Origin of the sequence: Streptomyces anulatus, from assembly GCF_000721175.1 — a bacterium.
Taxonomy (GTDB): Bacteria; Actinomycetota; Actinomycetes; order Streptomycetales; family Streptomycetaceae; genus Streptomyces; species Streptomyces anulatus_C.
Genome location: NZ_JOEZ01000016.1, coordinates 172,137 through 228,183 on the forward strand (window position 1 = coordinate 172,137; position 56,047 = coordinate 228,183).

Consider the following 56,047-nt stretch of genomic DNA (forward strand, 5'->3'; position numbering starts at 1 on the left):
GCGATCGTGGGCACCTCGGGCGCGGCGGTCACCTTCCTGCGCGAGGCCCCGGTACGGGTGGGGCTGGCGGTGCGGGTCGGCCTGATGGCGCTCGCCGGGTCGATGACCGGGGCGTTCTTCGCCGCCGGGATCAGCAGCGAGGCGCTCCGGCCGGTGATCATGGTCGTGCTGCTGGGGGTCGCCGCCTTCGTGATGCTGCGCCCGTCCTTCGGAACGGCCGCGGCGGGCGACGGCACGGACCGGCCGGCCACCCGGGCCCGGATCCTCACGGCGATCGTGCTCGTCGGCGGCGGGATCGGCTTCTACGACGGCCTGTTCGGGCCGGGCACCGGCACCTTCCTGGTGCTGGCCCTGACCGCCGTGCTCCACCTGGACCTGGTGACCGCGTCGGCCACCGCGAAGATCGTCAACGTGTGCACCAACGCGGGGGCGCTCGCGATGTTCGCGTACCAGGGCACGGTGCTGTGGCAGCTCGCGGCCGTGATGGCCGTCTTCAATCTGGCGGGCGGGATGATCGGGGCCCGGATGGCGCTGAGCCGGGGGAGCGGCTTCGTCCGGGCGGTGCTGCTGACGGTGGTGTTCTCGCTGGTCGCCAAGCTGGGCTTCGACCAGTGGAGCGCGTAGCGGCTGCCGGGCCTCTCGACGGACGTCGGATCAGCGCACGTCGGTGAGGTGCGCGTACGCCACCACGTTGCCCTGGTAGCCGGTCTCCTCGGAGAAGCCGCCGCCGCAGGTGATCAGCCGGAGCGAGGCGTGCGGGGAGTCGCCGTAGACGCGCTGGTCGGGGAAGTCGTCGTTGTCGTAGACCTCGATGGCGTCGATCGAGAACACGGCCGTGCGCCCGTCCTCGCGGTCCACCTCGACCCTGGTCCCCTTGGTCAGGGCCCCCAGGGCGTAGAAGACGGACGGCCCTTCCGCGTTGTCCACGTGTCCCGCGACGATCGCGGTGCCCTGCGCGCCGGGCGGGACGCCGCCCCCGTACCAGCCCGCGAGGTTGCGGTCCTCGTCCGGCGGTACGTCGAGGCTGCCGTCGGCGGCCAGCCCCAGCCGGGTCATCGGCGCGTCCACCTCGATGGTCGGGATGCGGATGCGGACCGGCTCGGAGGGGTCCAGCGGCTCGGCGACCGGGGAGCCGGGCTGGAGCCGGGGCCCGGCGGCGAAGGCCTGGGCGCTGGAGGGCTGCGGCGGGATCAGCTGGCCGCCGGGGCCGTTCTGGATGAGCCAGATGCCGCACAGCACGGCGATGCCCACCAGCCAGCCCTTGGCCTTCTGCGCGCTTGGGGACACGGCGTCGTCCTCGGTCGGTGGTCCGGGGCGGACGGGACGCGCTCGGGGACGCGCCCCGCCCGGTCGGGGGGAAGCGGAGTTTCAGCTTCCTTCGGCGCCCTCGGAGCGGCGGCGCAGCAGCCACAGTCCGCCGACGGCGGCCAGCCCGATCACGCCGACGCCGAGGGCGACCTGCGTGGAGTCCGGTTCGACGCTGCCGCCGACCCCGGTCCGCACATGGCCGGAGGGGCGGTCGTGGATGGGCTTGTCGTGCTTGCCGCCGCCGATCACCTTGAGGTCGCCGACCGCGTCCTTGCCGTTGTCGCAGGAGACGACGATCTCGTAGACGCCGGGCCGGGCGTCGCGCGGCACGGTGAACTGGCCGACCACGACCTCCTTGCGGGTGCCGGGGCGCACCTCGAAGTCCCCGGCGTCCAGGGAGTTCGCGTCACCGATGCCCGACCCCTTCTTGCCGCAGGCGGTGGTGTTCACGGTGACGGTGGCGCCGGGGGCCGCGGTCGCCGGGGTGATCTCCAGACGGCCGAAGTCACCCGCGTACGCGGACGGAGCGGCGGCGGTGAGACCGAACGCGATGACGGTGAACGCGGCACCGACGGTGCCGGTCACAAGGCGGGCAGGGCTGCGCATGGGGGATCCTCCGGGCAGACGGCGCGAGCGGGTTGTCCTGACCCCGAGCCAACGGGGGTGCGGCCCGCGACGCCTTCTGACGCCAGGTCAGCTTTCACCCGTACGGACCGGCGCGGCACCCTTGCCGGAGTGGATCACCGCAGGTCGCGACGGTGCGACTGGGCCGTTCGGTCCGTGCTGCCGCTCCGGGTGCCGATCGGGTGAAGCGTGTACGATAGGTGTGATGTAGGTCACATGAATGACCTCGCGAGGCCCGGGAATACGCAAGAGACCCCCCACGGGACGGATCCCCGCCCCCACGGCACCCGCCCTCACCGGTCCACCCCCCCTGGACCGGTGGGGGCGGTGTCGGATCCGGCACCGGCCGCTCCGGCTCCCGCTCGCGGCTCAGGCTCCGCCCGCCCCGCCCGTGGCGCTCCAGACGATCTGCGGCGGGCGCACCCGGGCGCACAGCGGCTGCCCTTTGGCGTCGGTGAGCCCGAGCCGCCCGGTGAGATGTCCGGAGCGCGCGGCGGCTTCGAGGACGTCCGGGTCGATGTCGCTGAACATCAGCTTGGCGCGCCGGAACATGGTGAAGACCCCGGCGTCGTCCACCGTGCCCCACGACAGATAGACGAATCGCCCGCCCAGCCGGTTCTGGACGTACGGGCCCGACACCTCGATCCCGTCCGCCGTCGCGGTGGCCGTGCAGTCGAGCGCCCACGAGGCGCAGGGGGCGTCCCCGGGGTGCAGGCCGAGCAGCTCGCCCGGCCGGTCCTTGCGCTGGACGCCGACGTGGATGTTGTCGCACCCGGGGAAGTCGCTGTCCGGGCCACAGCTGCGGCCGGGAAGGGCTGAGGCCTCGATATGGATCTGCATGCCCCCATGGTCCGGCACCGTGGGAGCCGGTGGTGTGCGCAGCCGGAACCGGCTGTGCGTGGGCGTCTCACACGGTGTCCGCCGGAGTGCTGTCGTGCACCGTCCCCAGGTCCCTCATCAGGTCCTCGTCGACCGTGAACTCGGTGCCGTCGATCCGCCGCACCGGCGCGATGCCCTGGGAGTTGCAGACGAAGGCGGCCCGGTAGCGCCCCACCCCGCCCGGGCCCTCCAGCGTCACCGGGCGTCGCACCGACGGCCGTCCGGACCGGGCCAGCCCCTGCTCCAGCAATGTCATCGTGACGCCGACGAGCGCCGGGGCGTCGGGCCACACCACCGAAGTCCCGTCCCAGAAGCCGATGTTGGTGACCGCCCCCTCGGTCACCACTCCGCCCGGCGCGGTCAGCAGCGCCTCGTCGAACCCCGCCCGCCCGGCCAGGATCCCGTAGTACGTCTGCCCGAACTCGCCCGGCCGCTTGATGTGCGGAGCCGTGCGCACGTACGGCACCGACATCAGGCTCCGCGCCCCGGCCGGTATGACGGCGGGCTCCCGTACCGTCACCATCAGGGTCGTGCGCGCCGCGCCGGGCGGCAGATAGCCGTTCACCCGCACCGAGGCGTCCCGCAGCCCCGCGCCGTCCAGGGCGTGCCGGACCAGCTCCCGCACCCGGTCACCGTCCACCGGCCGTGCGAACAGTTCGCGGTTCGCGGCGTCCAGCCGGGCGAGGTGCAGACCGAGACCCCGCACCCGGCCGTCCCGCACCTGTGCGGCGGTGAAGTGACCGAAGCCGTACAGCGCGGGGATCCGCAGGTTCTCCTCGGTGGCGGGCAGGCCGTCGAACTCGATGTGGGGCAGGGGCGCGGCCGGCGGGTGCGTCGTCATGCGGCCACCGTATGCGTGCTGTCCGGACCCGGGCCGGACAGGCCCCGGACGGACGGGCTTGACCTCAACCATGGTTGAGGCAGAAGGCTCGACGCCATGGACACCGCAGCAGCATCCACATCGCCCACCGCATCCACCACGCCCGCGACCGGGCCCGCCCCCCTCAAGGTCGCCGTCATCCTCGGCAGCAACCGCGACGGCCGCTTCGGACCCGTCGTCGCCGACTGGTTCCTGGCCCGCGCGGCGGGCCACTTCGGCATCGAGACCGACCTGGTCGACGTCGCCGACGCCGGCCTGCCCGGCGCGATCACCTTCAGCCCCGGGCCCGAGGAGGCGGCGCGGCTCGGCGCGGTCTCCGACCGGCTCGCGGCGGCCGACGCCTTCGTCGTCCTCACGCCCGAGTACAACCACTCGTTCCCCGCACCGCTGAAGACCCTCATCGACTGGCACAAAGCGGAATGGCAGGCCAAGCCCGTCGCGTTCGTCAGCTACGGCGGCGTCTCCGGCGGGCTGCGGGCCGTCGAACAGCTCCGGCAGGTCTTCGCCGAACTGCACACCGTCACCGTCCGGGACACCGTCTCCTTCCACAACGCCGGCGCCCTCTTCGACGACGAGGGACGCCATCTGGACCCGGAGCCGGCCGACGCGGCGGCCAAGACGCTGCTGGACCAGCTGGTGTGGTGGGGCACCGCCCTGCGCGACGCCCGGAATCTCCGTCCGTACGGCGCCTGACGCCCCGTGGGCCGACAATCGCATCGAAGGCCCACGGGCAGGAAGCCCGCCGTACTCCGAGGAGACCGACGATGACAGCGCCGCCGGCATGGCTGACCGTACTGACCACGACCGACAGCGAGGACAGGGCCCAGGCCCTGGCGCAGTCGGCGGTGGAGGCCAGGCTGGCGGCCTGCGCGCAGATCTCCGCCCCCGTCACCTCCGTCTACCGGTGGCGGGACGCCATCGAGACGACCGAGGAGTGGCAGGTGCTCTTCAAGACGACGTCGGAGCGCTACGACGAGCTCGAGGAGCACATCCAGCGGGAGCACGACTACGACACGCCGGAGATCATCGCCCTGCCGGTGATCCGGGGCAGTGCCCGCTATCTCGGCTGGGTGACGGCGGAGACGGCGCCCCCGGCAGCCCTGTGACGGCGGCCGTGACCACACCCGTCCCCGGCGGCCCGGTCGCCGCCGAGCTGCCCTTCTTCGTGTACGGGACGCTGCTGCCGGGCGAACCCAACCACGACCTGTTCCTCCGGGGCCGCACGAGGGGCGAGCGGCCGGCCGTGCTGCCCCGGGCCCTGCTCTACGACGGCCCCGGCTACCCGTACGCGATCGACGGCCATGGCCGCGTCCACGGCACCCTGCTCGTCGCCGCGCCCGGGGTGTACGGGGAACTGCTCGGGCTCCTGGACCACCTGGAGGAGTACCTCGGCCCCGGTCACCCGCGCAACCTGTACGAACGGGTCGTCCGCGAGGTCGAGCTGCCGGCGCAGGAGGCGCCGGGAGGCGGCGAGGCCGTGCGCGCCTGGGTCTACCTCGCAGCGACCGCCGTCACCCGCTCACTGCGGACCGGTGGCGTCCTCATCCCCGGAGGGCGGTGGGCCACCGGCCGCACACCGGGATATTCCTAGGGCGTCGTGCCCTGACGTCTCGATTCACCCGCCCGGCGCAGACGGTCCCCGCCGGGCGGGCCGTCAGCGCGCCCCGGCGGCCAGGGCCTCGCTCACGCCCGGCTCCTGGGGCCCCAGGAAGCGCGGGTCGGGCCGGAACAGCGCGTCCAGGGCCGCCTTGCCCGAGGCCGCCAGCTCCCGGGCACCGCCGTAGTACCAGACGGAATCCCGCGGTTCGTCGACCCCGACGCCGTACGCGTCGATCCCGGCGGACCGGCACAGCGTGACCGCCCGATGGATGTGGAAGCCCTGGCTCACCAGCACCGCCCGGTCGACCCCGAAGATCTTCCTGGCCCGGACGCAGGAGTCCCAGGAGTCGAATCCGGCGTAGTCGCTCACGATCCGCTCGTCGGGCACCCCGCGTCCGGTGAGATACGTGCGCATCGCGTCCGGCTCGTCGTACTCCACCCGGCTGTTGTCCCCGGTGACCAGGACGACCTTCACCTTCCCGGTGCGGTACAGCTCGGCCGCCGCGTCCAGCCGGTGCGCGAGGTACGGGGTCGGCCGGCCCTTCCACAGCCCGGCGCCGAACACCACGGCGACCTCCCGCGCCGGAGCCTCCGCCGTCGTCCCCACCCGGTCGCCGGCCTCAAGACGCATCCAGGTCGCGGGCAGGAGCGCCAGCACACAGGCGGCCATCAGCCCCTGTAGCAGCCGCCGTCGGACCCGCCGGGTGCGCGGCAGCCGCAGAACGGCGGGCCGCTTCGGCAGCCGCAGGGCGGACCGGGCCGGCCACCGGGGGTCCCTCATCCACCGCCCGAGCAGTCCGAGCACGTTCCGTCTCTCCCCGGTCTTCCCGCTCTTCCCGCGCACCAGATCCCCCACTCATCCGTATGTCCGTTCACCTCACTTGACGACCGGAACGCCGCAAAGGTTCGCCCGCCGTCCCGGTCGTGGCCTCCGACACCGGCGTACGCACACCGCCGCGGCCCCCGCGGTGAGCCGGCGGAAAACGCCCGTGACCCTCGCGCAACAGCCCGGCAACCTCCGCCCGGCACCATCGGTCCATGACGGAGCCGGCCCCGGAACATCCTCATCAGCCACCCCCGCTCCCCGACAGCACCGCGCACCTCCTCACCCGTATCACCGACCGGCTCGGCGCCCAGCTCAGCCTCGTCTCCCGGAACGGAACCCGCAGGCCCATGCACCGCACCCGGCAGTACGACCGCCCCGCGCAGGACCGGCGCGGCACGCCCGCCCCGTCCCTGGTCGCCGTAGCGCACGGCAGCCGCGATCCGCGGGCCCTGCGCACCGTGCTGGCCCTCCTGGACCGGGTGCGCGAACTGCGCCCCGGCCTCGACGTCCGCCTCGGCCACATCGAGCTGAACCGGCCGCTGCTCCCGGACACCCTCGACACACTGCGCGGGGCCGACGCCGTCCTCGTACCGCTGCTCCTGGGACGCGGCCACCACGTCAAGCGCGACCTGCCCGCCGCGACAGCCGCCGCCCCCGGCGTACGCACCCGGATCGCCGAGCCCCTCGGCCCGCACCCCCTGCTCGTCGAGGCGCTGTACGGGCGGCTCGTCGAGGCCGGCTGGGACCCCGCCGACCGGGGCGGGCGGAGAGCCGCCGTGGTTCTCGCCGCCGCCGGATCCCGCGACCCCGACTCGGCCGAGGACACCCGGCGCACCGCCCGCATGCTCGCCGAACGCCTCGGCGTGCCCGTCGTCCCCGCGTACGCGTCCGCCGCCACGCCCACCGTCCCGGCCGCCCTGCGCGCACTGGCCGCCCGAGGCCGCCACCGGGCCTTCGTCGCCTCGTACTTCACCGCCCCCGGCCGCTTCGCGAGCGCCTGTGCCGACGCCGCACCGCGCCGGGCCGCCGCCCCGCTCGGCGCGCACCCGGCGATGGCCCGCCTCGTGCTGCACCGCTACGACCAGGCCCGGTCCGCCTCGGAGGCTGTTCCGGCCCCGGCGGACGCGGTGACCCTGCTCGCTTCCGCCTGACATCCCGGGCCCGCTCCCGCCACGTTGTCCGTCCCGGTCGCTACTGTCGGAACCATGGACGGCACACAGGGCGCACACGGGGCAGAACCGGCACACGGCACGCACGGGACACCGAGCGCACAGCGGACGACGGGGGCGGGCCCCTACGGGGCCGCCGACACCGAGCGCTTCGACACCGAGGAGGACAAGCGCCCCGGCCGCACCGCCTTCCAGCGCGACCGCGCCCGGGTCCTGCACTCCGCCGCCCTGCGCCGGCTCGCCGGGAAGACCCAGGTGGTGACGCCCGGCACCCGCTCCCTCGTCTGGGACGCCAGCCCCCGCACCCGGCTCACCCACTCCCTGGAGTGCGCCCAGGTCGGCCGCGAGCTCGGCGCGGTCCTCGGCTGCGACCCGGACCTGGTCGAGACCGCCTGCCTGGCCCACGACATGGGCCACCCGCCGTTCGGCCACAACGGCGAACAGGCGCTCAACGACTTCGCCTCCGACTGCGGCGGCTTCGAGGGCAACGCCCAGTCCCTGCGCCTGCTGACCCGCCTGGAGCCCAAGCGCTTCGTCCGCGACCCGCGCACCGGCGACCTGGTCAGCGTCGGCCTCAACCTCACCCGGGCCGCCCTGGACGCCGCCACCAAGTACCCCTGGCCGCGCGGCGCGCACCCCACCGACCCGCACTCCGCCAAGTTCGGGGTCTACGCGGACGACCTCCCGGTCTTCGCGTGGGCCCGCGAGGGCGCCCCCGATGACCGCACCTGCTTCGAGGCCCAGGTGATGGACTGGTCCGACGACGTGGCGTACAGCGTGCACGACTTCGAGGACGGGCTGCACGCCGGGCACATCGACCCCAACTGCCTCTACGCCGAACCGGAGCGCGAGGAGATCTGGGCCGTCGCCATCGGCCGCTACGTCCCGGCCGGCACCGACCCGCAGGAGCTGTCCGAGGCCCTGGACCGCCTGATCGACCAGGACTGGTGGCCGCACGGCTACGACGGCTCCGCCGTGGCCCAGGCCCGCCTCAAGGACGCCACCAGCCAGCTCATCGGCCGCTTCTGCACCGAGGCCGAGACCGCCACCCGCGCGGTGTACGGCCCCGGCCGCCTCGGCCGGTACGGCGCCGAGCTGGTCGTCCCGCGCGCGGTGCGCCACGAGTGCGCGGTGCTCAAGGCGGTCGCCGACCGTTATGTGATGCAGCGCGCCGAGCAGGAGACCCTCCGCGCCGACCAGCGCATCGTCATCGCCGAGCTGGCCGCCGCCCTCACCGCCCGCGCCCCCGAGGGCCTGGAACCGCACTTCCGCGCCCTGTTCGACCAGGCGCCCGACGACCACGCCCGCAAGCGGGTCCTCGTCGACCAGATCGCCGCCCTCACCGACGCCTCCGCACGATCCCTGCACGCCGCGCTCACCGCCCGTCGTGGGTGACCGGCAGACTGGAGCCTGACCACTGGGGGTGACCTGTCCCGGGCACCCCCTCTTTCGCCATCACGTTGCGTGCGGGACGCTCGCAGCGTGGGGGCGCCGCGCAGCACAGCACTGAGGAGGCATCAAGTGGTCGACGCACATCAGACGTTCGTCATCGTCGGAGCAGGACTCGCAGGGGCGAAGGCGGCCGAAACACTGCGCGCCGAAGGGTTCACCGGCCGGGTGATCCTCATCGGCGACGAGCGCGACCACCCCTACGAACGGCCGCCGCTCTCCAAGGGCTACCTGGACGGCAAGGCCGACCGCGACAGCGTCTTCACACACGAGCGCCCCTGGTACGCGGGCGCCGACATCGAGCTGCACCTCGGCCAGCCGGTCACCGCGCTCGACCGGTACGCCAAGACCGTGCAGCTCGGCGACAACACCGTCATCCACTACGACAAGCTGCTGCTGGCCACCGGCTCCGAACCGCGCCGCCTGGACATCCCCGGCACCGACCTGGCAGGCGTCCACCACCTGCGCCGCCTCGCCCACGCCGACCGGCTGCGCAACGTGCTCGCCGCCCTCGGCCGCGACAACGGCCACCTGGTCATCGCCGGAGCCGGCTGGATCGGCCTGGAGGTCGCCGCCGCCGCCCGTGGTTACGGCGCCGAGGTCACCGTCGTCGAAGCCGAGCCCACCCCCCTGCACCAGGTCATCGGCCCCGAGCTGGGCCAGATCTTCACCGAACTGCACCGCGCGCACGGCGTCCGCTTCCACTTCGGCGCCCGGCTCACCGAGATCACCGGCCAGGACGGCATGGTCTTCGCCGCCCGCACCGACGACGGCGAGGAGCACCCCGCCCACGATGTGCTCGCCGCGATCGGCGCCGCCCCGCGCTCCGCCCTGGCCGAGGCCGCCGGACTGGAGACGGCCGACCGCGCCCACGGCGGCGGCATCGCCGTGGACGCCTCGCTGCGCACCTCCGACCCGCACATCTACGCCGCCGGGGACGTCGCCGCCGCGGCCCACCCGCTGCTGGGCACCCGGCTGCGCGTCGAGCACTGGGCGAACGCCCTGAACGGCGGACCGGCCGCCGCCCGCGCCATGCTCGGCCAGGACGTGACGTACGACCGCGTCCCGTACTTCTTCTCCGACCAGTACGACCTGGGCCTCGAGTACTCCGGCTGGGCCCCGCCCGGCTCCTACGACGAGGTGATCATCCGGGGCGACGCCGGGAAGCGGGAGTTCATCGCGTTCTGGCTGAAGGACCGCCGCGTCCTGGCCGGGATGAACGTCAACGTGTGGGATGTCACCGAAACCATCCAGGAGCTCATCCGGGCCCGTCAGCAGCACGACCCGGAAGCCCTCGCCGCCCCGTCGGTCCCGCTGGAATCCCTGCTCTGAGGACGGCGCCGGGGCGCGGGCCGCACCGCCCGCGCCCCGGCGGGGCTCCTGCCGCGCGTCCGGGTGTCCGACCCCACCCGTAGACTTCACGCGTGGCCGGCAGGATCAACGACGACGACGTGAAGGCAGTACGGGACGCGGTCCCGATCGACTCCGTCGTGTCCGAATACCTCCAGCTGCGCAACGCGGGCGGCGGAAACCTGAAGGGCCTCTGCCCCTTCCACGACGAGAAGTCCCCCTCCTTCCAGGTCAGCCCCGCCAAGGGCCTGTTCCACTGCTTCGGCTGCCAGGAGGGCGGCGACACGATCGCCTTCGTGATGAAGATCGACCACCTCTCCTTCTCGGAGACGGTCGAGCGCCTCGCCGCCAAGGCGGGCATCACCCTGCGGTACGAGGAGGGCGGCTACAACCCCTCCCACCAGCGCGGCGAACGCATCCGGCTGATCGAGGCCCACCAGGCCGCCGCCGAGTTCTACGTCCGCGCACTGGAGAGCCCCGAAGCCGAGATCGGCCGTAAGTTCCTCGCCGAGCGCGGCTTCGACCAGGACGCCGCCGCCCACTTCCGTGTCGGCTACAGCCCGGCCGGCTGGGACCACCTCACCCGCTATCTGCGCGGCAAGGGCTTCAGCGACAAGGAGCTCATCACCTCCGGGCTCTCCCAGGACGGCCGCCGCGGCCCCATCGACCGCTTCCGCGGCCGGCTGATGTGGCCGATCAGCGACACCGCCGGGGAGATCGTCGGCTTCGGCGCCCGCAAGCTCCGCGACGACGACAACGGCCCGAAGTACCTCAACACCCCCGAGACCCCGGTCTACAAGAAGTCCCAGGTGCTGTACGGCATCGACCTGGCCAAGAAGGACATCGCCAAGGCCAGCCGCGCGGTCGTCGTCGAGGGCTACACCGACGTCATGGCCTGCCACCTCGCCGGCGTCACCACGGCCATCGCCACCTGCGGCACCGCCTTCGGCAACGACCACATCAAGATCCTGCGCCGCCTCCTCATGGACAACGGCAGCGCCCGCGTGATCTTCACCTTCGACGGCGACTCGGCCGGCCAGAAGGCCGCCCTGCGCGCCTTCGAGGACGACCAGAAGTTCGCCGCCGAGACGTACATCGCCATCGCCCCGGACGGCATGGACCCCTGCGACCTGCGGCTCGCCAAGGGCGACGACTCCGTACGCGACCTGGTCGAGCCGCGCACCCCGCTCTTCGAGTTCGCCCTGCGCCAGATCGTCGGCCGGTACGACCTGGAGACCCCGGCCGGCCGCGCCGCCGCCCTCGACGAGGCCGCCGCCGTCGTCGCCAAGATCAAGACGAGCAGCGTGCAGCGCGAGGTCGCCGTCCAGCTCGCCGGGTTCGTCGGCATCCTCGACCAGGAGTTCGTCGTCCACCGCGTCGCCCAGCTCGCCCGCTGGGCCCGTGACAAGGGCGGCGACCACGGGGAGCGCGGCGGCCGCGGCGGACCCCAGGGCGCACGCGGCGGACCCCGGGGCGCACGGGGCGGCGCACCGCAGCCGGCCGCCCCCGGCTTCTCCGGCCCCGCGCTCAACCTCCGCAGCCCCGCCCACCGCACCGAACGCGAGCTCCTCAAGCTCGCCCTCCAGAAGCCCGCCCTGGTCTCCCCGGCCTTCGACGCCTACGGCGTGGACGAGTTCACCGCCCCGCCCTACGCCGCCGTACGCCGGTGCATCGAGGAGGCCGGCGGCGCCGAACAGGGCCTCGCCGACAACCGCGAATATCTGGTCGCCGTCATGGACGCGGCCCCCGACAACACCGTCCGCAGCCTCGTCACGGAGCTCGCCGTCGAGGTCTTCATCGGCAAGACCATCGACGAGACCTACGCCGGCATGCAGCTCGTCCACGTCCGGCTGCGCGCCGTGGACCGCCGCATCAACGACGTACAGGGCAGCCTCGCCCGCCTCGGCAGCAACGTCGCCCCCCAGGACCTGGCCGCCGCGCAGAACGAGGTCTGGGTGCTCCAGCAGTACGCCCAGTCCCTGCGCGCCCACGGCGCCGCCGCGCTCTGAGACCGCCCGCGGCCCTGCAGGACCCGGGCAGGACCGGTAACCGTCCGGTGACGGACCGGAACCAGAAAGTCCTCGCACGCCCCTCGTGACAGTCGTGTGTCGTACCCCACACTGGGGAATGTCTGAGTCATCGGAGCACGCCGGTCCGCAGGGGAGCACCCGGGGCCGGGCAGACCTCCGCCCCGTCATCCGGCAGCGATCACCTGGAGGTCGCCCCCGTGCAGACCCGGACCGTGACGACCACGACCGAGCCCATAGCGGCCGTTCCGGCGCAGAACAGGGCTCTGCACCACCCGGAGACCCCAGCCGGCCCGCCCGGACACGCACCCGAGGCGGTCATGGTGGAAGCGACGCACCTCCCCGACCCCCCGGAGCTTCGGAACCGGGCGGACGCCGGCGGCCCCACCTCCGACCTGTTCCGGCAGTACCTGCGCGAGATCGGCCGCATCCCGCTGCTCACCGCCGCCGAGGAGGTCGACCTGGCCCGCCGCGTCGAGGCCGGACTCTTCGCCGAGGAACGCCTCGCGGGCACCCCCGACCTCGACTCCCGCCTCGCCGGCGACCTGGACCGGCTGGTGGTGATGGGCCGCACGGCCAAACGCCGCCTCATCGAGGCCAACCTCCGGCTCGTCGTCTCCGTCGCCAAGCGCTACGTGGGCCGCGGGCTGACCATGCTCGACCTGGTCCAGGAGGGGAACCTCGGACTGATCCGGGCCGTGGAGAAGTTCGACTACGCCCGGGGCTACAAGTTCTCCACGTACGCGACCTGGTGGATCCGCCAGGCCATGTCCCGCGCGCTCGCCGACCAGGCCCGCACCATCCGCGTCCCGGTCCACGTCGTGGAACTGATCAACCGCGTGGCGCGGGTCCAGCGCCGCATGCTCCAGGAACGCGGCATCGAGCCCCGCGCCGAGGACGTCGCCGCCGAGCTCGGCCTGACGCCCGAGCGGGTCACCGAAGTCCTCCGCCTGGCCCAGGAGCCCGTCTCCCTCCACGCCCCCGTCGGCGAGGAGGACGACGTCTCCTTCGGCGACCTCATCGAGGACGGAGACGCCACCTCACCCGTCGAGTCCGCCGCCTTCCTGCTGCTGCGCGAACATCTGGAGGCGGTGCTCTCCACCCTCGGCGAACGCGAACGCAAGGTCGTCCAACTGCGCTACGGCCTGGAGGACGGCCGGCCCCGCACCCTGGAGGAGATCGGCCGGATCTTCGGCGTGACACGCGAACGCATCCGCCAGATCGAGTCCAAGACCCTCAGCAGGCTGCGGGACCACGCCTTCGCCGACCAACTCCGCGGCTACCTCGACTGATCCACCGGACAGGCCCCAAGGGCTGTCCCGCAATTCCCGGCGGGCGCACGACGACAGCTACGGCACCTCGCCGCGTTGTCGGAACATCCACATACATCCAGTATGCGGATGCCCCTATCACCAGGATCACGTCCGCGTCCCGGATCGTGGAGAGCCGGTGCGCGATCACGAACGACGTACGCCCGTGGGCCAGGCGCGCCATCGCCTTCTGGATCAGCACCTCGGTCCGGGTGTCCACCGAGCTGGTCGCCTCGTCGAGGACCAGGATCACCGGGTCGGACAGGAACGCCCGCGCGATGGTGATCAGCTGCTTCTCGCCCGCGCTGACCCCGGAGCCCTCGTCGTCGATCACCGAGTCGTACCCGTCGGGCAGCGTCCGGATGAACCGGTCCGCGTGCGCCGCCTTCGCCGCCTCCTCGATCTCCTCCCGGGTGACCTCGCGCGAAGCGCCGTACGCGATGTTCTCGGCTATCGAACCGCCGAACAGCCAGGTGTCCTGGAGCACCATGCCTATGGAGGACCGCAGATCGGCGCGGGACATCTTCGCCACGTCGACCCCGTCGAGCGCGATCCGCCCGCCGGTCACCTCGTAGAACCGCATCAGCAGGTTCACCAGCGTCGTCTTGCCCGCCCCGGTCGGACCGACGATCGCGACGGTCTGCCCCGGCTCCACGCCCAGCGACAGATCCTCGATCAGCGGCTTCTCCGGCTCGTAGCGGAAGGACACCTTCTCCAGCGAGACCCGGCCGTCAAGACGCTCCGGGCGCTCCCCGTGCTCCGGATCCGCGTCCTGCTCCTCGGCGTCCAGCAACTCGAAGACCCGCTCCGCCGACGCGATGCCGGACTGGATGAGGTTGGCCATCGAGGCGACCTGCGTCAGCGGCATCGAGAACTGCCGCGAGTACTGGATGAACGCCTGGACGTCACCGATCGACAGCGCACCAGAGGCGACCCGGAGCCCGCCGACCACCGCGACCAGCACATAGTTGATGTTCGAGATGAAGAACATCAGCGGCTGCATGAGCCCGCTGGCGAACTGGGCCTTGAAGCCCGCCTCGTACAGCGCCTCGTTCTGCTCGGCGAAGTCCCGCGCGGACTCCTCCTGCCGGCCGAAGACCTTCACCAGGTTGTGCCCGGTGTACATCTCCTCGATATGGGCGTTGAGCGTGCCCGTCACCCGCCACTGCTGCACGAACTGCGGCTGCGACCGTTTGCCGACCTGCGTCGCCACGACCACCGACAGCGGGACCGTCACCAGCGCGACCAGGGCCAGCAGCGGGGAGATCCAGAACATCATCACCAGCACGCCGACGATCGTCAGCAGTGAATTGATGAGCTGGCCCATCGTCTGCTGGAGCGTCTGCGAGATGTTGTCGATGTCGTTCGTCGCCCGGCTCAGCACCTCCCCGCGCTTGGCCCGGTCGAAGTACGACAGCGGCAGCCGCGCCAGCTTCGTCTGGAGGTCCTCGCGCAGTTGGAACACGATCCGGTTGATCACCCGGATCGACAGCCGCGTCGACACCAGCATCAGCAGCCCGGCCCCGACGTAGATCGCCAGGGCCAGCAGCAGGACGTTCCCCACCGCCCCGAAGCCGATGCCCACGCCCGGGGTGAAGTCCACCCCCGAAAGCATGTCGGCCATCGAGCCGCGACCGTCCTCGCGCAGCCCCTCGATCGCCTGTGCCTTCGTCGTGCCCTCGGGCATCCCGCGCCCGACCACACCGGCGAAGATCAGGTCCGTCGCCCTGCCGAGGATCTTCGGCCCGGCCACCGACAGCCCGACGCTCATCGTCACCGCGGCCAGCATCAGCCACAGCGAGGACTTCTCCCGGCCGAACCGCTTCAGCAGCCGCTTGCTCGACCCCTTGAAATCCATCGACCGCTCGGTGGGCGCGCCCCCGGCCATCATCCGTCCGCCCGGACCGGCCATTACGCGGCCTCCGCTTCCGTCAGCTGGGAGAGCACGATCTCCCGGTACGTTTCATTGCCGTCCATCAGCTCGTGATGGGTGCCGGACCCCACGAGCCGGCCCTCGTCCAGCACCAGGATCCGGTCCGCGTCGCGGATGGTGGACACCCGCTGCGCCACGATCACCACGGTCGCCCCGGCCGTCTCACGGCCCAGCGCAGCCCGCAGCGCCGCGTCGGTCGCGTAGTCCAGCGCCGAGAACGAGTCGTCGAACAGATAGATCTCCGGGCGCTGCACCAGTGTCCGGGCGATCGCGAGCCGCTGCCGCTGACCGCCCGACACATTGGTGCCGCCCTGCGCGATCGGCGCGTCCAGCCCGTGCTCCAGCGCCTCGACGAACTCCTTGGCCTGCGCCACCTCCAGCGCGTGCCACAGCTCCTCGTCTGTCGCGTCCGGATTCCCGTACCGCAGGTTCGTCGCGACCGTCCCCGAGAAGAGGTACGGCTTCTGCGGCACCAGGCTCACCGTCTTCGCCAGCAGTACCGGGTCCAGCGTCCGCACGTCCTCGCCGTCGACCAGCACCGCGCCGTCCGTCACGTCGAACAGCCGGGGTACGAGCCCGAGCAGCGTGGACTTTCCGCTGCCCGTCGACCCGATGACCGCGGTCGTCTCCCCGGGCCGGGCCACCAGGTCCACGTTCCGCAGCACCGGCTCCTCCGCACCCGGGTAGCGGAACTCGGCCCCGCGCACCTCCAGATGCCCGTGCCGCCGCAGCTCGGTGACCGGCGCGACGGGCGGCACGACGCTCGAATCGGTCCCGAGGACCTCCTCGATGCGTTCGGCGCACACCTCGGCGCGCGGCACCATCATGAACATGAAGGTGGCCATCATCACGGCCATCACGATCTGCATCAGGTAGGCGAGGAACGCGGTCAGCGCACCGATCTGCATCCCGCCGCCGTCGATCCGGTGCGCGCCGAACCACACCACCGCGACCGACGACAGGTTGACCACCGTCATCACGGTCGGGAACATCAGCGCCATCAGCCGGCCGGTCGCCACCGACACGTCGGTCAGCTCGGTGTTCGCACCCCGGAACCGCTTCTCCTCGTACCCGTCCCGGACGAAGGCCCGGATGACCCGGTTGCCGGTGATCTGCTCGCGCAGCACCCGGTTCACGCCGTCCAGCCGCTCTTGCATGGTGCGGAACAGCGGCCCCATCCTCCGCACGATGAGGCCGACCGAGACACCGAGCACCGGCACGACCGCCAGCAGCACCGCGGAGAGCGGTACGTCCTGGCCGAGCGCCATGATGATGCCGCCGACGCACATGATCGGGGCCGACACCATCAGGGTGAACGCCATCAGCACCAGCATCTGGACCTGCTGGACGTCGTTGGTGGTCCGGGTGATCAGCGAGGGCGCCCCGAAGCGCCCCAGCTCACGGGCGGAGAAGGACTGCACCCGGTCGAAGACGGCGGCCCGCACATCACGCCCGAGGGCGGAGGCGGTCCGGGCCCCGTAGTACACGGCCCCCACATTGCAGAGGACCTGGAGAACGCTGACGGCGATCATGAGACCGCCGAACTCCAGGATGTAGCCGGTGTCGCCCGTGACGACACCGTTGTCGATGATGTCGGCGTTCAGGCTGGGCAGGTACAGCGTGGCGCAGGTCTGGAGCAGCTGGAGGAACACCAGCAGCACGATGGGTTTCTTGTACGGACCCAGATGGGCCCGCAGGAGTTGTATGAGCACGCGGGTCTCTCGGAATCGGCGGAAGGCAGAGGCCGGCCCAGTTTCGCGTACGCCGTACTCCGATAGCGAACCCTTTTCACCAAGCGCAGGTCAAACCTGGAGCGCGCGAACAGAACCCGTGCGCTCCGGATTCACGGCCTCACTCCGGGTGCGCGCCGCCGAAGGCCCCGGGGTGGATCTGGTCCCGGGTCGCCGCGTACTGCTGACGCACCGCCCCGCCGACCGCCAGCTCGTCGCCGGGCTCCAGCACCTGGGCCGCCGCGCCCTGCCAGGCCGGGGGAGTGCGCGGGTCGAGAGAGCCCTGCGAGACCCCGAGCGCCCAGGCCGCCTGCCGGGCCGCGCCGATCGCCGCGTACTGGGCGGGCTGCGGCACCACGACCTGGGTGCCGAACACCGCGGGAGCCAGAGCCTGTACGGCGGGCAGCTCGGCGGCGGCGCCGAGCAGGAAGACGCGCCGCACCTCCACCCCCCGCCCACGCAGTACGTCAAGGGCGTCGGCCAGCGAGCAGAGCATCCCCTCGAACGCGGCCCGCGCCAGATGCTCCGGCTTCATCGACTCGCGCCGCAGCCCGCTCAGGGTGCCCGCGGTGTGCGGGAGCTGCGGGGTGCGCTCGCCCTCCAGATACGGCAGCAGCACCAGGCCGGAGGCGCCGGGCGTCGACTTCAGAGCCAGGGCCGACAGCTCCTCCAACCCGTCCACGCCCAGCATCTCGGCGGTCCCGCGCAACGCGCGTACGGCATTGGAGAGGTGCACCACCGGCAGATGCATCCCGGTGGCGTCGGCGAACGAGGTGATCATGCCGCTCGGGTCGGCCAGCGCCTCGTGGTGCACCGCCATCACGGACCCGGAGGCCCCCAGCGACACCACCGCGTCACCCACCGCGACCCCGAGCCCGAAGGCCGCGGCCATGGTCTCGCCGGTGCCCGCGGAGATCAGCAGCCCTTCGGGCGTCATCCCGGCGGAGTCGGCCGGGCCGAGCACCTCGGGCAGCCCGGCGGAGTGCCCGAGCGCCAGCTCGACCAGATCGGGCCGGTAGGAGGCGGACCCGGCCGACCAGTACCCGGTGCCCGAGGCGGCGCCCCGGTCCGTGGTCCGCCGGGCGGGCCGGCCCAGCAACTGCCAGACGAGCCAGTCGTGCGGCTGGAGCACGGCGGCCACCCGCTGGGCGTTCTCCGGCTCCGTCCGCGCCAGCCAGCGCAGCTTCGCCACCGGCTGCGCCGCCCCCGGCACGGCCCCGACGGCTTCCGCCCAGGCCTGCCGCCCGCCCAGCGCGTCGACGAGATCGGCCGCGGCGACCTGCGCCCGCCGGTCGTTGCCGAGCAGGGCGGGACGCACGAGATTGCCCTGCCGGTCCAGCGGGACGAGCCCGTGCTGCTGCGCGGAGACCCCGATGGCCTGCACGCCTTCGAGCAGCCCGCCGGAGGCCGCCTCACCGAGCGAGAGCAGCCAGGCCTGCGGATCGACCTCGGTGGCCTTGGCCTCGACCGGGTGGGCGGCGTACCCCTCCCGGAGCACCGCGCCCGTATCCGTGTCGCAGACGACGATGTGAGTGAAGGCGGAAGAACTGTCCAACCCCGCGACTATGCCCATACGGAGATTCTGCCGCACCCCGCGAGGTTCCCGTAACCGCAGCCCTTCGACCCCGGGGCCCCGCCGCTCAGGTGTTGGTGGTCCCCCAGTCGTCCTCGCCGCCGTTCTGGCTGCTGCGGTCCCGCAGCGACCGGACCCGCTCGGCGACGGACGCGGGCACCTTGTCCCCGACCTTGTCGCTGACCGAGTGGTACGCCTTGCCCGCGATGTCCCGCCCGCTGTGTGCGGCACTCTCGGCGGCGTTGCGCACGGCGGGGTTCTCCGTGAACTGCCGGGCCGACTTCTTCAACTGCTCGTAACGCTCGCGCCCGGCTCGCGTGCCGAGCACGTAACCGAGGGCCACTCCGGCGATGAACGTGAGCCGGTACCGCATGGCTGCCACCCTTCCTACGCTTGGTACGACGTGTGCAGCCCGCCTACCCGCGAGCACCCGAGATCACCCCGGGCGATACCGATTGGCGGAGCACCCCCCTGCTTGCGCTAATGTATGTGTCGCAGCGAACGCGCGCCGCCCGGCAGCCGCCAGGCAGGTAAGATTTCGCAGCAACGCAGCAATCCCCTGTAGCTCAATTGGCAGAGCAGCCGGCTGTTAACCGGCAGGTTACTGGTTCGAGTCCAGTCGGGGGAGCGCGATCCCCTGTAGCTCAATTGGCAGAGCATTCGGCTGTTAACCGGAGGGTTACTGGTTCGAGTCCAGTCGGGGGAGCGGAACGGAAGAGGGCCCCTCGGGGTCCTCTTTCGCGTGCCCGGCCGATCTTCCCGGGGTGCCCGAGGGGCCCCGGAGCGTCTCTTTCGGGTCTCCTTGATCTCTCCTGCAACCGGGCAGCACACAGCGCCGTCCTCAAGATCAGGCGAAGTCGGCCATCCGGAGCGAGAGATCGTATGACCGGCTATGCTGCGGCAGACGGTGCGCACACTTGTACGCGCCACGCCGAAACGGGGCGGTAGCTCAGCCGGTTAGAGCAGCGGACTCATAATCCGTCGGCCGTGGGTTCGAGTCCCACCCGCCCCACGCAAGCGACGACTGGCAGGAACGTTCCGACCAGCATTGAAGCGCCCCAACTGGTTTAGACCAGGGTGGGGCGCTTCGGCGTTTCAGGGCTCCTGCGTGAGCGGTGCGTGAGCGGCCGTGTCAGAGACCCCCGAACGGCGGGCGCGGGGAACCATCGACTCGGCCTTCCGCGCGACCTCCTGGTCGACCTGGGGCAGCAGGCTCGTGTACGTGTCACCGGCCAGCTGGATCGTCCCGTGCCGCAGCGTCTCCTTGATGGCGTGCAAGTCCCCGCCGCCCGCGTGGATCAGCGTCGCCGCCACGTGCCGCAGGTCCCGCAGGTTGATCGGCGGCAGGTCCGCCTCCCGGGTCAGCCGGCGGAAGACGTCCGACACCTTCTCCGGGTGCAGCCACGTCCCGTCCTCCTGGACGAACACCTTCCCGGTGTCCGTCCACGGCAGCCGCTTCTCCTCGCACACCGCCCGCTCCAGGGCCTGACGCTCCCGGTGCTCCCGCAGCGTCTCCACCATCGCCGGGCCCAGTGCGATGACGGCCTGGCTGTCCTCCGTCTTCGGGTCGCTCTCCACCGGCGTCCACCCGTCCTGGATGATCGTCTTCGAGACGCGGAGGGTGCCGTTCACCAAGTCGATGTCCGCCCAGGCCTGGCCCACCGCCTCACCGCGGCGCAGCCCCCGGAACGCGATCAGGCAGAACAAGGCGTACAGCCGGTCCCGTTCGGCGTGGTCGAGGAACTGGCCCACCTGCTCCGGCGTCCACACCATCACCCCGGACGGCTTCTCACCCGTGGCCCGCCAACGCTCCACATGCTCGGCCGTCCACAGCAGCGCCTTCGGCCGCTTCCCCGACGCCAGCTCGACGTGCGAGGCCGGGTTGAACGTCAGCATCTGATTCGAGATCGCCGAGTTCAGCGCCGAGCGGAGCGTGGCCCGGATCCGCTGCTGGGTCGCCGGGCCCGTCACCCGCCGGTACGGGGGCATCGCGGCGAGCTTGGCCCGCTCGGCGGCCAGGCGCGCGGTCTCCGACTCCGGCGGCCGGGACCGCTTGCCCCACGTCGCCCGGCGTTCCTGCTCGCGCCGCTCCTCGTTCTCCGCCTCGATGACCTCGTTGTTGTCGTTGATGGCGTCGAACATCTCCACCAGGTGCCCGACGTTCAGCCGGTCCAGCTGGAGGTGCCCGATGCGGGGGCGCAGGTGGACGCGGATGTGGGAGGCGTACCCGGTGAGTGTCGTCTTCCGCCGGCGCTTCGCCTCCAGCCACTCGTCCAGCCAGTCGCCGACGGTGAGGCGGCTGGTGAGGGACTGCCCGGCGCGGAAGCGGCGCCGGGTCTGCTCCAGGTCGGGCAGCGGCGCCTTCTTGTCCTTGCTGACGTTCTCCAGGAGGTCCCCGATGCGGACCTGGCCGTCGGCGTCGTCACCGTCGGGGAGGTCGAGGAGGGCCCGGACCCGGTCGAGGTCCTCCTGCGCCTTCTTCGCGGTCTCGTACCCGGAGCGGGAGAACGACCGGCGGGTGCCGTCGCCGCGGGCGGGGAGTTCCTGGCGTACCGCGTAGACCCCGTGCCGGCGCGAGGAGAGCTGCGGGCACGTCTTGCCGAGGGCCTTGCCGTCATCGTCCCGGCAGTAGCAACGGCGGTACGTCGAACCCTTCATGTGCTACTCCACTTGCCTCGCCCTACTCTCCGCCTTCATCATCCTCGCTCTGCCGTCGGCCTCGAACCTCTTCTGAAAGTCCGGCCACTTCGCTGGCCAGCTTTCGTAGTTCGGCAAGAACATCTTCGGATGCCAGTCCGCTGACAGTGACCACAGCGTCCCTGTCTGGCAGGAGCGCGGCGTCGGCCAGGGCTGAGCGGCGCCTGCGATCTGCTGCGATCTCTCTTTCTGCTCTGGTTTTCCGCACAAGCGGATCCATGGTCTCAGCGCGGACCCAGTCGGCCAGCGAACCAGGCTCGAACGACGGCTCGAAGCCATGCCCGTTGGCCGCTAGGTCCAGGATCAGCGCCTCAACGACTCGCTCGTACTCCTCTACGAGCTTCGCTGAGGCACCGTGATTCTGTGCCCGGCGTCCGAAGCGCAGGATGTCGCTGATGCTCGCCCGGATCTGCCGCGGCAGCTGCGCAAGGATCACAGAGCGCGTATAGGGGGAAGGCCGCTGCCGCAGCAGGTTGACCGGGTCTGAGAGATCCTCCCTGTTGAACAGATCACCGTCATCGGCGAGCTCGAAGAGGGGCACACTTTCCGGTGCCAACGAGGGCTCGCCGCCGTCGAGAACGTGTTCCATGCTGCCCTTGGCCCAGCCGAGGCCGGCCTCGATCAGCGAAAGCGACTGCGGCCATCGGGCACGTGGTTCGCGACCTTCCTCCGCCACCTGAATGCTCTTCTCGGAGACTCCCGAGAGTTCGGACAAGGCCTTGCGGCTGAAGCCCTGCGCCTCACGCGACTCGCGAATCTTCGCTCCCAGGCGCGTCCACGCTTCGGGTCCCCGGTTGGTTGCCACATCCACTCCCGTCAACAACTGGCATCGATTACAGGTTACGACTGTGGCAGGCCCGAGGCCACGTGTCCACTACGCCCTGGTGACGTGACCGAACGCTCTGGTCACGTTTCCGCCCGTTCTGAGTACGTCCTGGCTACGAATCCAGATTAGTTGGCGTCAATGCTTGGTATCGAGTTGGGATCTGGCGTACTGTCCTGGCATGAAGACCAACGGACTTCTGATCCGCCGTAGGCGGGTCGAGCTGGGGCATGGGATGAACCGTTTCGCGGCCATCGCAGGCATCAGCGGACCCGCTCTCAGCCGCATCGAAAACGGCCAGCGCCAGCCCCGACCGGAAACCCTGAAGAAGATCACTGACGCCCTGGGCTGCAAGCCCAGCGACGTGATGCCGCAGGAGTCTGAATGACGACCACCCTCTCGGTCGCCGAGATCCTCGACCTGCCCGCGCTCGTCCCCCTGTGGCCGACCGTCGGGAAAGCCCTCGGCCTCGCCGAGTCCACCACCTACCAACTGGCCGCCGAGAACCGGCTCCCCAGCGACCTGGAGGTCATCCGCCTCGGCCGACGCCGAGTAGTGCGGACCATCGACCTCCACAAGTTCCTCGGGCTTCTGCCCGGAAACAGCGAAACGGCCGCGGAGGCAACCGCAGCCGTTTCGAGCGAGCACCCCACCTCACCAGCCGCGAAAGCACAGGAAGCGAGCACTCAGTGAGCATTCTACAGAGCAGCGACGGGACCCGACAGGCGACGCCCGGACAGGCGGACCCGGCCGCCGCCCAGTGCACGGTCTACACCTGGTGCGCCGAGGCCGGGAACCACTCGATGCACCTCACCCCCTACGTCGAAGCTCCCAGCCCCGACGGGTACGGCGACTGCGTCCTCCCCGCCAACGTCATGGCCGAGGACGGACCCGACGGCGTCGACATCAGCGTCGGGTGGCTCGACCTCAACCTCACCGCCGCGCAGACCCGGGCCCGGGTCGCCGAGCTCCACCGCCACCTCGACGCCGTGGCCGCGCTCGCCGACATCGTCGACGGCCGGGCCTCGCTGGCACCCGGCGCCGAGACGTACTCCGTCACCGCCGCCGGCGCGAGCGGAGCCCTCATCAGCTCGGAGATCTACCACCTCGACGACCCGCAGCCCGGCGACCCCACCGCCCGGATCGCCGTGTTCACACAGCCCAGCGCAGACGCCGACCTCGACGTCGCCGGAGCCGACCAGCTCACCGCCGACCTGGAGCAGTACCTCCCCCGGCTCCGGGCCCAGCGCGACCACCTGGCCGCAATCGTCCAGGGCGCCGTCCCCCAGCCCTCCAGCCCGCCGGCCTCCGTTGGCCACTACCCGTGGTGCAGCGTCGCCGAGTGCATCACCCACCAGTACGACGAGCGCGACGGTGGCGGCAGCTACATCGAGCACGCGGGGCACGAGACCGCCATCACCCTGTCCGACGGACACCCTGCGGACGACATCCGCATCACCGCCAGCCTCGGCAAGGACGAGGCCTACAGCAGCGGGCCGAAGGTGTACCTCGCCGTCGGCGACCTCGACGTCCTCGGGCTCGACGCCAACGGCGTCGACTCCACCATCACCCAGCTTGAAGCCCTCACCAGCGCGCTGCGGACCATGCGCGCCCAGATGGACAGCGAGGCCCGCGCGTGACCACCCCCGAGATCGCCCTCACCGAGTCCCGAACCATGCGGGCACAGGCCGCCGACCGCGTCGACGTCCTCGGCAAGGTCAAGGCTCTGGCGCTGCTGCCCGACGACATGCACGCCACCACCGACATGGTCGCCACCTACTACGAAGTGCCGGTCAAGACCATCGAGAGCGTCGTCGAAGGCAACCAGGCCGAGCTGGCGGACAACGGCCGCCACGTCCTGCGGGGCGCCGAGCTCCAGACGTTTGCGGCCCCCTTCGGAGGGGTCGCAAATCTGGGCCTGAGCCCGAAGGCCCGGTCCCTCGCGGTGTTCTCCCGCCGGGCCATGCTCAACGTCGGGATGCTCCTCACCGAGTCGCCCGTCGCCCGGCAGGTCCGCACCTACCTCCTCACCGCCGAAGCCACCCCCAGGCGCGGCGATGACCTCGACGTAATCGAGGGCATGGTCGCCGCGATCCGTGCCGACAGGCAGCGCCTCGCACGGATCGAGCAGCAGCAGGACGTCATGGCCGCGAAGCTCGCCGCCATCGAAGGGCACTACGAGGAGTTCACCGCCCTCGGCTACGCCACCCTCCACCGGCTCCCGACGAACCGCCCGTTCCTCCAGCGCCTCGGGAAGAAGGCCACCGACCTCATGCGGGATGCGGGACAGCAGCCCCGCAAGCGGCAGGACGCCACGTTCGGGCTGATCAACGTCTACCCGGTGTCGTACCTCGCCACAGCGGCCGAAGCGGTCAGCCCGTGACCGAGACCAGCACCGTGGCGGCCCAGGACACCCTGGGCCGCCCGGCCCCGGGCTGCCTCATCCCCGGCTGCGACGGCCAGTGGCACTACGACGACACGTGCTCCGTCGAACTCGGCGAACTCGCCTTCGAGGACGGCAACGCCCTCGCCGCCGAGCACGTCGCGATCACCGGGCACCAGCCGTACATCGTCGCCTACGGCTACGAGCACCTCACGCTCGGCCTGCGCCGCCAGATGACGACCCCCGGCCAGGTCCGCGACTTCGCCCAGCAGCTCCGCGACCTCGCCGACCAGCTCGACACCGCCGCCGACCACCTCGCCACCCAGGCCCCTGGAGAAGAGAGCACCGGTTCGTGAACAGCAACACCGAGCCGCTGACGGCCGACCCGCAGATCATGCGGGACTGGCTGGCCCCGCGCTTTGAAGCGCCCGGCCTCGTCTCGCTCTGCTCCAAGAACAACTGGACCGGCATCCAGACAGACGACTTGGACCGCGCCGTCACCTGGGCCATGGGTGAGGACCGCGCTGGCGTCGAGGGCATCTACTGCCGGGTCACCACCGTCACCAGCCGCTTCCCCCAGGGCACCCGTGGCAGCGCCCGCGACTCCCACGCCATGTTCGGCATGTGGTCCGACATCGACTTCGGCAACGACCTACACAAGGCCACCAGCCTGCCCGCCGACGCCGACGAGGCACGTGACATCCCACGCTTCGCGGGGCTCCCCGAACCCACCCGCGTCGAGCACTCCGGGGGCGGCCTGTACGCCTGGTGGGAGTTCGACCGGCCGCTCGTCATCGGCGAGGACCTCACCTTCGACGAGGCCGCAACTCTCCCTGGGGACTGGCAGAACATCCTGGCAGCCGGCGCGAAGAAGCTCGGCACCGGATACGGCACAGGGGTCCGGGACCTTGCCCGGGTACTGCGCTTGCCCGGCACCGTCAACCGCAAGCCGGGCCGTGTCCCCACCCTGTGCAGAGTCATCGAGGACAACGGACGCCGGTACAGCCCGGGCGACATCCGGGCCACCGCCGACAAGCTGAAGCCCCGCGCGAAGAAGCGCGCCGCTCCAACACCCGGTGCACCCCACAGGCCCCGGAGCAGTGCGCCCGGATGTCAACTTACGGGCGGGCGGGGCCCCATGGCGATCCTCGGGGACCATGCCTGCTGCGGCGAGATCCTCGCCAACGTCGGGGCCGCCTACGCCGAGCAGTACCCCGGCAACTGCTCCTACTGCGGCGGAGGATGCCAGCGCTGGAACCGGCCCGGCTGGGACGAGACCTGCTCCAAGGACGGCATCGCCGTCCACAAGGACGGGGCCGCCGTCACCATCCGCACCGACAACTTCCCCGGCATCACGGCCGCCGCCATCGGCCGCGTCCTCTCCTCGGGCCAGCTGTTCGCCGCCCTGCACCACAGCGGGAACGAGTCCGAAGCCTCCCGCGACATCATGCGCGCCGCGCACGGGCGAAACGGGGCGAGCTCCGCCGCACTGGCCCTGCCCACCGCTGTCCTCGACGACATCCGCCAGTCCACCACCCGCACCCCCACCGCCGAGGCGCCGGCCAGGCGCAGCACCCACCCGGCCGGTCACCTCAAGGCCCTCGTCAGGGGCGTCGCCAGCGCCCCCGCCCGCGAGGCCACGCAGGTGCTCCAGCGGGCCATGGGAGAGGCCTTCGCCGTCGGCCGGGAAGCCGGGGCCACCCCGCGCGCTGTCGCCGACGCCTTCCGCAAAGCCGCCACCCGCGCAGGCCTCGACACCGACACGGCCATGAGCATCATCCGGGCCGCCTACCAGGAGGGCGGACAGTGACCGTCGACAGCACCGCCCCCGACGAACAGCCCACCAGCGACGAGCAGCCGCACGACTACAGCGACCTCCCGGCCACCATCACCAGGTTCGCCGCCATCGCCAACGAGGAGGAACGGCAGCACCTCATCTTCGACATCGCTCAGTGGCTGATCCCGCTCGGAGAAATCAAGATCCGCGCCTACAAGAACGCGCTGATCTCCGCGAAGGCCGTGAAGCCGGCCGACTTCAACGACGCGATCCGCGAGGCCCGCACCGCCCTGACCGACCAGGCGCGCGCCGAAGCCGACGACCTCCTCGACGGGCTCCCCGACGCCCCCACGGTGCCCTACTACACCAACAGCGCAGGGCTGCACGTCAACGGCCACTTCGGCCCCGTGCACCTGGCGAACTTCATCCCCGCGATCACCGAGGAGATCACCCGCCACACCGGGGCCGAGACGCAAAAGCTGTTCACCATCAAGGTCACCAGCAGCGTCAACGGTGCCCAAGGGGAAGTGCAGGTCACCAAGGCCGGACTCCGCAACGCCCGCGACTGGGCCTACGACGCCGTCGGCGGCCGGGGCATCATCTACCCCTCCGCCAGAGACGAGGCCCATGTCGTCGCCGCCGCCCAGTACCTCAGCCTCGGAGCAGTCGCGGAGCGCACAACCTACGCGTTCACCGGGTGGACCGAGATCGACGGACGCCACGTGTTCCTCTCCCGCACCGGGGCGCTCGGCGCCGACGGCATGGACGAGGCCACCGCCGTCGACCTCGGCACGGACAAGCTCAACCGGTATGCCCTCCCCGCCCCGGACAAGGGGCACGCCACGCAGGCCGTGCGGGCGTCGCTGGACCTCCTCGCGCTGGGCCCCGACAAGGTCACGGCACCGCACATGTGCGCCGCCTACCGGGCCGTCCTGCCTCTCCAGCCGGAGACGACGGTGTGGACGTTCGGCGGGACCGGGGCGTTCAAGAGCCACATCGCCGCCCTGTTCGCCCAGCACTTCGGATCCGAGCTGACCGTCCGAGGCTTCCCCACCGGGTGGCAGTCGACCGCGAACGCCATGGAAGGCATCGCCTTCCAGCTCGCGAACGTCCTGATGGTCATCGACGACTACGTCCCGCAGTCCGCCGCGACGAAAACCGACCTGGCGAAGCTCAACGAGAAGGTCGAGCGCCTCGTGCGGGGCGCGGCAAACAGTGCGGGCCGCTCCCGGATGCGCGTCGACGGGACCGTGCGGCCTGAGCTGTACCCGCGGGCACAGGTGCTGTGCACCGGGGAGGACGTGCCGTCCGGGCAGTCCCTCCAGGCCCGCACCAGCCTGGTCGAGATCAGCAAGGGCGACGTCACCAGCGAAAGTCTCACCGCCGCACAGCGCACCGCAGACCAGGGTGTCTACGCGCAGGCCATGGCCGGGTACGTGCAGTGGCTGGCCGCCCACTACGAGAACGAAGAGAACTGGCCCGAGCAGTTGCGGGCCGAACTGGCCGAGGGCCGGGACGCGATCGCCCGGGAGGCCGGCGGCCACTCCCGGGCACCGGAAGCCGTGGCCGGGCTGCTACTGGGTTTGCGCTGGTTCCTGCGGTACGCGATCCAGATCGGCGCGGTCACGAAGGAGGAGCGCGACGACATCTACAAGCGGTGCCGCGCCGCACTCCTCGACAGCTCTGCCCTTCAAGCCGCAGAGACCCGCGAGCTTTCCGTGGAGGCGATCTACCTCAAGGGCATCCACGTGGCGCTCACCAAGGGTCACGCCTACCTCGCAGACCTGACAACGGGCGGGGCGCCCATCTCCTCGGAGGCCACGCGGTGGGGGTGGGCCCGGGACGAGATGGACCGCCTGGTGCCGCGCGGAGGAAAGATCGGCTGGGTGTCCGGAGAGGACATCTACCTCGACCCGGGCGCGGCCTACGAAGCGGCAAGGGAGCGGGCCGAGAAGTTCGCTCCTCTGAACACGAGCCCTACGCGGGTCCACAAAGCCCTGTACGCCGCCGATCTTCTGCCGTCCGCCGACCCAGGTCGCCTCAAGACGCGGGTGAGCGCGCCGGGCCATAGGCCGCGGGTGCTGCACATGAAGGCGGAGGTGTTCGACCGATGGTCGTAGCCGACTGGCCCACATCTGCGCAGCCTGGCCCGCTTTTTCTGGGCCACTGGCCCAGTCGTAAAAACGAACTGGGCCAGCCCCAAACATGGTCTGAGCTGGGATCTCTTCTTATCTCTCTACCTATTGGACCACTTGGCCCACTTTCTCTACCTAGACATACGCGATTGGGCGCTCACCCTTTCGCTGGGGCCCGAGAGGTGAGTGTGAAGGTCCCCCTCCCTGCGCCTCCCCTGTGTGCCCAGGAAAGCGGGCCAACCGGGCCAGCGAGAGCATCGGTAGGCGATATATGCAGGTCAGCGCGCCGTTACGCCTGGCCCGCTTCGCATCTGAGACCGGGCCAGTGGCCCAGAAATGCGGGCCACAAGGTGGGCCAGGCAGCCCCCGAGCCCGCAGGGACCCGCAACTTCACGAACCGAGGTGACCGCTATGCCCGAACTGCCTGAGACGTTCAAGCCCCGCCCGTACCAGACCGAGGCCATCGAGGCCCTCAACACCGGGTGGGCCGCCAGCGCCAACAACCGGCTCGCCGTCGTCCTCCCCACCGGCGCCGGCAAGACGGTCGTCTTCGCCAACCTGATCCTCGAACACCTTCAGCACCTCACCGCCCAGGGAAAGCGAGCCCTGGTCATCGCCCACCGCGAAGAGCTCCTCGCCCAGGCCGCCGACAAGATCCGGGCCGTCGCCCCTTCCCTGCGCATCGGGTTCGTCAAGGCCGAACGCGACGAGCACCTCGACGTCGACGTCGTCGTGGCCAGCGTCCAGACCCTCGCGGTCAAGCGCCGCCGCAAGGCCATCCAGGACATCGGGCTGATCATCGTGGACGAGTGCCACCACGCCGCCGCCCCCACCTACATCGAAGTGCTCAAGCACTTCGGTTCCTGGGACGGCATCCCGACCGCAGGGTTCACCGCCACCATGCACCGCGAGGACGGCGGCCTGGCCGACGTCTGGGACGAGGTCGTCTTCACCCTCGACATCCTGGAGATGATCGAGGACGGCTACCTGTGCGACGTCCGCGGCAAGCGCATCACCATCCCCGGCCTCAACCTCGACAAGGTCAAGACCCGCAACGGCGACCTCCAAGAGGGCCAGCTCGGCCAGGCCCTCGACGACTCCGGCGCCGCCGAGATCGTCGCCGAGGCGTACCGGCTGCACGCCGGAGACCGGCCGGGGGTCGTCTTCGCCCCCACCGTCGCCACCGCCCAGTCCATGGCCGACGCGTTCAACGACGCGGGCATCCCCGCCGCCGCGATCTGGGGCGACATGCCCAAGGAGGCCCGGCAGACGGCCCTCAAGTGGTACGAGACCGGCCAGGTGCAGGTGCTGACCAACTGCATGGTGCTCACCGAGGGCTTCGATGCCCCGTGGACGTCCTGCGTCGTGATCGCCCGCCCCACCAAGTCCCCGGGCCTGTACTGCCAGATGGCCGGCCGCGCCCTGCGCCTGTGGGAGGGCAAGAAGGAGGCGCTGATCCTCGACGTGATGGGCGCCTCGACCCGCCACAAGCTGGCGTCGATCGTCAGCCTCACCGGGCGCGAAGTGGACACCGCCGAGGACGACGAGCGGAGCCTGCGCGAGATCGTCCGGGAAACCGAGGACGAAGCCAAGCGGGCTGCGGACCTCTCCCACATCCAGGTCGAGGAAGTGGACCTGTTCCACGGCTCCTCGGCCCGCTGGCTGCGAACGGCATCGGGGGTGTGGTTCATCCCGGTCGGCGACGACGCCTACGTCTTCCTCGTCCGCGATCCGGTGGACCGCAGGTACTGGTTGCGGCGGTACGACGCCGTGGGCGGCCTGGTCGCCCCGAAGCGGGACGTGTCGTTGCCGTTGACGGAGGCGAAGGCGTGGCTGGAGCAGCAGGCCCGCGCCACAGGGAGTCGCTGGCTGACCGGCCGGGCTGCGGCGTGGCGGTCGAAGCCGGCCAGCGTGAGGCAGCTCAACTACTGCCGTATGAGGGGCATCCAGGTGTCGCCCGGCAGTACGGCGGGAGAGGTGTCCGACCTCCAGGCCGTGCACCAGTTCACCCAGGTCCTGAACCGCATCAGCCACATGGTCGCCACCCTGCCAGCTGCGGCGTGACGAGGGCCGGGCCCGATATCCGCGGGCCCGGCCACCCACCCAGCATCCCCGTTTTCACGGAGACCCGTGAAAACGCAGGTCAGCGAGCGTACGCGATCCGTAACCCGCCTCGAAGGAGATCCCCATGAACGAGCAGCTCGACAGCTTCTCTGCTGCCCAGTGGAAGAGCATGGCCACGGCCCTCGGCGTCGACCTCCAGGTCACCACCGACGCCTTCGGCCGCACCGACGTCCGCCTCGACCGCACGGCCATGACCGCGTTCCGCGACGGAGCCCGCGCCCACGGCTTCCCCGACATCGCCGCCGTCTTCGACCAGCCCCTCAACTCCGGAGGCCAGCAGTGACCGGCCGCCCCCCCGTTATCGGCCTCGACCTCTCCCTCACCTGCACCGGCGTGGCAGGCGAGGGGTGGGCCGACTACATCCGACCCAAGACTCTCCGGGGCCACCCCCGGCTCAACCACCTCGTCGACGAGATCACCTCGTTCATCAAGAAGGCCGACCTGGTCGTCATCGAAGGCCCGTCGTTCGGCGGAGGTGTTGCCCACCGGCACGAGGACCTGGCCGGGCTCCGCGTCATGGTCCGCCACGCCTGCTGGCGCCGCAGCATCCCCTACGCCCTGGTCCCGCCGTCCTGCCGGGCCCTGTACGCCGCCGGAAAAGGCTCCGCCCCCAAGGGGCAGGTGCGGGACGAGATAGCGGCCCGGTACGGCATCGAGCTCGACGGCGTGGGCCGCTACGACATGGCCGACGCCTACACGCTCCTCGCGATGGGCCTGCACCACCTCGGGGCCCCGCTCGCCGACGTCCCGGAGAAGAACGCCACCGGCCTCACCGGGTGCCAGTGGCCCGACATGGAAGGACTCGCGGCGTGAGCGTGGACCTGTGCCTGCTGTGCGACAAGCCCGACGAGACCGGCAGCTACCTGTGCGTGGTCTGCACCCGGGCCACCGAGGTGCGGGTGCAGTCCCTGCCCGCCCTGTACCGGGGTCTGGCCCCGTTCCTGGCGCCCGCCGGCGGTGTCGCCACGGTCCGGTCCGGGAAGGGCGGGCCCGCCCCGCTGCCGGTCAACGAGGACATCCTCGACCTGCGCGGCCCGGGCGGCATCGCCGGTATCGCCGAGCGGTGGCTGGCCGACGTCCGCCGGGACCGTGGCCACACCGTGGCCACACCCTCGGGGGGTGTCGACGCCCGCCTCCAGGCCGCCGTCGACGGGCTGCTCGCGAACATGCCGTGGATCGCCGTGTCGTGGCCGAACGCCGGCTACTTCGCGAAGGACATCCGCGACCTCACGAAGTCCCTCACCTCGATCATCGCCCCCACCCCTGCGGTATCCCGCGGGCAGCGCGTGGGGAACTGCCCGGCGGTCGACCCCAGCGGAACGATCTGTGGCGCTGTGCTGCGTTTGGCTCCGGGTGAGAAGGCGATCGTCTGCCCGTGGTGTACGTGCTCGTACCCGCCTTACGTGTGGGCGCAGTTGAAGACGTGGGTCGACGAGGACACGAAGGCGCACAGTGCGGCCTGACACCTTGCCTGCAACCCCGGGTTGTAGTAGCGTTCTGTTTGTGCCCAACAGCTCATGGCGCAAGAGAGTCGCTGATGAAAAACGGCGACAGAAGGACCTGCAAGACGAGCTGCGGGCCAGCGCCATCCGGAGAGCACTCGCACTCCTGGACGGTGTGGCCGAGCTGGGAAGCCAGGCCGCTGTCGCCCGGGAGATCGGGGTCAGCACCACCGCAGTACAGAACGCGATCAAGGACTACGGGACGGCGACTGCACCGCCGGCCAAGTCCAAGTCCACAACTGAAGATCAAAACAAGTAGGCCCCCCGGCTAAGGCGACTGCACCGCCCGCCGGAGGGTGACTACCCGGGGTGCCGGACGCGCGGAAACGCGGCCGGCTCCTACCGCCAACCTTGAAGACCCAAGGAGACGGCTATGGCTAACTCTGCCATGCCCGCGGCCCCGCCCGCGATGACCCCCGCGCAGCAGCTCAACGAGCGCTTCGCCACCATCTACACCCAGTTCCAGCCCCGCATCACCCGCCTCGTCCGCAACGAGGTCCGCGGCGGAAACCACCACCTCGCCGAAGACCTCACCGCCGACGCGTTCTACCGGGCCTGGCTCGACCTCCACAAGTGCACCGCCACCACCGACGCCCAGCTCTACAGCTGGCTCGCCACCCTTGCCCGGCGCACCGTCACCGCCCACTACCGGACGAAGAAGAACACCGCCGAGCAGCCCGCCGACCTCGGGGACTGGCAGTACGCCAACCGGGCCATGGACCAGGCCGGCGGCTGCTACACCCCCGCCGCCACCGGGTTCCGCACCGCGGCCAGCGGAGGCGGCCGCCGCCTGGTCGCCGTCGGCACCATCAGCCGCCGCGGCAGCCGCACCACCACGGTGCGCGCCACCGAGGCCGGTGTCACCGGCAGCATCCGCCCCACCGGCGGCGCCCGATGACCACGCCCCTCGTCCTCAGCGACGACACCGTGCTCCTCCTCGGCCGCTTCGCCGACACCCTCGACACCCAGCGCCCCGACGCCGAGATGCGCGAGGAAATCCGCCTCGCCCGCGCCCTGGTCTTCGCCGAGCAGCTGCACGGCCCCACCGAAGCCGCGTTCGCCGCCGAGCTGGACCTCCTCGCAGCCGCCCCGGCCGTGCGCCCCGGCATCACCCGCGGCGAGTACGCGGCTTTGCTCCGCCTCGTCGCCCGCGGGGTGATCGCCGGATGAGCGGCACCACCTCGTACACCCCGCTGCACGACCCGGAGCGGGACGCCCTCCGCTACGTCTCGCCGCTCGATCAGGCCCTCCGCCACGCCCGTGAGGTCCTCGCCGAAACGGCCACCGCGAACATCCACAACCACGACGAAATGCTCCGCGCCGCCGTCGGCCTGGAAATGCGCCTCCGCCAGCTCGTCGCCGCCCTCGACAAGGAGGCCAGCCGATGAACCGCCCCCGCGTCTTCTACGGCGCCGTCGCCCTCGCCGGCCTCTCCCTCATCTGGTCGGCCTACGCCATCACCGACCTCATGCAATCCGGGATCTTCGGCCTGTCCGTCGCCCTCGCCGGTGACATCGGCTGGCTCACCGTCCTCTGGGCCCAGTACCGGCGCGTCGGCCCCCGCTGGGCCGCGGTTGCCGCCGGATGGGTCATCGCCCTCGGAGTCGGCCTCCTCCTCGTCATCCACGGCATGCAGGAGGACAGCACCGCCCAAGCGGTCGCCGGACCGTTCGTCGTCCTCGTCGGGAAGATCGTGTGGGAGTTCGCGCTCCCCGCACTCCGCGACCCCGCCGAACTCACCCCCGAGCAGCAGGCCGAGATCAACGCGGTCATCCGGGACAGCGAGCACGCCGCCCGCCTCCACGACGCCCGCCGCGACCGCGCCGAGCGCGAAGCCCAAGCGACGATCGAGCGCATCCAGCAGCAGGCCCGGATCACCGCCGCCCGCGACCGCGCGGACTTCGAGATCACCCTCGAACGCCTGGAGATGCGAGCCGAGATCGACCGCCGCTCGCCCCTCATGCTCGCCCCGATCGCGAACACCGATCACGAGGCCGAACAGCCCGCGATCAGCCCGAGCGCGCCCCTGCTCACACCGACCGCTCCGCCAGCGCCCACCAGCGCGAACATGGCGAGCGAACAGCCGAGCATCGCCGATCTCGCCCGCGATCAAGTCGCGATCACCACCAAGAACAGTGACGCCGTACAGGCGATCCTCGCCGACCGCCCCAACGCTGATCGGGAGTCCGTCGCAGCCGCTGTTCGCCGTGCTCGCCGAGCAGGCGGCATGAAGGGCGGCTACGGATGACTGCCCTCCGGCTGCTCTTCCCGCTCGCCACCCTCGGCGCCGGCTGCATCCTCGCCGCACTCATCGCCCACGAGACACCACGCCTCCTCGGCACCCTCGCCCTCGTACTCACCATCGCCGCCCTCGGGCTGGCCATCCTCCACTGAGGAACACCGTGAACCTCGGATCCACCGCCGTCTCCCTGGGCGGCATCACCTTCGGCACGATCATCGTCGTCCTCGTCCTCCTCCGCTGGCACAAGAAGGGCGGGGGAGGAGGCAAGAAGGGCGACGACGGCGGCAGCCGCGACTGGAAGCAGCTCCTGCCCTTCTTCGGCGCCCTCTGCTTCGGCATCCTCGCCGTCCTCGCCGCCGGCCCCGTCAGCGCCCTCGGCCTCATCACCCGCCTCGGCCTATGGGGCGGCGACGGCATCGGCTACGCCTACCTCGTCTGGGGCATCGGCGGAAACTCGCCGGACGTCACCCGGGCCGTCCCCGTCGTCCTCACCGACGGCGGATACATGATCTTCGCGATCTGGACCGCCGTCATGATCGGCCTGCACCTCTGGTCGAAAAAGCTCCCCCGCCTCCAATCCGCCCTCGGCATCCTCGCCGGGATCCTCCTCGGCCTCTCCCAGGGCATCGCCGGAATGGCCGCCGTCCCCCTCGCCTCCGCCGTGAACATCGCGGGCGGCTGGTACGCAGGAGTCGTCCAGTGAACCTCGCACCCCACATCACCCGCATCGGACACGGCACCGCCCGCGGCTGGCACGCCTTCTGGGACGACATCGAGCCCAAGGAACGCCTCGCCCGCCTCGCCGCACTCACCGTCGTCTGCTGGATCGTCGGGGGAGTCGCCCTCGCCGAACGCCGCGCCCTCTGGGTCCTCCTCGCCGCCTGGTGCCTCACCGCCTGGGTGACCGGCCGACACGACGAACAGCCCACCGAAGGCGAGCAGGACGAAGAGGAGCAGCCCTACCCCGACCCGGCCGACATGGCCGACATCGTCCGCGAACTCGGCACCGGCACCGGGGTCCTCCTCACCCGCCTCCGCGACCAACTCCAAGAGGAGTACCCGGGCACCGGCTGGACCACCAAGGACGTCCGCGGTCTCCTGGCCGCCGACGGGGTCCGCGTGAGGGAAGGCGTACGGGTCACCGGGGTCGGCAACGGCCCGGGCGTCCACCGAGACGACGTCCCGCCGCCCCTCTCCCCGACCACTCCCCCACCCCCTGTTGGTGTTGTTGCCGCAGGTCAAGACGCCAACACCAACACCAACAACGTCCGAGTGGAGTCCCACGCGGGAGGGGCTCACATCACCGTCACCCCCGCCCGACAGGAGGCCACCCGATGATCCGCACCCTCCTCGCCGCCCTCGGCTTCGACCAGCCGGCCCTGCCGTACTGCCCGCGCTGCGGCGGCCACTACCCCGCCCACACCCACTGACCCTCGGAAGGACACCACCATGAGCACGCAGCAGACCGCCTGGCCCGAGAACGTCATCGCCCGCTACCTCACCGTCGGCGGCGCCACCGTCGACCTAACGCACCGGCTCACCGTGCACAACCCGCCCAAGCCGTTCGCGTCCCTCGCCTCCTGCGCTGGCTGCCCGGCAACGGAGGAGGTCAGCCACTACCGCACCAACTGGAGCTTCGGCGCTGCCTTCGACGAGGACGGCGGCGAGGAGTACGACTCCGACGCAGCCGACGAGGACGCCCGCGCCTGGGCCCAGTCCCACGCCGAGACCTGCCGCGCCATCCCCAAGCCCGCTGTCACACCCCCGCAGTAGCCTGACCCGTATCAGCACCACCCATCCGGATCGCGAGCTGGCTGCCGCGCTGCGGACCGAGGCCCCACCGCACTCGTCGGTGGGGCCTCACCCACGTCACAATGGGCATATGCCGATCCTCGTCGACCTGCAGGCCGCCACCATCGCCACCGGCATCCCCGGCTACGTCCTCCGGAAGCGGCTCAGCAGAGGCACCCTCACCCACCACGGCTACGACCACCGGCGACGCGCCCTCATCGACCTGAACGAACTGACCAACCCCGCCGCAGCCGAAGCAGCTTGACCAGCTGAAACGCGAATGTCACACTGACCCCGTGTTCGGCATGTCCGGACAAAAACCAGGCCCCGCCCACACGGACGGGGCCTTCGCCGTCTCCGGAGGCTCACCCATGGCCGAACTCACCACCGAGAACGTCGTCCGGCACACCCTTCACCTGACGCCCGACGAGCTGCGGGCCCTGCGTCAGGCCGCCAAGGCCGCCCTGGGCGCGTACCTGGACGCTCCAGAAGCCGACAAGGAGGCATGGCAGGCGTTCATCGACCTCGGCAAGCCCCCGACACGGGGACGCAGAGGGTTCGTAGAGCAGCACGCCAACCCCAGCATGATCGGCACCACCCCAGGCCCTTGACCCCCTACCCCACCCCTGGGAGGCCCCCATGCCTACCCGGCCCCCCACCCGGTGCACCGAACCCCGGTGCACCACCCTGGTGCCCAAGGGGCGCTGCGAGGAGCACAAGCCCATCCCATGGGCAGGCAGGGACGACAAGGCCAGGCGCTACGGCATCAGCTCAGGACGATGGCGCACGCTCAAGCGCATCGTCACCACGCGCGACAACGGATGCTGCTACCGATGCGGCATCGGCCAGCCCGACGCCGAGGACGATCCCGACGGCGAGCACCAGCATCAGCTGGACCACATCACACCGATCGGCGAGGGCGGAGCCGTCGAGGACCTCGACAACCTGGGGTTGATCTGCGAGCCATGCCACACCGTCAAGAGCAAGGCCGAGGCAGCACGGGCCAACAGGGCACGCCGTCGCACCCGAGCGTGATCAGCGAGGAGTACGTCATCGCCGACGAGGCCGTGGCGCGCTTAGCCGATCTCTTCGCACGGCTCGGCGTTGAGAGTCGCGCCGAAGTTCTCCTGGCCTCGACCTCCCCGGTAGGGGAGTCCGGATTTCCGGAGTGATCGTCTGGGGGCCCGGCGCCGTCAGCTCGGCGCGTGCGTGCACAGAATCGCGGAGGGGGGTCTCCCGTGGGACGAACGCCTCAGCCTGCCGCTCTCAAGTTGATCAAGGGCCGTGCTCCGGGCAAGGACTCCGCCGGCCGCGACGTGAACCCCGGGCCCGCCTTCAAGCGGCTGCCCCCGGAGGCCCCGGCATGGCTGTCGGGCGAGGCGCGGGCCGAGTGGGACCGCGTCCTTCCCGGCCTGTCCCGGCTCGACCTACTCAAGCCCGAGGACAGGGCCGCGCTGGCCGCGTACTGCGAGACGTGGGCCAGCTTCCGAGAGGCGACCGAGGCTGTAGCCCGCGAGGGGCTGACGATCGAGGCGAAGCAGGGCACCCTTCCGCACCCGGCTGTCGGGATCGCGCGATCCGCCGGCCGTGAGCTCCGCGCCTGGGCCGCCCACTTCGGTCTGACACCGTCGACGGAGCAGGCCCTGGCGAGAGGGGCCGAGAATGAGCCGGACCCCGACAACCCCTTCGGGTAACGAGACCCCGGCCGCGTACCTGGATGAGGCGCTGCTCGCAGAGCTCAAGCTGTCGCCCGAGGTTGCCTGGTACCTCGTAGAGCGCGGAATTCCGCTGCCGGACTGCCCGCCGCTGGTCAAGACGCCGGAGCCGCGCGACGCCCCGGGGGCAGTGTTTGATGCCGAGCGGGTCGACCGGGTGCTGCGGGCGTTCGAGCAGCTGCGTCACACGCAGGGGGCACTGGGCGGGCAGCCGCTGCGCCCGGACCCGTGGCAGATCGCGTACATCCTCGCTCCGATCTTCGGGTGGGTGCACTGGGACGAGGACGCCGACGGGTACGTACGGATCATCCGCGAGGCGTACGTTGACGTACCCCGCAAGAACGGCAAGACCACGCTCGCAGGCGGGATTGCCCTGTACATGATGGGCGGTGACGGGGAAAAAGGCGCCCAGGTCATCACTGCGGCTGTCACGAAAGAGCAGGCCGGTCTCCTCTTCAAGCCCGTCAAGCTGATCGTGGAGAAGTCGCCGGCGCTCAAGCGGGTCATGCAGCCGCTCGCCGGGATGGTCCTCCACCCCAAGTCGGACTCCTACTTCAAGCCGGTCTCCTCGCTCGCGGGTGCCCAGCACGGGCTGAACCTGCACTGCGGCATCGTGGACGAGCTCCACGAGCACAAGAGCCCGGAGCTGGTGGAGACGATCGAGACCGGCACCGGATCCCGCCACCAGCCGCTGATCTTCATCATCACCACGGCCGACGCCGGTTCGCGAACGTCGGTCTACCACCGCAAGCGGGAGCGCATCGAGCAGCTGGCGCGCGGTGCGTTCACGGCCCCCGCCGCATACGGCGTGGTGTTCGCTGCGGAGAAGGAGGACGACCCGTTCAGCGAGTCGACGTGGAAGAAGGCCAACCCGGGGTACGGCATCAGCCCGACGCGCGCGTACCTGCGCTCGGCGGCCGACAAGGCGAAGCAGTCCCCGGCCGAGCTGGCGTCGTTCCTGCGTCTGCACTGCGGCATCCGTACGAAGCAGACCACGAAGTACCTGACCATCGAGTCGTGGCTCGCGAACGGGGCCTTGGTCGACGAGGTGAAGTTGCGCGGCCGGGAGGCGTACGGCGGCCTCGACCTCGGCGCGGTGTCCGACCTGAACGCGCTGGCGTGGCTGTTCCCCGACGACAGCGACGGGAGCCTGGATCTGCTGATGCGGTTCTGGACGCCGGAGGACAACATCAAGGACCTCGACCGGCGTACGGCGGGCAACGCATCGGTCTGGGTGCGCGAGGGGTGGCTGAAGACCACGCCGGGCAACGTCACCGACTACGACGTCATCGGACGGCAGATCCGCCATGACCTCGACAGCTACGACGTGAAGTCTCTGGGGTACGACCGGTGGGCCTCCACTCCCCTCACCAACGCATTGGAGTCCGATCGGGCCCCGCTGGTCGGTGTCGGGCAGGGGTACAAGTCAATGTCCCCCGCACTGAAGGCTGTGCAGAGGCTGCTCCTCCAGGGGCAGCGCCAGGTTCGCGAGGGCGGCCGCCCGATGCTGCGGCACGACGGCAACCCGGTCATGACCTGGATGGTCGACAACTTGGCCGTCGCCATGGACACCTCGGCGAACGTGAAACCGGACAAGTCCCAGGGCGGCGACAAGATCGATGGCGTTTCCGCGCTCTGCGACGCCATGTTCGAGGTCCTGGCCCGGCCTCCCGTTCTGCGGTCCGCGTACGAGGACGGCGACTTCGAAGCGATCTGAGAGAGGGGGCGTCCTCATGGCGTTCTGGCACCGATGGACCAAGCAGCACCCGCCGGCCCGGGTCATCGACCAGGACGGCGTGCCCGTCCTCGCGAAGGCCGCCGAACAGTTCGGCGACCTGTCCGAGCTCGGCGCGTACCTGACGGCGTCCGGGATCCGGGTCGTCGACCCGGGCGTTCCGCTGTCCAACTACGCGGGCACCGCCGCGGCGATGAACGTGTGGGAGACCCAGCCCAGCGTCCGGAAGGTCGTCGACTACATCGCCCGGGCACTGTCGACAATCCCCTGGCACGTCTATGAGCGGGTCTCGGACACCGACCGGCGCCGGGTCACCGATCACCCGCTGGCGCTGCTGCTGGCGAACCCGGCCCCGACGGTGACACCGTCGCGGCTGTGGCACTCGGTCATCGTGGACTGGCTCATCCACGACCGGTGGTGCGTGCAGGTCCTCCCGAACGCGGACACGGCGAGCGGGTGGGAGCTGCGCAGGAAGCCCGCGCGCAGGATGCACGTCCTGGCGGACGACGACGACCAGCCCGCCTACCTGTACCTGATCAGTTCGCGCGGCCCCGCGCAGGTCGTGCCGCTTCCCGGCCCGTACCTGTTCGATCACGGGTACGCGACGGTCGGGGCGGACGGCACGTCGCCGATGGAGACGATGCGGCAGATCCTCGCCGAGCAGTCCGAGGCGGTGGAGTGGCGCCGCTCCGTGTGGCGCAACGGCGCACGGGTGCCCACCGTGATCGAGCGGCCGAAGGAAGCGCCCCCGTGGTCCAAGACGGCGAAGGAGCGTTTCCAGGCGGCGTTCAACGCGTTCATGGGGCGCGGCATCCAGGCCGGCGGGACGCCGATCCTTGAGGACGGCATGAAGCTGGTGACCGTCGAGTCCTTCAAGCCGCGTGACACGGAGGACATCGAGGGGCGCAAGCTCACCGATGCCGAGGTGGCGTCCAGCTACCACATCCCGCCCGAGCTGGTCGGCGCGCGGGAAGGGACGTTCTCGAACCTGGACGCGTTCCGGCAGATGCTCTACACCCACTCGGTGGGCCCGGACATCACGATGCTGCAGGACGTCATCAACACCATGCTGGTGCCGCTGATCGCCCCGGGGTCGAACCTCTACGTGGAGGCGAACGTCGAGGCGAAGTTGCGCGGCAGCTTCACGGAGCAGGCGAGCATCCTGCAGACCGCGACCGGCGCCCCGTACATGCTGCGGTCCGAGGCGCGCAGCAAGCTGAACCTGCCGCACGTGGACGGCACCGACGAGCTGGTCACCCCGCTCAATGTCCTGGTCGGCGGCCTGGCGTCGCCGACGGACACGGCCCCGCCGCCCGCTCTCCCAAAAGGTCAGGGCCGCCCGGCGTGAAAGCCGAGCGGCCCGAGGACCTCGGCACGTTCGCCACTGAGCGGGACGCCTACACCGCGGCGCTCACCGGGTGGGCGCAGAAGCAGGCCGACGGTCTGCTGTCGGCGGCCGGCGCGAAGGCGGACGGGCCGCCCGACTTCTACGACCTGTGGGCCGCCCAGTCCCCGGAGCGTCAGGCCCAACTCGCCGCGCTCATGGCCGGGTACGGGTTCCGGCTGGCGCAGATCGGGGCGTGGGACGTCCTCGGGGTGTGGAACCCGGAGGCTGACGGGTGGGATCCGGCGGTCATGGAGGCCTGGCTCGCGAAGGCCGCCGAGTCGCACGCCGTCCAGTACGAGCAGGCGGCGTACACCGCGGCGACGTCGGCCGTTGCCGACGAGGGCGATTGGCGCGACAACCTCACAAACGGCCTGGCGTCGTGGGTGACGGCGGCTGCGGTGCGGTCGGTCACCGCCGCCACCGAGGCCCGCAGTTTCGGCGGGCACGACGCGGCGGGGGCGTCCGGCCTGACGCACAAGGTGTGGCGCACCGGGGGGAAGAACCCGCGCGCCTCGCACGTGCGCCTGGGCGGCGACAGCGTCCCGCTGGGGACGACGTTCGCCAACGGGCTGCGCTGGCCCGGCGACTCGAACGGTGACGCGGCCGAGACCGCGAACTGCAACTGCCGCTTGGACTATGAGAGGGGGGTCTGACGTGCCCCGTACGAAGGAATGCCGGGCGAAGATCAAGGCCGTCGGGTCCGCCGACGGGCTCAAGGACGGGCAGTTCCGGGCGCTCGTCTCGGTGTTCGGCAACGAGGACAGCATGGGCGACGTGATCGCCCCCGGGGCGTTCGCCCAGGTCCTCGCCGAGTGGAAGGCGAGCGGCGATCCGATCCCCGTGGTCTGGGCCCACAAGTGGGGCGACCCGTTCGCGCACATCGGGGTCGTCCTTGAGGCGACGGAGACGGCGGCCGGGCTGGAGGTCCTCGCGCAGATCGAGGACATGGACACCAACGCGACGGCGAAGCACGTGCACGGACTGCTCAAGGGCCGCCGCATCAAGCAGTTCTCGTTCGCGTACGACGTCGGCGAGGGCGGCTGGGTGCAGACCGACGACCTGGCCGCGCATCCGTGGGGCGAGTTCTACGAGATCAAGCGGTTCAGCTCGCTGTTCGAGGTCGGGCCGTGCCTGGTCGGCGCGAACCAGCAGACGGACCTGATCGCGGCGAAGGCCCGCGACCTCGCACACACCGCGAAGGCCGGCCGCGTCCTGTCGCAGGCGAACTTCGACGCGCTGTCCTCCGCGCACGCCTCGATCGGCGAGGTCCTCGCCGCCGCCACCCCGGAGAAGAACCGGGACCAGACTTCCCCGCCCGCGCCCGCGGCCGGGGCCACACCCGAGCAGGAGACCGGCCAGCAGCCGCCCGAGGAGACCGCCGCCGCCGACGAGGCCGCCGCGAAGTCGCCCGGGCTCACGCCCGCCCAGGTGTCCGCATGGGTCACCACGCAGGAACTGATGACCATGAGGAGCACAGGATGACGATGCGCGAGAAGCTGCAGGCGCTGCTGAAGGAAGCGGCGGAGATCGTCGCCAAGGCCAAGGAGGAGGACCGGGAGTTCACCGAGGACGAGGTGACCCGGATCAACGAGATCAAGTCCGAGACCGACGACCTGGCCGTGAAGGTCAAGGCGGCCGACGACGCCCAGGCCGCCGCCGCGGCGATGGCCGGGAAGGCCGCCGACCGCCCCAAGCCCCAGCTGTCCGGGGTGAAGGACCGCCAGGAGGACGGCGACACCGCCACGCTCGGCGGCCAGTTCGTGAAGTCGGCCCTGTACCAGGAGTTCCGCAAGGAACACCCGTCCGGACTCGGCGAGGGCTCCGCGGTCAGCATCGGCCGGACCCGCGTCGGGTCCATGAAGGAGTGGCTGGCCGGCCGCAAGGCCACCGAGGCGCCGCTGCAGGTCGGCCTCGGGCACGTCGCCCCGATCCGGATGCCGATGGTCGACCAGGTCGACCGCGACAACCTGACCATCCTGGACCTGATCAGCCGCGGTGAGTCCGACGGGCCGTTCGAGTACCTGCAGGTCACCGGAGTCACCCGCAACGCGGCCGTCGTCCAGGACGAGATCCTGCCCGGCGACCCGGACACCGCCCTCAAGCCGACCAGCACGATTCAGACCGAGCTGGCCGACGCCAAGCCCTACACGTACGCGGACGGCTACGACGTCACCAACGCCCTGCTGTCCAACGCCCCGGCGCTGGCCACCTACATGAACAACGAGCTGGAGTACAGCCTGGACTGGGTCATCGAGGACAAGCTCCTCAACGGCACCGGCACGGGCGGTCAGCCCCAGGGCCTCCTGAACACCACCGGGGTGCAGGAGCTGACCTACACCCCGGGCGCGGACGCCATGGCCCAGGTCAAGGCGATCCGGCAGGCGATCACGAAGATCACCACCCTGCCGGGCGGGAACGTCACTGCGGCCCTGATGTCGCCCGAGGACGACGAGGCGTGGGACCTCCTGCAGGACACCACGGACCGGTTCATGGGACAGGGCCCGTTCGGTCAGGGCCCGAGCACCTCGTGGGGGCGTGCGCGTGCGCTGTCGCAGCGCCTGGCCCCGGGCACGGTCATCCTCGGCGACTGGCGGCAGGTCGCCCTCCTCGACGTCGAGGGCCTGTCGATCCTGGCGTTCAACCAGCACAAGGACTACGCGCAGCGGAACCTCGTCTACGTGCGGGCCGAGCTGCGCGCCATGCAGGTCATCTGGAAGCCGAACCGGCTGATCGTCGTGAAGCCGGTCGAGACCCCGTAAGGAGCACGGCATGCCCGAACACAAGATGATCACCATTGACGGGATCCGGGTCCGGTCGGACGAGGCGGCCCGCTACCGGGCGCGTACGGCCCCGGCCGCGGGCGGGCAGGCGCCCCCGCTCACGCAGGCGCAGGCGGACCCGCGCACGCAGGAGAAGGGCGAGGACCCCGAGGAGGGCGGCGGGTTCGATCCGGCGGAGCACACCGTGCTCCAGGTGATCGCGCACCTGGCGGAGGCCGACGAGGACGAGACCGCCCGGGTCCTGGACTCCGAGGCCACCGGTGAGAAGCGCAAGGGCCTGCTGGAACGCCGGGACGAGTTCCTGGCCGAGGCCAGGCAGCGGGCAGGCGGTCCCGGTGGCGGCAGCTGAGTTCCTCGCCGACCCGGCCGAGCTCGCCACGTTCCTCGGCCTGCCGGCCGACGACGTGCGGCTGTTGGCCGCGCTGCGGGCCGCCACGAGGCGGTTCCGCGGCGCGGTCCGCCACCCTGTATCGCTCGTCACCGAGGACACCGCCTACCTGGACGGGTCCGGCCGGGCCGAGCTCCACCTCCCGGCCGCGCCCGTCGTGCAGCTGCACAGCGTCCACGTGGACGGCGTGGAGCTCACCGGGGTGCGGGCGAAACGGCGGGCCGGGGTGCTGCTGCACCCGTCCGGGTGCTGGCCCGCCTGGTCGGAGGTGACCGTCGCCTACGACCACGGGCACGACCCGGTCCCGGACGAGGTCGCCGAGGCGGTCATCGACCAGGCGAGGGCGATCTATCGCCTGGACCCGGCGATCCAGCAGATCACCACCGGCACCGAGTCCGTGTCCTTCGCAGCGACGGCAGCGGTCGGGATCACCTCGCAGTGGCAGGCCGCCGTGGAGGCCCACCGTCTGAACCGGGGCGACGAGGCGTGATGGCGATCGACAACCCGCTGCGGCGGGACACCGTGACCGTCATCGACCGGGTCCTGGTCGGCGAGGACGACCGCGGGCAGGACGTCTACGAGGACCAGGAGCGCGACGTCCCCCACTGCAACGTCCAGCCCGTCAGCAGCACCGAGGCGACCGACGACCGGGTCCAGGTCATCACCCGGTGGCGTCTGGCCGGACCCCCGGACATGGCCCTCAAGGCCCTGTCCAAGGTGCGGCACGACGGGGTCCTGTACGAGGTCGACGGCGAGCCCGGCGTCTACCGCTCATACGGCGGACTGATGGACCACACCGAGGCCTTCCTGAAGGTGGTGACTGGCTGATGGGTATTCGTTTCGAGTTCGACCCCCGGGCGACCGGGGAAATCATGCGGTCGCCGCAGGTGCGCAAGGCCCTCAAAGCCGAGGCCGACCGGATCGCACCGGTGGCCCGGGCCATCGCCCGGTCCGAGGGCCTGGAGGAGTTCGCCGACTCGATCGAGGTCGTGGAGGAGACCCGCCCGCGGGGCCGGCCGACCGCGGCCGTCGTCGCGGACCGGGAGGACGCCGCCGACCACGAGCACGGCACCAGCTCCACCCCGCGCCGGCGGATCCTCGGCCGCGCCGCCCACACCCGTATCGACGGGATCACCTGATGCCCGGCGACGCCGGACTGTGGGCGGACGTCGAGCTCCTCGTCATGACCGGGCTGCGCCCGCTGCTGCCCGGGGTGCGGGTCGTCGACGAGCTCCCCGACCGGCTGGAGACCCGCGTCCCGCTCGTCTCGGTCCTCGTCGTGGGCGGCGACGACGACCGGATCACCGACACCGCCACCGTCGACCTCGCCTCGTTCGCCGCGACCCGGGCCGAGGCGTGGGCGCTGGCCGAACAGTCCCGGCGGGCGATGCACTCCCTGGCCGCCACCCACAACCCGGGCCAGCGGGCCGTCATCGACGACGTGACCACCTCCCAGCGCCCGGCGATCGTCCCGTACGGAAACCCGGCGGTACGGCGCGCCCTGGCCACCTACACCGTGTCCGCCCGCACCCGCGCGGCCACCTGACCGCACACCATCCATCCCCGGCCCCGCCGCACCCGTGCGCGGGGCCTTCGTCATGAAAGGGGGCGGCATGGTCGCCGCCGACTTCACCGACATTGCGGAACTGAAGCAGTCGCTGATCCGCAAGGCTCTGCGCTACGCCGTATTCGCCGCCGACACCACGGCCGACCTGGTGACCGCACCGTTCGACGCCGGGGGCATCCTGCAGGAGCTCCCCGCCGGGTACGTCCCCGTCGGCTACACCACCACCGACGGCGTCACGTTCTCCGGGGACCTGTCCACCAGCGATGTGCAGTCCGGCCAGTCGGCCTCCCCGACCCGTTCCGACGTCGAGTCGGACACCGTCACGGCCCAGTGGGTCCCGCAGGAGACGAACGCCGCGGCGGTCGCCCTCTACGAGAACCTTCCGCTGGCCGGGGCCGGTTCGCTGCCCGCCCTCGGGTCGGCGACGTGGACCTGGTCCAGGCCCAAGACCCCGCCGACCCTCTACCGCCGCCTCGTCTTCATCGCCGAGGACCTCAACAAGGACACCGGCCAGCCGCTGTACATCGTCCGCCACTTCCCCAGCGCGCTGCGCTCGGGCCGGGAGGACGAGCAGTGGACCCGCACGGCGGAGATCGCCCGCGGCGTCACCTACCAGGCGTACATCGACGACGCGGCCGGCACGGACTCCATCACGTGGATCGACGGGCCGGGCTGGCGTGACTTCGTCCCGGCCGGTCCCTGATGACTGGTCCGGCCCGCAAACCGGCACCGCGGCGGCGGACCAGGGTGAGCCCTGCCGCCGCGGTGCCTCCACCGGCTCACCCACCGGCCACCCAGGAACGAGACGAGCAGACCATGAGCAAGCCCAATCGCAAGCGCTACCGCCTCTCCGAGGTCCGCCAGCAGTTCACCGACGCCGTCGGCGGCGAGACCGTGGAGTTCGAGACCGACACCGGGGACGTCCTGACGTTCCCGCACCCGCTGTTCACCGACGAGGAGTGGGACCAGAAGGTCGACGGCGCGGAGACTGCCCACGACAAGGCGGTGGCGATCCTCGGCGACGAGCAGTACGAGAAGTACAAGGCGGCCGGGCACGCTGACGGCGATATCGCGCTGCTGATGATGGCCGTACAGCAGGACATGCAGGGCCAGGTCAAGAAGCGCCCTACACGGTAGTCGACGTCCTCGGGCTCTACCCCGAGGCCGTCGAGGCCGACTTGCTCCACCACTACGCCCCACGCGACCCGATCGCCGAGTTCTGGCGGGGGGACATCAGCCTGCGCCAGCTGCGCGTGATGGTGGAGGGCCTGCCCCCGAACGGGGCGCTGGCCCGTCGGCTGGCCGGACACCACTGGGAACACAGCGACTTCATGCTGGCCGACCTGCTCGACGCGGTCGGCCAGTTCGTGGTCGATTTCCGCAACGCCAACAAGGCGGAGAAGGCCCCGGTGCAGCCGTACCCGGATCGGGTGTGGCGGCCGGAGAAGCCCGGCGCTGCGAAGAAGCGGAAGAAGCAGGCGGCCCGCGAGGCCGCCGAGGGCCGCGCCGGCTACCGGCGGATCGTCTCGCTGGCGACACCGAGGTACTCAGAGATGGGGTGAGCCATGCCCCGCGCGGGTGCCGTATGGGTCGACGTCCTGCCGAACATGTCGCGTTTCGGGCAGCAGTTGGACCGGGAGATCGGGGAGCCGGTCGCCCGGGCCAGCAACGCGGCGGGCCAGGCCGGCGGCGAGGGTCTCATGTCCGGCATGAAGGGCAAGGTCCTCGCCGGGGCGGCCGCCGTCGGCGTCGCCGCCGGGGCCGTCCTGATGCAGGGCATCACCGAGGCCGTCGACAAGCAGAAGGCCACCGGGAAGCTCAAGGCCCAGCTGGACCTGTCTGCCGCCGACGCGAAGAAGGCGGGGGCGGCGGCCGGGAAGCTCTACGGGTCCACGGTCACCGAGAGCGTGGATGAGGCGGCGGCCGCCGTGCGGGCCACGATGTCCGCCGGCCTCGCCCCGCCCAAGGCCACCACGAAGCAGCTCGCGCAGATCAGCACCAAGGTCCAGGACCTGCAGACGCTGTTCGAGGTCGACCTCGGCCAGGCCGCCAACGCCGCCGGGCAGGCGGTCAAGACCGGGCTGGCGAAGAACGCCAACGAGGCCCTGGACGTGATGTACCGGGGCTTTCAGATCATGGGCCCGAGGGCCGATGACCTGGCCGACACGTTCAACGAGTATTCGACGATCTTCCGGTCGCTCGGCCTGGACATGAAGACCGTCACCGGCCTGTTCTCCCAGGGCATGAAGGCCGGCGCGCGCGACACGGACGTGGTCGCAGACGCGCTGAAGGAATTCCAGATCCGTACGACGGACGGGTCCAAGGCCTCGGCCGAGGGGTTCGAGCTCCTCGGCATGTCCGCGACGAAGAGCACGGCCATGTTCGCGGCGGGCGGGGCTGGGGCGGCCAAGGGCCTGCAGACCGTCCTGGACAAGCTCAGGGCGATGAAGGACCCCGTCGACCGCAACGCGGCGAGCGTGGCCTTGTTCGGCACCAAAAGCGAGGACCTCGGCCAGGCCCTCTATGCCTTGGATCCGTCCAAGGCGGTGGCCGATCTGGGGAAGGTCGGCGGCGCGGCGAAGCGGGCCGGGGACGACTTGCGCGACAACGCGGGCGCGCGGTTCGAGGCCTTCAAGCGGCGGGCCCTGATGGCCCTCGGGGACGTCACGACGAAGTACGTCCTGCCGCCCCTGGAGACCTTCATCGACTTCGTCGACACCCGGGTCGGCCCCGGCGTCAAGGCGCTCAGTGACGGGTTCCAGTCCGGGGTCGGGTGGGTTAAGGAGTACGGCCTGTGGTTCACACCGCTCGCTATCGCGATCGGCGGCGTCACCCTGGCCATGACCGCCTCGTCCATCGCGACCGGCATCACGATGGGCGTCATCGGCGCGTACTCCATCGCGATCCGTACGGCGGCCGCCGTCACCCGCGCCTGGACCCTGGTCCAGGTCGGGTTCAACGCGGTCATGGCCCTCAACCCCGTGACCCTGATCATCATCGGGATCGTCGCGCTCGGGGCCGCCATCGTCGTCGCGTACAAGAAGTCGGAGACGTTCCGGAACATCGTTCAAGGCGTCTGGTCCGCGATCCAGACCGGCTGGGCCGCCCTGTGGGCGTTCCTCAAGCCGGGCATCGACGCCCTGATGGTCGGGCTCCGCGCGATCGGCACGGCCGCATCCTGGCTGTGGACGACCGTGCTCTCCCCGGTGTTCTCGGGGATCGGCATGGCCGCCCGGATCCTCGCCACGATCATCACCGTTGCCCTGGTCCTCCCGACCGTCCTGGCGTTCAAGCTGCTCGGGGCAATCGGCTCGTGGCTGTGGGACGTCGCCCTCGGACCGGCGTTCCGGGGCATCGGGGCCGGGGCCATGTGGCTCTACAACAACGGCATCAAGCCCGCCGGAACCGCCGGTGTCGCGGTATTCAGGGCGCTCGGGGCGGCCGGGACCTGGGTGTGGAAGAACGCCCTGCAGCCCGCCTTCCAGGGCATCGGCTCCGGGGCCATGTGGCTGTACCGCAACGGGATCAAGCCCCCCATCGACGCGGGCATGGCCACGCTGCGGGCGCTCGGCGCGGCCGGGAAGTGGGTATGGACGAACGCCCTGCAGCCCGCCTTCCGGTCGATCGGGGCCGGGGCGTCGTGGCTCTACAACCAGGCGATCAAGCCGCCCATCGACAAGGCGCGTTCGCTCGCCCGGTCCCTCGGCCTCGCGTTCGAGGCCGGGGCCAAGGTCGTCGGCGACGCCATGAACTCGATCAAGGACAAGGCCAAGAAACCGGTCTCGTACGTGATCGACGTGGTGTACAACCGCGGGATCCGCGGCGTCTGGAACGCCGTTGCCGGCGCGTTCGGCGCTCCCAAGCTCGACCCCTTCAAGGGGTTCGCGCGCGGCGGTGTGCTGGCCGGGCAGTCGTCCTACCGCGACGGTGACGACCAGCTCGTCCCGCTCCGCCGGGGCGAGGGCATCGCAGTGTCCGAGGCGATGCGCGACCCGTACGAGCGCAAGCGGCTCCTGGCCGTCAACGCCGCTGCGATGCACGGCCGGTCGCTGCGCCCGTTCCAGGGCGAAGGGTTCGCCCGCGGCGGGATCTTCGACTGGGTGAAGGGGGCCGCCAGCAAGGGTGTCGACCTCGCCAAGAGCGGCGTTGGCTGGCTCAAGGACGGGATGAAGGCCTCGGCGGTCGCCGGGCTGAACTCCGTCGTCAAGCCGCTGCTGAACAAGATCAGCGGATCGGCTTCGCTGTACCGGGACATGATCCGTGGGGTCCCGGAGCGGATGGTCAAGGAGATCGTCGGCTACTCCGGCAAGGCAGACAGCAAGCTCGGGGCCGCCGGGGTCGGAGGCGGCACCTTCAAGTCCGCGTTGAGCTGGGCGCGGACGCAGGCCGGGAAGCCGTACATCTGGGGCGGTGTCGGCCCGGCAGGGTTCGACTGCTCGGGCTTCCTCTCCGCGATCGAGAACGTGATCCGGGGCCAGGCACCGAACCGTCGCCGTTGGGCAACCGGGGCGTTCGCCGGGGCCACGGCCCCCGCGGGCTGGGTCCTCAACGGCCGCTCCCCGTACCAGATCGGCATCACGAACAGCGGCGTCGGGCACACGGCGGGCACCCTCAACGGGACCAACGTCGAGAGCAGGGGCGGGGACGGCGTGATCGTCGGCCCCCGCGCCCGCTCGTACAAGTCCAGCCTGTTCACCCACCGGTACGGGCTCAAGGTGAAGGGCTACGCCGACGGCGGCCGGCCCCGCAGGGGTGAGATCGGGTGGGTCGGCGAGGACGGCCCCGAACTGCGCGTGTTCGACGGCAACAGCCAGATCATCGACCACGCCACGTCCATGGGCATCGCCGCCCAGGTCGGGGCGGGCCGGGTGGCGGGCATGACCCGGCCCCTGGCCTCCCAGGCGCCCGCAACACCGCAGGGCCGCACGGTGGTTGCTGCCCCGCGCGGGCAGGGACCGCAGGACCGGGCGGGCGGGGACACGTACAACTTCTATCCCCGCACGTTGGACATGACCACCGCCGACCTGGACGCGTTGCAGCGCCGCAGGGACGCCATGGACCGGGTGGGGAGGCCGCAGTAAATGCCCCTGATCACAGCGCCGGTCGTCGATCCGCCGGATCCCGGCACGCCGGGCGGCGGGGGTACCCCGATCCCGCTCCCCGAGGTGGGCAACGCCACCGCGTTCTACACCGATCCGACCGGGACGGTGTGGCCGCTGTCCCAGTCGTCGGCCGGTTGGTTCACCCTCGCCGACGGTGTGTCCGGGCTGGGGGCCGCCGCCTACACCCTCACCACCGACGCACAGCCGAGAGGAGGAGCACGGCTACGGCATGCCCAGCCGCAGCCCCGCACGATCATCTGGCCCCTGCACGTCTACGGCAAGAACCATCTGGAGTTCCTGGAGCGGTGGCGGCAGCTGTCCACGGCGTTCACGCGGACGCTGCGCCGGGGCCGGGACGGGCGCCGCACGCCGGGGGTGCTGACGATCGTCCGCCCGGACGGCACCAGCCGCAGCGTCGAGGTCTACTACCAGGCCGGGTTCGAGGGGCAGGGCAAACGGGGCTCCGGCATCATCAGCGACTCGGTGGCGCTCGCCCTGTGGTGCGAGGACCCCTACTGGAAGGCCGGGGTGCCGGTCCCGGTGCACCGGGAAACCGGGGAGCTGAGCGACTTCCTGGACCCGTTCCCGTCGGTGTCCTCCTCGCAGGTCCTGGGAGACACCACGGTGGACAACCCCGGGGACGCCGTGGTCTGGCCGACCTGGACGATCACCGGCCCCGCCTCTCTGATCACGTTCACGAACGAGACGACCGGCGAGGCCTTCGCCCTGGACCCGGCGGAGGTCGGGCACGGGGCCCTCACCCCGGGCGAACGGGTCACGGTACGGACCGACCCGGCGCAGGTCCGCTTCCAGGACGGGTCCCCGGACGGGGTGAACTGGTCGGGTGCGCTGAACTGGCCCGACGCGGTCCTGTGGGGCCTGGAGCCCGGCCTCAACGAGGTGACGTTCCAGCTCGACGGCAGCGGCCCCGGGTCCGCGGTCGACCTCCTGTTCTACCCCCGGCACGAGACAGCGTGAGAAAGGGGGGCGGGCGGTGGCGATCGAGCTCCTGGTCACGAACAGCGCCCTGGCCGTCCAGGGCGACCCACTCGCCGGGTGGCGGGCCCTGACGGCAGAGCAGCGGTACAACGAGCCCGGGTCCGGGTCGGTGCGACTGACGGCGTATCCGGAGGTAATGGCGCAGCTGCAGCCCGGCAACCGGCTCGTCGTCATCCGCGACCGGCAGGTGTGGATGGCGGGGCCGATCGAGGTCCCGCAGGACTATGAGTGGGATCTGGAGGGGGCCGCCGACCCGGGCGAGGTCACCGTGTCGTTCACGGACGACCTCGCCCGGGTCGCCGGGTACCTCACCTACCCGGAGCCCGCGAAGACGTGGACGAACCAGACCGCCACCACGGACATAGCCCGCCAGCTGCTCGGGACCAGCGAGACGATCATCCGCACACTGGTCGACGAGAACTGCGGCCCGGGCGCCATCGCCGCTCGCCGCATTCCCCAGCTTGTCCTGGACACCGTGGCCGGCGTCGGAACCGTCCGTACGCTGACCACCCGGATGGAGCCGCTGCTGGACGCCTGCCGCAAGGTCGCCGTCCCGACCAACATCGGCTTCCGGACCCGGCAGGCTGGGGGGCAAATCCTCTTCGGGGTCTACGCACCCCGCGACCTCTCGGGAACCGCCCGGTTCTCCGCCGGGCTCGGCAACCTGAGAAAGCTGCGGTTCTCCCTGTCGGCGCCCACCGCGACGTCGGAGCTCGTCATGGGCGGCGAGGACCCCGCCCAGCAGGTCGGCGCCGGGGAACCTGCCAACACCCGCGCGTACGTCGAGGTGACGTCGGGGGCGCAGGCTTCCTGGTACCGGGTGGAGAAGCTGGTGCAGTCCAGCGGGAAGACCGATGCGGACGGGGAGCTCACGCAGGACGGCGTCCTGGCCCTCGGCAACGACAACCCCCAGGCGAGCTTGTCGACGGAGACCGTCGACACCGAGGACCTGAAGGCCGGCCGCGACTACGGCCTGGGCGACAAGGTCAGCGTGGTGCTGCCCACCGGGCTGACCGTCCTGGACGTCGTCCGCCGCATCCAGCTGACCGCCGAGAGCCCCGACACAGGCGAGAAGGTCACCGCCGTGGTCGGCAACGGAGACACCACGACCAGCGCATCACTGGTCGGCACCGTGCGCCAACTGGCGTATCGGCTCGGACAGATAGAGAGCAGGGGGTGACCCGTGGCGCAGGCATCCTGGCCGAGCCCGGCCCACAACAACAGGGCGATCACAGATGCTGAGTACGAGCAGCTCGCCGCCCGGTTCAGCGACGACGGTGTCTACGGAACCCCCGTGGACCCGGCGACGGTCACTGCGGGAGTGGGCCTGACCGTTGTCGTCCGGCCGAACGTAGAGGCCTCGGTCCATGGGCACTGCTGGACGTCGGGCACCACAGGCGAAACCCTGAGCATCACCGCCAACTCCAGTGGACAGACCCGTATCGACCGGGTGGTCCTACGCCTGGACCGCTCCGACTGGACGGTGCGCGCCGTCGTCAAGGACGGGACGCCCGGATCGGGCGAACCGCCGCCTCTGACCCAGGACTCCGGCTCCACCGGCGTCTGGGAGATCCTCCTCGTCGGGGTCACCGTCCTCACCGGGGCAACGTCGGTATCCGTGACCCGCGGCGAGCTTTACGTCGGGACCCGGGTGCGGCCTGCCCTCGCCTCGCACCGCAACGTCCTGCCCCAACGCGGCGAGCTGGCCTACGAGACAGACACGGGGCGACTGAGCCTGTACACCGGTGCCGGAGGGTGGATCAGCCTTCACGAGCCGAGCAGCGAGGTCCAGCTCGGCGCGGGCTACTCGTCGTGGATCGACGAGGGCCAGGCCGTGGGCCAGCGGTCCGGGTCCGTGGTGTCGCTCCGGATCAGCAAACGCCGCATCGGGTCGACGTTCAACGCAACCGACGCGGACGGGTCCAAGCTCGCGACCGTGCCGGCCTCGTTGCGGAACACCGCCCGCAACCAGTACTTCGCCTGCACGTTCTCCAACGGGGTGACGGGCCGGGTCGAGGTCCGTACCGACGGCAGCATCTGGGCGCGGATGCTGTCCGGCAACGTCACCGTCAACCACACGATCTCCCTGACCATGACCTACCTGCTGAACTAGGAGCCCCCTGATGGCACGTTACGAGTTCGGGGCGGGTATCGCGGACTACGTGGTGACCCCCATCGACGGGCAGTGGGCCGTCGGTGCCGAGGCGCTTGTCACCTTCTGGGACGCGGCTCAGGACGGCACCCAGTACACGGACCTGCTGGACCAGGACGCCGTCCCGACCACGGAGATCACCTCCGACGAGAACGGGGGACTCCCCACGTTCTCGGGGCCTGACGGTGTGACCGGCATGTGGGCCGACGCGGGCGGCATCAGCCGAGCGTGGATCGAAGCCCGCGGAGCGGCAGCCGGCGGAGGAACCGCCGAGTACACCACGACGAAGGGCCTCATCGTCCCCGCGCCAGCAGGGGCGGTGTCCTACGTCATCTGGCGCGCACCCGACGCCTGCACGGTGACCGCGGTACGCGGCTACCGGGAGGGCGGAACCGGAGCCACCATCAACGCTACGGCGAACGGCCTCGACCTCCTGGCGGTCGACCTGTCGCTGTCCACCGCCGACACCTGGCTGTCCGGGCCTGACGTGCAGAACGCGGCACTGGCGGCCGGGGACAGTCTCGCCATCGCCGTACGCAGTGCCGCCGGCGACCCGGCGGCAGTCACCATCCAGATCGACATACAGGGGCTCGGATGACTCCGCTGATGACGCTCGACTCCCGCAGCACGAACCAGGCGGCATCGCCCAGTCCGCTCACCGTGGAAACGGTAGAGGGCCCGCCGGAGCTACTGCGGGTCCACGACGAAACCGGACTCCTGGCGACGCTGACCGTGGGCGCGCGCACTGTTGCGGTGCGCGGCCCTGCCCGCACGTTCACCGAGCAGAAGCGGCCGTTCGTCGACACGTTCGACCGGACCCGGTCGGATGGGTGGGGATCTTCCGGCGGGGGCGGCACCTGGTCCAACGCCAACGGAGTCGATGCCAATTACTCGGTGGGCGGCGGGTTCGGCATCATCAGCATGACGGCCGCCAACAGCAGTCGGCACACGTCGGTGATCGACGACCTCACCGACTGCGACGCCCGCCTGTCGTGGTCCCTCGATGTCATGCCCACCGGCAACGCCTCGTCGCTGGCCCTGCTGCTCGGGTACACCAGCACCAACAACCAGTACAGGGCCCGGCTGTCCGTGCTCACCACGGGCACGGTTCAGCTGATCCTGGAGCGGGAGGCGGCGGGCAGCACGACCACGATCGGAGCGCTCACCACAGTCGGAACCGGCTACACCGTCGGCGACGTCTGGCACATCCGCGCCCAACGCGTCGGCACGACCATCCGCTGCCGGGCCTGGGAAGACGGCACTACCGAGCCGTCGACATGGCTGCACGAGGTGACGGACGCGACGCTGGGCGCCGGCCGGATCGGCGTCCGCGGCCTCGCCTCCACCGGGTCGACCGCCGTCCCGTTCGAGTTCCGGGTGCACGACATCCAGCTGTACTCCGGGACGTGGCCGGACCCGCCCGTCATCACCCACAACACATGGGTGAGGATCCTCGACAGCCCGTATGCCGGGCAGTGGACACCCGCCCTTGAGGCCCAGGTGCGCGCCTGGGCGTACGACACCACACCGGACGCCCTGGCCTACGCGATGATGTACGTCACCGGCGCCCCGCCCGTCACCGACCCGGCACTGGCCGGGGCGCAGATCGCCGGGCAGTCCCGGTACGGCCCGCTCAGCGCGACCGGCGTACCGATCGAGGGCGGCGACTTCCACGACTACATGGGTCTGGACTGGGTGTTCGTCAGCGGCGAGACCCGCACCGCGGACGCCCCCGAGCTCCACTGCATGGACTGCTCCGGATACGTGCGAATGGTATGGGGCTACCACATGGGCCTCCCCATGGTCCGCACCAAGGGCATCGACGGCAGCACCCTGCCGCGCATCACGAAAGACATCGGGCCGGCGGGGCCTGGCGTCATCGTTGCCCAGGCCGTCGGCACCGCCCCGGCGCTCACCGACCTGCAGCCCGGGGACGTGCCTCATTTCGACGCTGACTCCGGCGACGCTGTGAGCGGGCAGCTCGACCACAACGGGATCTTCCTCGGCGTCGACCAGGACGGTCACCCCCGATTCGTCAACAGCCGCAAGACGCCGAACGGGCCAACGTTCGGAGACCTCGGCGGATCGTCC

The 56,047-nt window shown here is 71.0% G+C and carries 62 protein-coding genes, 3 tRNA genes and 1 pseudogene (2 of these 66 only partly in view); 55 read left to right on the top strand and 11 right to left on the bottom strand.

Annotated elements, in window-relative coordinates; genetic code table 11:
* On the top strand, positions 1-624 hold the 3' portion of the coding sequence (locus IG90_RS0118890; RefSeq protein WP_030585584.1) for a TSUP family transporter. Its footprint begins 168 nt before the window's first position; 624 of the gene's 792 nt are visible here — the last part of the coding sequence; its start codon lies off the left edge, out of view; the stop codon is at positions 622-624.
* Positions 625-654: 30 nt separating this feature from the next.
* Here IG90_RS0118890 and IG90_RS0118895 read toward each other — a convergent pair whose 3' ends face one another.
* From IG90_RS0118895 to IG90_RS0118910, 4 genes are all read right to left on the bottom strand, one after another.
* Positions 655-1,287 carry a class F sortase gene (locus IG90_RS0118895; protein ID WP_030585587.1) on the bottom strand — a complete coding sequence of 211 codons (633 nt, stop codon included), beginning with the start codon at positions 1,285-1,287 and terminating at the stop codon, positions 655-657.
* Positions 1,288-1,368: 81 nt separating this feature from the next.
* Complete coding sequence (locus tag IG90_RS0118900) at positions 1,369-1,914, bottom strand: hypothetical protein (RefSeq protein WP_030585590.1); 546 nt, start codon at positions 1,912-1,914, stop codon at positions 1,369-1,371.
* Positions 1,915-2,301: 387 nt separating this feature from the next.
* The gene (locus IG90_RS0118905; RefSeq protein WP_030585593.1) at positions 2,302-2,772 is read right to left on the bottom strand and encodes a DUF5990 family protein; all 471 of its coding nucleotides are present in this window, start codon (positions 2,770-2,772) and stop codon (positions 2,302-2,304) included.
* Positions 2,773-2,839: 67 nt separating this feature from the next.
* Positions 2,840-3,652: an aminotransferase class IV family protein gene (locus tag IG90_RS0118910; RefSeq protein WP_030585596.1), complete on the bottom strand. Its 813-nt coding sequence runs from the start codon at positions 3,650-3,652 to the stop codon at positions 2,840-2,842.
* 96 nt (positions 3,653-3,748) lie between these two features.
* Between IG90_RS0118910 and IG90_RS0118915 the strand changes: the two genes are divergently transcribed.
* The 3 genes from IG90_RS0118915 to IG90_RS0118925 all read left to right on the top strand — a co-directional run bounded on the left by IG90_RS0118915 (position 3,749) and on the right by IG90_RS0118925 (position 5,282).
* Complete coding sequence (locus tag IG90_RS0118915; protein WP_030585598.1) at positions 3,749-4,384, top strand: NADPH-dependent FMN reductase; 636 nt, start codon at positions 3,749-3,751, stop codon at positions 4,382-4,384.
* A gap of 71 nt (positions 4,385-4,455) precedes the next feature.
* Positions 4,456-4,797, top strand: a complete 342-nt coding sequence (cutA, locus tag IG90_RS0118920) for a divalent-cation tolerance protein CutA (RefSeq protein WP_030585601.1) — start codon at positions 4,456-4,458, stop codon at positions 4,795-4,797.
* Positions 4,794-5,282 carry a gamma-glutamylcyclotransferase family protein gene (locus IG90_RS0118925; protein WP_030585604.1) on the top strand — a complete coding sequence of 163 codons (489 nt, stop codon included), beginning with the start codon at positions 4,794-4,796 and terminating at the stop codon, positions 5,280-5,282. Before cutA ends, IG90_RS0118925 begins: the two co-directional genes overlap by 4 nt.
* 63 nt (positions 5,283-5,345) lie before the next feature.
* On the opposite strand, the gene IG90_RS0118930 is transcribed toward IG90_RS0118925, so the two are convergent.
* On the bottom strand, positions 5,346-6,134 hold the full coding sequence (locus IG90_RS0118930) for a SanA/YdcF family protein (RefSeq protein WP_411572636.1): 789 nt from the start codon (positions 6,132-6,134) through the stop codon (positions 5,346-5,348).
* Between the two features lie 194 nt (positions 6,135-6,328).
* Here IG90_RS0118930 and IG90_RS0118935 point away from each other — a divergent pair, with 194 nt between their 5' ends.
* The 5 genes from IG90_RS0118935 to IG90_RS0118955 all read left to right on the top strand — a co-directional run bounded on the left by IG90_RS0118935 (position 6,329) and on the right by IG90_RS0118955 (position 13,403).
* Positions 6,329-7,267 (top strand): sirohydrochlorin chelatase, encoded by a 939-nt coding sequence (locus IG90_RS0118935; protein ID WP_030585610.1) that lies wholly within the window; start codon positions 6,329-6,331, stop codon positions 7,265-7,267.
* A gap of 54 nt (positions 7,268-7,321) precedes the next feature.
* Positions 7,322-8,680, top strand: a complete 1,359-nt coding sequence (locus IG90_RS0118940; RefSeq protein WP_030585613.1) for a deoxyguanosinetriphosphate triphosphohydrolase — start codon at positions 7,322-7,324, stop codon at positions 8,678-8,680.
* 126 nt (positions 8,681-8,806) lie between these two features.
* The gene (locus IG90_RS0118945) at positions 8,807-10,066 is read left to right on the top strand and encodes an NAD(P)/FAD-dependent oxidoreductase (protein ID WP_030585616.1); all 1,260 of its coding nucleotides are present in this window, start codon (positions 8,807-8,809) and stop codon (positions 10,064-10,066) included.
* A gap of 92 nt (positions 10,067-10,158) precedes the next feature.
* Positions 10,159-12,093 carry a DNA primase gene (dnaG, locus tag IG90_RS0118950; RefSeq protein ID WP_030585617.1) on the top strand — a complete coding sequence of 645 codons (1,935 nt, stop codon included), beginning with the start codon at positions 10,159-10,161 and terminating at the stop codon, positions 12,091-12,093.
* Between the two features lie 218 nt (positions 12,094-12,311).
* Complete coding sequence (locus IG90_RS0118955) at positions 12,312-13,403, top strand: RNA polymerase sigma factor (protein WP_030585619.1); 1,092 nt, start codon at positions 12,312-12,314, stop codon at positions 13,401-13,403.
* 115 nt (positions 13,404-13,518) lie between these two features.
* Here IG90_RS0118955 and IG90_RS0118960 read toward each other — a convergent pair.
* From IG90_RS0118960 to IG90_RS0118975, 4 genes and pseudogenes are all read right to left on the bottom strand, one after another.
* A pseudogene (locus IG90_RS0118960) lies at positions 13,519-15,333 on the bottom strand (ABC transporter ATP-binding protein); the annotation flags it as partial.
* Complete coding sequence (locus tag IG90_RS0118965; protein WP_030585625.1) at positions 15,333-17,066, bottom strand: ABC transporter ATP-binding protein; 1,734 nt, start codon at positions 17,064-17,066, stop codon at positions 15,333-15,335. The gene IG90_RS0118965 and the pseudogene IG90_RS0118960, both read right to left, overlap by 1 nt.
* Positions 17,067-17,205: 139 nt before the next feature.
* The gene (locus tag IG90_RS0118970; protein WP_030585628.1) at positions 17,206-18,657 is read right to left on the bottom strand and encodes an FGGY family carbohydrate kinase; all 1,452 of its coding nucleotides are present in this window, start codon (positions 18,655-18,657) and stop codon (positions 17,206-17,208) included.
* 67 nt (positions 18,658-18,724) lie between these two features.
* Positions 18,725-19,030, bottom strand: a complete 306-nt coding sequence (locus IG90_RS0118975) for a hypothetical protein (RefSeq protein WP_030585631.1) — start codon at positions 19,028-19,030, stop codon at positions 18,725-18,727.
* A gap of 182 nt (positions 19,031-19,212) precedes the next feature.
* On the opposite strand from IG90_RS0118975, the gene IG90_RS0118980 reads away from it, so the two are divergent.
* The 3 genes from IG90_RS0118980 to IG90_RS0118990 all read left to right on the top strand — a co-directional run bounded on the left by IG90_RS0118980 (position 19,213) and on the right by IG90_RS0118990 (position 19,669).
* A tRNA-Asn gene (locus tag IG90_RS0118980) sits at positions 19,213-19,285 on the top strand.
* A gap of 5 nt (positions 19,286-19,290) precedes the next feature.
* Positions 19,291-19,363 (top strand) — tRNA-Asn (locus tag IG90_RS0118985).
* Between the two features lie 232 nt (positions 19,364-19,595).
* Positions 19,596-19,669: transfer RNA gene (locus IG90_RS0118990), tRNA-Ile, on the top strand.
* 83 nt (positions 19,670-19,752) lie between these two features.
* On the opposite strand, the gene IG90_RS0118995 is transcribed toward IG90_RS0118990, so the two are convergent.
* Together IG90_RS0118995 and IG90_RS0119000 are read right to left on the bottom strand one after the other, a co-directional pair.
* The gene (locus IG90_RS0118995) at positions 19,753-21,315 is read right to left on the bottom strand and encodes a site-specific integrase (RefSeq protein WP_030585634.1); all 1,563 of its coding nucleotides are present in this window, start codon (positions 21,313-21,315) and stop codon (positions 19,753-19,755) included.
* Between the two features lie 22 nt (positions 21,316-21,337).
* Positions 21,338-22,159, bottom strand: coding sequence for a helix-turn-helix domain-containing protein (locus IG90_RS0119000; protein ID WP_030585637.1), 822 nt, complete (start codon positions 22,157-22,159; stop codon positions 21,338-21,340).
* Positions 22,160-22,358: 199 nt separating this feature from the next.
* Here IG90_RS0119000 and IG90_RS0119005 point away from each other — a divergent pair, with 199 nt between their 5' ends.
* The 43 genes from IG90_RS0119005 to IG90_RS0119215 form a co-directional block, all read left to right on the top strand.
* Positions 22,359-22,565, top strand: coding sequence for a helix-turn-helix domain-containing protein (locus IG90_RS0119005; protein WP_030585640.1), 207 nt, complete (start codon positions 22,359-22,361; stop codon positions 22,563-22,565).
* The gene (locus tag IG90_RS0119010) at positions 22,562-22,870 is read left to right on the top strand and encodes a DNA-binding protein (RefSeq protein ID WP_051860129.1); all 309 of its coding nucleotides are present in this window, start codon (positions 22,562-22,564) and stop codon (positions 22,868-22,870) included. The genes IG90_RS0119005 and IG90_RS0119010 overlap by 4 nt, the downstream gene beginning before the upstream one ends.
* Positions 22,867-23,817 (top strand): DUF6907 domain-containing protein, encoded by a 951-nt coding sequence (locus IG90_RS0119015; RefSeq protein WP_030585646.1) that lies wholly within the window; start codon positions 22,867-22,869, stop codon positions 23,815-23,817. The genes IG90_RS0119010 and IG90_RS0119015 overlap by 4 nt, the downstream gene beginning before the upstream one ends.
* Positions 23,814-24,560 (top strand): hypothetical protein, encoded by a 747-nt coding sequence (locus IG90_RS40740; RefSeq protein ID WP_051860130.1) that lies wholly within the window; start codon positions 23,814-23,816, stop codon positions 24,558-24,560. Before IG90_RS0119015 ends, IG90_RS40740 begins: the two co-directional genes overlap by 4 nt.
* Positions 24,557-24,916 carry a hypothetical protein gene (locus tag IG90_RS0119025; protein WP_051860131.1) on the top strand — a complete coding sequence of 120 codons (360 nt, stop codon included), beginning with the start codon at positions 24,557-24,559 and terminating at the stop codon, positions 24,914-24,916. Before IG90_RS40740 ends, IG90_RS0119025 begins: the two co-directional genes overlap by 4 nt.
* Positions 24,913-26,370, top strand: a complete 1,458-nt coding sequence (locus IG90_RS0119030) for a hypothetical protein (protein WP_030585652.1) — start codon at positions 24,913-24,915, stop codon at positions 26,368-26,370. The genes IG90_RS0119025 and IG90_RS0119030 overlap by 4 nt, the downstream gene beginning before the upstream one ends.
* Entirely contained in the window at positions 26,367-28,457 is a 2,091-nt protein-coding gene (locus tag IG90_RS0119035; protein ID WP_030585655.1) for a hypothetical protein, read from the top strand. Before IG90_RS0119030 ends, IG90_RS0119035 begins: the two co-directional genes overlap by 4 nt.
* A gap of 426 nt (positions 28,458-28,883) precedes the next feature.
* Positions 28,884-30,536, top strand: coding sequence for a DEAD/DEAH box helicase (locus IG90_RS0119040; RefSeq protein WP_030585657.1), 1,653 nt, complete (start codon positions 28,884-28,886; stop codon positions 30,534-30,536).
* A 124-nt stretch (positions 30,537-30,660) separates the two neighbouring features.
* Positions 30,661-30,879, top strand: a complete 219-nt coding sequence (locus IG90_RS39550; RefSeq protein WP_033894388.1) for a hypothetical protein — start codon at positions 30,661-30,663, stop codon at positions 30,877-30,879.
* Positions 30,876-31,409, top strand: a complete 534-nt coding sequence (locus IG90_RS0119045) for a hypothetical protein (protein ID WP_033894390.1) — start codon at positions 30,876-30,878, stop codon at positions 31,407-31,409. The genes IG90_RS39550 and IG90_RS0119045 overlap by 4 nt, the downstream gene beginning before the upstream one ends.
* Positions 31,406-32,059: a hypothetical protein gene (locus IG90_RS0119050; RefSeq protein WP_233436008.1), complete on the top strand. Its 654-nt coding sequence runs from the start codon at positions 31,406-31,408 to the stop codon at positions 32,057-32,059. Before IG90_RS0119045 ends, IG90_RS0119050 begins: the two co-directional genes overlap by 4 nt.
* Before the next feature lie 40 nt (positions 32,060-32,099).
* Positions 32,100-32,357, top strand: a complete 258-nt coding sequence (locus IG90_RS42115) for a hypothetical protein (protein ID WP_078585316.1) — start codon at positions 32,100-32,102, stop codon at positions 32,355-32,357.
* Positions 32,358-32,471: 114 nt separating this feature from the next.
* A complete protein-coding gene (locus tag IG90_RS0119055) occupies positions 32,472-32,996 on the top strand; it encodes an RNA polymerase sigma factor (protein WP_078585295.1) in 525 nt (174 codons plus the stop codon).
* Positions 32,993-33,268: a hypothetical protein gene (locus IG90_RS0119060; RefSeq protein WP_030585668.1), complete on the top strand. Its 276-nt coding sequence runs from the start codon at positions 32,993-32,995 to the stop codon at positions 33,266-33,268. Before IG90_RS0119055 ends, IG90_RS0119060 begins: the two co-directional genes overlap by 4 nt.
* Positions 33,265-33,486 carry a hypothetical protein gene (locus tag IG90_RS0119065; protein ID WP_030585671.1) on the top strand — a complete coding sequence of 74 codons (222 nt, stop codon included), beginning with the start codon at positions 33,265-33,267 and terminating at the stop codon, positions 33,484-33,486. The genes IG90_RS0119060 and IG90_RS0119065 overlap by 4 nt, the downstream gene beginning before the upstream one ends.
* Positions 33,483-34,346, top strand: coding sequence for a hypothetical protein (locus tag IG90_RS0119070; protein ID WP_030585675.1), 864 nt, complete (start codon positions 33,483-33,485; stop codon positions 34,344-34,346). The genes IG90_RS0119065 and IG90_RS0119070 overlap by 4 nt, the downstream gene beginning before the upstream one ends.
* On the top strand, positions 34,343-34,492 hold the full coding sequence (locus IG90_RS44860) for a hypothetical protein (RefSeq protein WP_167345001.1): 150 nt from the start codon (positions 34,343-34,345) through the stop codon (positions 34,490-34,492). The genes IG90_RS0119070 and IG90_RS44860 overlap by 4 nt, the downstream gene beginning before the upstream one ends.
* A gap of 8 nt (positions 34,493-34,500) precedes the next feature.
* Positions 34,501-35,043, top strand: a complete 543-nt coding sequence (locus tag IG90_RS0119080; protein ID WP_030585678.1) for a hypothetical protein — start codon at positions 34,501-34,503, stop codon at positions 35,041-35,043.
* Entirely contained in the window at positions 35,040-35,678 is a 639-nt protein-coding gene (locus IG90_RS0119085; RefSeq protein ID WP_030585681.1) for a hypothetical protein, read from the top strand. Before IG90_RS0119080 ends, IG90_RS0119085 begins: the two co-directional genes overlap by 4 nt.
* 111 nt (positions 35,679-35,789) lie before the next feature.
* Positions 35,790-36,113 carry a hypothetical protein gene (locus tag IG90_RS0119095; protein WP_030585684.1) on the top strand — a complete coding sequence of 108 codons (324 nt, stop codon included), beginning with the start codon at positions 35,790-35,792 and terminating at the stop codon, positions 36,111-36,113.
* Positions 36,114-36,222: 109 nt separating this feature from the next.
* Complete coding sequence (locus tag IG90_RS44865; RefSeq protein WP_167345002.1) at positions 36,223-36,396, top strand: hypothetical protein; 174 nt, start codon at positions 36,223-36,225, stop codon at positions 36,394-36,396.
* 31 nt (positions 36,397-36,427) lie between these two features.
* A complete protein-coding gene (locus IG90_RS0119105; protein ID WP_157846318.1) occupies positions 36,428-36,742 on the top strand; it encodes a hypothetical protein in 315 nt (104 codons plus the stop codon).
* A 28-nt stretch (positions 36,743-36,770) separates the two neighbouring features.
* Positions 36,771-37,166, top strand: a complete 396-nt coding sequence (locus IG90_RS0119110) for an HNH endonuclease (protein WP_030585688.1) — start codon at positions 36,771-36,773, stop codon at positions 37,164-37,166.
* Positions 37,167-37,369: 203 nt separating this feature from the next.
* A complete protein-coding gene (locus IG90_RS0119120; RefSeq protein WP_030585691.1) occupies positions 37,370-37,825 on the top strand; it encodes a phage terminase small subunit P27 family in 456 nt (151 codons plus the stop codon).
* On the top strand, positions 37,794-39,563 hold the full coding sequence (locus tag IG90_RS0119125) for a terminase large subunit (protein ID WP_030585692.1): 1,770 nt from the start codon (positions 37,794-37,796) through the stop codon (positions 39,561-39,563). Before IG90_RS0119120 ends, IG90_RS0119125 begins: the two co-directional genes overlap by 32 nt.
* A gap of 16 nt (positions 39,564-39,579) precedes the next feature.
* Positions 39,580-40,929, top strand: a complete 1,350-nt coding sequence (locus IG90_RS0119130; RefSeq protein ID WP_051860133.1) for a phage portal protein — start codon at positions 39,580-39,582, stop codon at positions 40,927-40,929.
* A complete protein-coding gene (locus IG90_RS0119135; RefSeq protein WP_030585698.1) occupies positions 40,926-41,621 on the top strand; it encodes a hypothetical protein in 696 nt (231 codons plus the stop codon). The genes IG90_RS0119130 and IG90_RS0119135 overlap by 4 nt, the downstream gene beginning before the upstream one ends.
* 1 nt (position 41,622) lies before the next feature.
* Positions 41,623-42,450: an HK97 family phage prohead protease gene (locus IG90_RS0119140; protein ID WP_030585702.1), complete on the top strand. Its 828-nt coding sequence runs from the start codon at positions 41,623-41,625 to the stop codon at positions 42,448-42,450.
* Positions 42,447-43,727, top strand: coding sequence for a phage major capsid protein (locus tag IG90_RS0119145; protein WP_030585705.1), 1,281 nt, complete (start codon positions 42,447-42,449; stop codon positions 43,725-43,727). The genes IG90_RS0119140 and IG90_RS0119145 overlap by 4 nt, the downstream gene beginning before the upstream one ends.
* Positions 43,728-43,737: 10 nt before the next feature.
* Positions 43,738-44,097 carry a hypothetical protein gene (locus IG90_RS0119150; RefSeq protein WP_030585709.1) on the top strand — a complete coding sequence of 120 codons (360 nt, stop codon included), beginning with the start codon at positions 43,738-43,740 and terminating at the stop codon, positions 44,095-44,097.
* Positions 44,084-44,626, top strand: coding sequence for a hypothetical protein (locus IG90_RS0119155; protein WP_030585711.1), 543 nt, complete (start codon positions 44,084-44,086; stop codon positions 44,624-44,626). The genes IG90_RS0119150 and IG90_RS0119155 overlap by 14 nt, the downstream gene beginning before the upstream one ends.
* Positions 44,626-44,964, top strand: a complete 339-nt coding sequence (locus tag IG90_RS43610; RefSeq protein ID WP_030585713.1) for a hypothetical protein — start codon at positions 44,626-44,628, stop codon at positions 44,962-44,964. The genes IG90_RS0119155 and IG90_RS43610 overlap by 1 nt, the downstream gene beginning before the upstream one ends.
* Entirely contained in the window at positions 44,964-45,275 is a 312-nt protein-coding gene (locus tag IG90_RS0119165) for a hypothetical protein (RefSeq protein ID WP_106972943.1), read from the top strand. Before IG90_RS43610 ends, IG90_RS0119165 begins: the two co-directional genes overlap by 1 nt.
* Before the next feature lie 17 nt (positions 45,276-45,292).
* Positions 45,293-45,682 (top strand): phage tail termination protein, encoded by a 390-nt coding sequence (locus IG90_RS0119170; protein WP_030585717.1) that lies wholly within the window; start codon positions 45,293-45,295, stop codon positions 45,680-45,682.
* A 67-nt stretch (positions 45,683-45,749) separates the two neighbouring features.
* Positions 45,750-46,406 carry a phage tail tube protein gene (locus IG90_RS0119175; protein WP_030585718.1) on the top strand — a complete coding sequence of 219 codons (657 nt, stop codon included), beginning with the start codon at positions 45,750-45,752 and terminating at the stop codon, positions 46,404-46,406.
* Between the two features lie 113 nt (positions 46,407-46,519).
* On the top strand, positions 46,520-46,840 hold the full coding sequence (locus IG90_RS0119180) for a hypothetical protein (RefSeq protein ID WP_030585720.1): 321 nt from the start codon (positions 46,520-46,522) through the stop codon (positions 46,838-46,840).
* A gap of 41 nt (positions 46,841-46,881) precedes the next feature.
* Positions 46,882-47,265: a hypothetical protein gene (locus tag IG90_RS0119185; RefSeq protein WP_233436010.1), complete on the top strand. Its 384-nt coding sequence runs from the start codon at positions 46,882-46,884 to the stop codon at positions 47,263-47,265.
* A gap of 3 nt (positions 47,266-47,268) precedes the next feature.
* Entirely contained in the window at positions 47,269-50,784 is a 3,516-nt protein-coding gene (locus IG90_RS0119190; protein ID WP_030585725.1) for a phage tail tape measure protein, read from the top strand.
* A complete protein-coding gene (locus tag IG90_RS0119195) occupies positions 50,785-51,783 on the top strand; it encodes a phage tail family protein (RefSeq protein WP_030585727.1) in 999 nt (332 codons plus the stop codon).
* Between the two features lie 16 nt (positions 51,784-51,799).
* A complete protein-coding gene (locus tag IG90_RS0119200; protein ID WP_030585729.1) occupies positions 51,800-52,984 on the top strand; it encodes a siphovirus ReqiPepy6 Gp37-like family protein in 1,185 nt (394 codons plus the stop codon).
* A gap of 3 nt (positions 52,985-52,987) precedes the next feature.
* A complete protein-coding gene (locus tag IG90_RS0119205) occupies positions 52,988-53,917 on the top strand; it encodes a hypothetical protein (protein ID WP_051860134.1) in 930 nt (309 codons plus the stop codon).
* Positions 53,918-53,927: 10 nt separating this feature from the next.
* Positions 53,928-54,554: a hypothetical protein gene (locus IG90_RS45960; RefSeq protein WP_030585734.1), complete on the top strand. Its 627-nt coding sequence runs from the start codon at positions 53,928-53,930 to the stop codon at positions 54,552-54,554.
* On the top strand, positions 54,551-56,047 hold the 5' portion of the coding sequence (locus IG90_RS0119215) for an NlpC/P60 family protein (protein ID WP_233436011.1). The gene runs 57 nt beyond the window's last position; 1,497 of the gene's 1,554 nt are visible here — the first part of the coding sequence; the start codon lies at positions 54,551-54,553; its stop codon lies off the right edge, out of view. Before IG90_RS45960 ends, IG90_RS0119215 begins: the two co-directional genes overlap by 4 nt.

Bases quoted from the DNA above. Each gene is read 5' to 3' on its own strand.
- IG90_RS0118900 (WP_030585590.1), bottom strand. From the start codon at position 1,914: ATGCGCAGCCCTGCCCGCCTTGTGACCGGCACCGTCGGTGCCGCGTTC.
- IG90_RS0118905 (WP_030585593.1), bottom strand. From the start codon at position 2,772: ATGCAGATCCATATCGAGGCCTCAGCCCTTCCCGGCCGCAGCTGTGGC.
- IG90_RS0118910 (WP_030585596.1), bottom strand. From the start codon at position 3,652: ATGACGACGCACCCGCCGGCCGCGCCCCTGCCCCACATCGAGTTCGAC.
- IG90_RS0118915 (WP_030585598.1), top strand. From the start codon at position 3,749: ATGGACACCGCAGCAGCATCCACATCGCCCACCGCATCCACCACGCCC.
- cutA (WP_030585601.1), top strand. From the start codon at position 4,456: ATGACAGCGCCGCCGGCATGGCTGACCGTACTGACCACGACCGACAGC.
- IG90_RS0118935 (WP_030585610.1), top strand. From the start codon at position 6,329: ATGACGGAGCCGGCCCCGGAACATCCTCATCAGCCACCCCCGCTCCCC.
- IG90_RS0118940 (WP_030585613.1), top strand. From the start codon at position 7,322: ATGGACGGCACACAGGGCGCACACGGGGCAGAACCGGCACACGGCACG.
- IG90_RS0118970 (WP_030585628.1), bottom strand. From the start codon at position 18,657: ATGGGCATAGTCGCGGGGTTGGACAGTTCTTCCGCCTTCACTCACATC.
- IG90_RS0118975 (WP_030585631.1), bottom strand. From the start codon at position 19,030: ATGCGGTACCGGCTCACGTTCATCGCCGGAGTGGCCCTCGGTTACGTG.
- IG90_RS0118995 (WP_030585634.1), bottom strand. From the start codon at position 21,315: ATGAAGGGTTCGACGTACCGCCGTTGCTACTGCCGGGACGATGACGGC.
- IG90_RS0119005 (WP_030585640.1), top strand. From the start codon at position 22,359: ATGAAGACCAACGGACTTCTGATCCGCCGTAGGCGGGTCGAGCTGGGG.
- IG90_RS0119010 (WP_051860129.1), top strand. From the start codon at position 22,562: ATGACGACCACCCTCTCGGTCGCCGAGATCCTCGACCTGCCCGCGCTC.
- IG90_RS0119040 (WP_030585657.1), top strand. From the start codon at position 28,884: ATGCCCGAACTGCCTGAGACGTTCAAGCCCCGCCCGTACCAGACCGAG.
- IG90_RS39550 (WP_033894388.1), top strand. From the start codon at position 30,661: ATGAACGAGCAGCTCGACAGCTTCTCTGCTGCCCAGTGGAAGAGCATG.
- IG90_RS0119055 (WP_078585295.1), top strand. From the start codon at position 32,472: ATGGCTAACTCTGCCATGCCCGCGGCCCCGCCCGCGATGACCCCCGCG.
- IG90_RS0119060 (WP_030585668.1), top strand. From the start codon at position 32,993: ATGACCACGCCCCTCGTCCTCAGCGACGACACCGTGCTCCTCCTCGGC.
- IG90_RS0119065 (WP_030585671.1), top strand. From the start codon at position 33,265: ATGAGCGGCACCACCTCGTACACCCCGCTGCACGACCCGGAGCGGGAC.
- IG90_RS0119070 (WP_030585675.1), top strand. From the start codon at position 33,483: ATGAACCGCCCCCGCGTCTTCTACGGCGCCGTCGCCCTCGCCGGCCTC.
- IG90_RS44860 (WP_167345001.1), top strand. From the start codon at position 34,343: ATGACTGCCCTCCGGCTGCTCTTCCCGCTCGCCACCCTCGGCGCCGGC.
- IG90_RS0119095 (WP_030585684.1), top strand. From the start codon at position 35,790: ATGAGCACGCAGCAGACCGCCTGGCCCGAGAACGTCATCGCCCGCTAC.
- IG90_RS44865 (WP_167345002.1), top strand. From the start codon at position 36,223: ATGCCGATCCTCGTCGACCTGCAGGCCGCCACCATCGCCACCGGCATC.
- IG90_RS0119110 (WP_030585688.1), top strand. From the start codon at position 36,771: ATGCCTACCCGGCCCCCCACCCGGTGCACCGAACCCCGGTGCACCACC.
- IG90_RS0119125 (WP_030585692.1), top strand. From the start codon at position 37,794: ATGAGCCGGACCCCGACAACCCCTTCGGGTAACGAGACCCCGGCCGCG.
- IG90_RS0119130 (WP_051860133.1), top strand. From the start codon at position 39,580: ATGGCGTTCTGGCACCGATGGACCAAGCAGCACCCGCCGGCCCGGGTC.
- IG90_RS0119145 (WP_030585705.1), top strand. From the start codon at position 42,447: ATGACGATGCGCGAGAAGCTGCAGGCGCTGCTGAAGGAAGCGGCGGAG.
- IG90_RS0119150 (WP_030585709.1), top strand. From the start codon at position 43,738: ATGCCCGAACACAAGATGATCACCATTGACGGGATCCGGGTCCGGTCG.
- IG90_RS43610 (WP_030585713.1), top strand. From the start codon at position 44,626: ATGGCGATCGACAACCCGCTGCGGCGGGACACCGTGACCGTCATCGAC.
- IG90_RS0119165 (WP_106972943.1), top strand. From the start codon at position 44,964: ATGGGTATTCGTTTCGAGTTCGACCCCCGGGCGACCGGGGAAATCATG.
- IG90_RS0119175 (WP_030585718.1), top strand. From the start codon at position 45,750: ATGGTCGCCGCCGACTTCACCGACATTGCGGAACTGAAGCAGTCGCTG.
- IG90_RS0119180 (WP_030585720.1), top strand. From the start codon at position 46,520: ATGAGCAAGCCCAATCGCAAGCGCTACCGCCTCTCCGAGGTCCGCCAG.
- IG90_RS0119190 (WP_030585725.1), top strand. From the start codon at position 47,269: ATGCCCCGCGCGGGTGCCGTATGGGTCGACGTCCTGCCGAACATGTCG.
- IG90_RS0119195 (WP_030585727.1), top strand. From the start codon at position 50,785: ATGCCCCTGATCACAGCGCCGGTCGTCGATCCGCCGGATCCCGGCACG.
- IG90_RS45960 (WP_030585734.1), top strand. From the start codon at position 53,928: ATGGCACGTTACGAGTTCGGGGCGGGTATCGCGGACTACGTGGTGACC.